The following is a 57,671-nucleotide window of genomic DNA, read 5'->3' on the forward strand; positions in this document are numbered from 1 at the left end:
GGCATTCGACACGATCGACACGATCCGCGACCGCGTGGCTCAAATCCCCGATGCGGACGCACTGGTGGGCGGTAGCGATGCGGAAGCGTTGGACACGCGGACCGCAGCGGCTCACGACAGAGCGATCATCATCCCACTGATCCTGGCTATCGTCCTGGTGGTTCTGCTCGTATTGTTACGCGCTCTGCCTGCCGCACTGCTGCTGGTTGCCGTGACCGCCCTCAGCGCGATAGCCGCACTGGGACTGGGCAGTTGGGTGAGCATCCATGTCTTCGGCTTCCCTGCGATCGATACCAACGTGCCGTTGTTCGCGCTGCTGTTCCTGGTCGCGCTCGGCGTCGACTACACCATCTTCCTGGTTACTCGAGCGCGCGAAGAGACTCCGGAACACGGCACCACCGACGGCATGGTGCGCGCGGTCGCGACGACGGGCGCGGTCATCACCAGCGCCGGTGTCGTGCTCGCCGCGGTCTTCTGCGTGCTCGGCGTGCTGCCCCTGATCACCCTCACCCAGCTGGGCATCGTGGTGGCGCTGGGGATCCTGTTGGACACCTTTGTAGTACGCACCGTCATCATCCCGGCGTTGTTCGGTCTGCTCGGGGCGCGTGTCTGGTGGCCGAGCCGCTTGGACGCACAGGCGGATTCGAACCGCGCGCGGCCCTCGCACGGCCGTCCTCGGACCGATCCGATTTCCGCGCACCGATGAGAAGGAACCTTCGATCGAATGCATCGCTTTTGCATCATTTGTTCGCTACGGTGATAGGTGTACCGCGCCGGGATGCGCCGGAGCGGCAATCCGATAACCGCACAACCGATTTCGTCGTGGCCGTCGGGCCGCAAGCCCGTATCAGTCCCATAGAACCTGGCGGTCACGCACAGGAGAACGCTATGAACATCTCTCTCACTCGCCGCGGCGCGGCGGTACTGATCGGCGCAGGCTCAGCAGTGTGCGCACTGTGTCTGTCCGCGCCGAGCGCTACAGCCGCCGATACCGCTTGCCCAGCGCCGGGTGCCAGCGCCTCTTCGGTGACCGCCGCGGGCGCGCAATGCTCTGCGACCAGTACCGGTGGCGCCGCCGCCGCGGCATACGGTCTCGGCGGATATGCCTCCGCCGACGCGGGACCGACGAGTCTGTCGCTGGCCATCGCACAGAACGGCGGCTCGGCGTCATCACGGTCGACCCAGCTGTCGGGTCCGGCCGCGATCGCTGTCGGACCAGGAGCGACAGTTAACGCCGAGGGTGTGCGCCCAGGCCTGGCCATCGGCATCGCCGGACCAGGTGCGACCGTGACCGTCACCGGAGTCACCGGCCCGACCTGCAGCGGCGGGGTCGGCTTCGCCGGCGACTTCCAGACCTTCCAGGGTTGCTTGTCGCTCGGCTGATCAGCGAGAACAGGTCGCCGGTGGCTTCGTCGGCACCGGCGATCTGCTCCCCTCTCGGGGAAACGTTGCCCGGCTATCGATGCCGGGTGCGCAGCTGATAGCGGCGCTCGGCATAGGCGAGGTCGTCGCGCCACAAGCGGGTAGCGGCGCGGTTCATCAGCGGGCGCAGCAGCGGAAGGGTGTGGTGGGTGAATCGGAACCCGGAGCGGTCCGAAGTCGCGATCACGGCCTCGACCACCGCGGTGCGGGCCTGTCCGTCCGGCCCGGGACCCAGTGGGGTGGCATGGGTTTCGACGACGCTGCCGGCGCCCTCGCCGGCGACGATGCGCATCACGATGGTGCGCGGGTCCGGGCAGCGGAATTCCGCTTCGACGGGGATGCCGAGCCGGCGGGTCAGGCGGAAGGTGACGGTGAGCAGGAAGCGGTGGTTTTCCTCGGTGATGCCCTCACGCGGCGGCGCCTGCGTGACGTCCAGGCGCGCGAAGGAGTACGGGTGGAACCACGCCCCATGCCACGGGTCGAGTCGATTCGCCATGATGTCGCGAGGTTCGCAGGTGCCGACCAGCCTGGTCACCGAGTGCACGGTGGTGTCGGCTGGACGGAAGCCGAGAATTGGTGCTTCCGTTGCCATTTCACCGCCGACAGCGTCCAGCCGAACCCAGGCCAGCACCCCGTCGTCATAGCTCGGAAACGGGCACCAGCGGGTGGTGGCCTCGCTGCCACCGACGCGTAATCCGTGCCAGCGGCAGATCAGTCCGGCATCATCGACCTGTCCGATGGCCAGTGGTGCGCCTAGATGTGGACAGGCACCCGGGCCGACGTGCAGCGCGCCTTGTCGATCTCGCCACGCGACGACCTCGACGCCGCCGATCGTCGTGCCGAACGGTCGATCGCCGCGAATGTCGCGGCTCGCGGCGAACGCGTACCAGTTGCCGCTCGGCAGCTCCTGGGACCAGCGCAACGCGGCCCCGATCACCCGGGGATCCGCATCCTGATGGGTCGGCCGCTGCCGCGACCACTTCTCCGGCGAAAACCGTTGCAGCGGTATCCTGTTAGTCATCGGTTGGCCTCTCGCGGGTCGCGAAGGTGCGCAGCAGGGCCGATCGGCCTCGGCTGGGTACGGTCTGCAATGCGTGTCCGGCGCCGCGCCATTCGCGCGACAGCAGGTCGGCGGCGAGCCAGCCGGTGGTCGCGGCGCGCTCCATCAACGCGACCGGCAGATCGACCCGAATTCCGTCGCCCGCGAGCATCAGACGCGCGTTCGGTGTCTCGACACCCGGGCGCCGGGCGAAGTCCCCCGGCGCGAAACGCGGGCAGTCCTGCCGCCACAGCATGTGCTCGCCGACGATGGTGGCGTCGGCGGATTCGGGGTAGATCTCGTGCAGCCGGGCCAGCAGGCTGCCGCGCAGGACCCGTTGGGCGGCAACGCCGGGAATGGCCTCGGCCGCCGCGTAAGCATGCAATTCGACGACGCTGCCGCGGTGTTCGCGGGCCCAGCCCGCCGCCTTGCGCTCGTACCGATCGAGGATGCTGATGTTGTCCAGCGGGTCCAGGTTGCCGGTGCCGAGAAAGCTCGGCCGGTCGGGGTGCATGGGCCGGTCCAGCCATAGCCGGAGCACCGCGAAGGCCGGCGCACTGCCCAATTCTGTTATTCGCGTGCGCCATTCGATGTCGCCGAGGGTTGGCGAGCGCGCGATGATCGCGCGTAACGCCGGTACCTCGACGGCGAGCACGACGGCATCGGCCGGGAGCGTGGCGCCGGTGTCATCGATCAGCACGAAGTCGGCGCCGTTCGATCGAATCTCGGTAACAGTTGTCCCGGTGTGGAATTCGACGCTGCCGGGGCGCTCAGGACTCGGCGGACCGGTGAGGTGGCCGGCGAGTGGGGTCCACAGACTGACATCGAAATTGTCCCGCGCCACGTCGAACACCAGCCCCTCGCTGGAGCCGAGGAAATAGATGTGGAACATGGCGGCCAGCTCGGCGGCGGACATCTGCCGCGGTTCGACGAAGAAGCTGCGGGAGAACACCTCGAACGCCAGGTGCCGGGCGGCTTCCGGGAAGTTGATGCGGCGCAAGAACGTATCCGCGTCGAGGTGGTCGAGCTGGTGATAGATCCGTGGCACCGACACCGCCGCCAGCGGCGCGGCGGCGCGTGCGTCCATCCGGACCAGGTCGCGCATCCGGAAGGTCGGACTACGCAGCGCGAAAGCCAGGGCGTTCCATGGTGGGGTGCGCGGCAAGTTGCGGAAGGTGTCGCGGTGGCCGTCGGCGTCGATGAGCGGGTAGTCATCGAGTCTTCGCAGGCTCGACAGCGTGGGGTCACTGCGGGACAACAACTTCCGCAGGTTGTAGTACTGGGCGAAGAAGGCGTGGAAGCCGCGGTTCATGCCGACCGGGGTGCCGTCGGCCAGTTGTTCGGTCCAGCCACCCACCCGCCCGCCGAGGTACTGCTCGCGCTCGACCACCTCGACGCGGAAGCCGCGCTCGGCCAGGCCGGTGGCGGCGGCCAACCCCGCGATTCCGGCGCCGACCACGACAGCGGTCGGCCGGTGCCCGTCGTCCCCGACATCCAGCCGGCCCGGCCGCGCCGGATACCGCGTCCGGCGCCGGTCTCGGCCCAGTGGCGTTGCCGAGCGGATCATCGCCGCAGGCCTTCCTGGCGCTGCCCGGCACGTTCCCAGCAGAGCAGCACCGCCGTCACCAGCGCGAAGCCGAACATGAAGTCCTCGATCGGAATATTGAACGGAAAGCGAAGCCCGAGAATGTGATTCGGGTTGTAGCGAACGATCGGTGCGGCACGTCTGGTCAACCACCCGTCCACCGGGATCTGGAACCCCAGCACAATGACCATCGACAACCAGTACGCAGGCTTACGCAGCAGGCCGGTACGCAACACCGAGATCTCGAGCAGGCACACGCCGACGACCGCGGCCGCGGCGGGCACTGTGTATCCGATCCCGTCGATACTCATCGGCTGCCCCTGTCCGCAGGCCTACCGACCCGATCGCGCCCGCTCCGGCCGAGCAACGTCTCCACCGCGACGAACGTCAACAGTCCGCACACGGGGACCACAAGGAAGAACAGAAACTCCTCCAAGGGCATCGCCCCGGGGAGCCGAACGCCGAGGACGTATCGCTGATCGAAGCTCCAGACCCCGCCCGCGATGGCGAGCAGATCCCACACCACGAAAACGACCACGACGGGCAACACTGCCGCGAGCAGCAGGCGCGGGCGCCGATATACGCCGGCTCCGAGGAATTCCAGGGGTGCGGTCAGCGCCAGACAGGCGAGCAGGACGAGCAGATACCGCCAATGGTCCATGTCGGCTCCTAGGTCCGCTCGCACTGTTGCGAAATACCCGACGCCCGAGCGGTTTCCGATATCCGCGAGGGACCGCGGCGGGCCAGCCACGCACGGACAAGGCCGGAGGCGCCGACACGCATCCGACGACCGGTGCCGACCCTGGCTCGATGACCGAAGACCTCGAAGTCGTTGTCCTCGATGCGATCCAGAATTTCCGAGTACAGCGTCAGCGCGGTCGCTACGCAAGGCCGCGAGCGCGGTGCGAGCCGGTCGATCCCGCCGCGCGCGTAATCGTAGATTTCCCTGGTGATCTCGTGCTGAGCCGCCAGTGCCCGGCGCACCCGCGGCTCAGATCGCCGGCGGCTGCTGCACCAGGACAGCAACTCACGATCGACGCCATGTGCCGCCAGCTCATCGGCGGGCAGATAGACCCGGTCACGCGCCAGGTCCTCATCGACATCGCGCAGAAAGTTGGTCAGCTGGAACGCTTTACCCAACGCCGCCGCGTAAGGAGCCGCGGCGGCGACGGTTTCGGTCGCGCCGAGGATCGGCAGCAACTGCAGGCCGATCACTTCGGCCGAGCCGTAGACGTAACGGTCGAGTGCGGCGCGATCCGGATAGTCGGTGACGGTCAGGTCCATCCGCATCGAGGCGAGGAACGCGTCGAACAGCTCCGCACCGATGGCGTAGCGATCCGCCGTGTGCAGCACGGCCGCGAGCACCGGATCGCCGCCGCTGTCTCCGGCGGCGAATTGCTGCGCCAGCGAAGCCAATCGGGCCGCGCGGTCGGCCATCGTGCGTGCCGGGTCCACGTCGTCGAGGATGTCGTCCGCGCGGCGGGCGAATCCGTAGAGGGCATGCACGGCGGGCCGCTGATCGGGGGCGAGCAGTCTGGTGGCGAGGAAGAACGTCTTGCCGTGCCGGGCGTTGAGTTCGCGGCAGCACCGATACGATTCGCGGAGTAGCGGATCGGTGATGCCCGCGGCGATCAGTTCCGTGCGCGTCATGGTCCTCCGATCAGAATGCGGTGGGGGCGGACGACGCGGCGCCGCGCCGTGCATGGGTGTGCCCGGTGATGCGGTCGGCGGCGAGCCTGCCGGAGATCAGCACCGGCGGGATGCCGACCCCCGGTACCGTCGACCCGCCCGCGAGCACCACATTGTCGATGCCGCGAATCATGTTGGCCGGCCGGAAAGGCCCGGTCTGTGCGAACGTGTGCGCCAAGGCGAACGGACTGCCCGCGAGCATGTCTTTGCGCGCCCAGTCGGCCGGGGTGACGATCTGCAACAGATCGAGGTCAGCCCAGCGAGCACCCATCCGGCGCTGCGCGAGGTCGAGGATCTGCTCGGCGTAGGTTGTCCCGAACTTCGGCCAATCAATGTGCCCGCGTTCTAGATTCGGCGCCGGCGCCAGCAGATAGAGCAGATCCCGTCCGGCCGGGGCGAGGCTCGGGTCGCCCGCGGTCGCCCTGGTCAGCAGCAGCGACGGATCGGACATGACCTGTCCGCCGTCGATGATCTCCCGGAAGGAGCTCTCCCACTCGGTACCGAACAGCAGCGCATGATGCGGCAGTTCCGGCTGGACCCGGTCACAGCCGATGTGCAGAACGACAGCGGACGGGGCGGCTCGGAGCCGGACCGGACGTCGCGTTCGGTGGCCGAGCAACGCGTATGTCCGATGCAGCTCGGTGGTCAAAACTACGGCGTCACAATCGATTCGCTCATCCTGATCGGTGCGGACGGCTGTCACGCGGCTGCCGGAGCTTTCCAATTCGGTGACCGTGCTCTGGTAACGGAACTGCACGCCGGCCGCGGTCGCCGCGGCGGCCAGCGCATCCGGTACCGCGCGCATGCCGCCGCGCGGAAAGTAGACCCCCGACATCGTGTCCATATGCGCGATGACCGCGTAGGCCGCGAGCGCACGATCCGGCGCTACTCCGGCGTAGAGCGACTGGAAGGTGAACGCTCGGCGCAGGTCGGGATCCGAGATGAACTGGGCGACTTTGTGATCCCAGCGGCGGAAGCCGCCGAGTGCGGTCAACCGGGCCAGCGCCGGGGTCAGCATCGACAGGGGTGACTCGAAGTTCGCCGCGATGAACCGGTCGAATTCGGCTCGATACAACCGCGCGAGCCAGGCACGCAGCCGCCGATACCCGGCGGCCTGCGCGGCGCCCGCGAATTCGGTGACCGAGCGCACCATCGCGTCTTCGTCGCTGTGCACCTCGAGGGCACGACCGTCGGCGTAGAACGCGTGGTACGCGGGTGTGACCGAGGACAGCTCGAGCCGATCCGCGGTGCGCTCCCCCACGGCGTCGAAGACATCGTCGAGCAGCTCCGGCATCGTCAGCACGGTCGGGCCGGTGTCGAGTCGATAGCCGTTCAGGTCGAGTCGGCCCATCCGGCCACCCGGCACTTCTTCCCGTTCCACCACCGTGACCCGGCGGCCCCGTCCCGCGAGGTGGACAGCGGTGGCGAGGCCCGCCAGTCCGGCGCCCACCACCACGACGTGGTCACTACGTCCGGTCACTGTGCGCATTGCGTCCTCCTCGTCACAGCTGCCGTGCGGTGCACAGCAGCGCCATCTGCTCCAGTGCCGAATACCGGTCCTGGTCGAGCCCAGCGGCGTCGAGCGCGTCGCGCGCCTCGACCACGCGCTGCGCGATCATCGCTTCGATTCGTTGTGGTGCACCGGATTCCGCGATCAACGCCCGGCATCGGACGATCGCCGCGGCGCTCAACTCGGGCAGGCCGAGCAGTTCGGTCAATTCCTGGCGGATTGCGGTATCCGCGGTCGCCAACGCGGCGACCACCACACTGGTGGCCTTGTGCTGTGCCAGGTCGTCGTCCTCGAGCTTTCCGGTGAGCGCGGCCGACCCGAAGATCCCGAGCAGGTCGTCGCGTAACTGGAACGCTTCGCCGATTCGAGTTCCGTAGCGGGCCAGCATCATCAGCGTCCGTTCCGGACACCCGGCCATGGCCGCGCCCAGCTCCAGCGGTCGCAGCACGGTGTAGTTGCCCGACTTCGCGCGCGCGATGGCCAGCACCGAATCCATCGTCGGCGCGGTGCGGACATCATTGGTCAGGTCGGCGAATTGGCCGACCGCGAGCTCGATCCGCATGGCGTCATATCTGGACCACACTCGCGCCAGGGCGCTGGCCGCGACGCCACTGTCGCGCAGCATCTGCTCGGCCCACACCAGACACATATCACCGAGCAACGTGGCGGCCGACCTGCCGAAGCGGGACGCGGATCCGGGCAGGCCGCGCCGGCGGTGCTGGTCGGTGAGCCGCACGTGCGCGGCGGGTGCGCCGCGGCGCAGTACACCGTCATCCATCACGTCGTCTTGCAGCAGTGCGAACCCGTGCAGCAGCTCGAGCGAGGCGGCCGCGCGCAATGCCGCCGGGTCCGGCTCGGCACCGCACAGCCAGCCCAGGTACATGAACGTCGATCGCACGCATTTTCCGCCGATGGCGTACTGGCGCAGGATCGCGTCGACGCCCGTGTCACGCAGCTCCTCGATGTCCACCTTTTGCAGAAACGTGTCGAGTTCGTGCAGCATCTCGGCTCGGATATCCGCGTACCAGGTCTCGAATTCCGCGCCGAGACCAGGACCGGTTGCGCCCTGCCACGAGGACGGGCGTGGATCGAAAAACACCGTGCTCATCTCGAATCCCCCTGCTGTCCAATGCGGACACCACCATTCGACGACACCCCGCGGGGGAACTCCGACGGCGACCGGCCGATCTCGTCGAGCACGGCGGCGATGGTCTCGAACGGTGATCGCTGTGCCATCTCGTCGGCGAGTTTGCTCGCCGCGTCTCGGAAACTGTTGTCACGCAACACCCGATCGACCGCAGCTGCCACCGCCGCTGGTCGTGGCCGGGCACCAAGATCGATACCTGCGCCGGTATAAGCAACCCGCGCAGCCACTTCCGGTTTGTCGGCGGTGTCGCCCGCCACGATCAGCGGGACGCCGTGACCGAGGGCCTGTTGCACCCCGCCGTAGCCTCCGTTGGTGATCATGACGTCGACGTGCGGCAGTAACCAGGAGTACGGCACGAAGTCGCAGACGCGAGCGTTCGCGGGTATCGGCCCGAGCGACGCGGTCGAGCCGCCGGTACTGGCCACGATCAGCACGTCCGAGCGATCACCCAACGCGGACAGGGCGGGCCTGAGCAACTGATCGAAATCGTCGTTGTCCCAGGTTCCTTGCGTCACATGCACGACCCGTTCTGGTCCGTGCAGTGCGTGCCACCAGGGCGGCAGTTGTGGATCGGCGGTGCTTGGACTCGGTATCGGTCCGGTGAACACCAGCGACGGCGGCAGGTCGCGCCGGGGGTACTCGAAGCCGGGCACGGTGAACTGCAACAGCCTTTCGGCCAGCACCGGCCAGTCGAGCAGGAAGACCGGCGCCGAACCGAGGCCCTGTCCGCGCAGGATAGCGTCTAGTCGTCGCTGGTCCGCACGGAAAAGCACTTGTCGCACAAACCTGTTCATCCTTGTGTAGTCACGCCCTGGATGCGGTTGCCAACCGATGCCGAACGGCGCGCAGTCGGTGCTGGACAGCATCAACGGGCCGACGCCGCACACTAGAACCGGCGGCCGTCGGCGGCCGGACACCAGCAGCGGAATCGCGCCGGTGAACATCGAATCCACCAGCACCGCATCGAAATCCGAGCGCGCCAGCTCGTTGTCCAACGCCGCGTACTGCGCACCGAGTGGCGCCAAGAACGCAGACCGCAGCTCGGCTCGGCCAATTCTCCAGCGCCGCAACAGTGTTGGACCATACCCTGGTGCTATCGGAGCGATCTCGGCACTGTCCGGCAGTATCGACAACGCGAGACCGAGCTCTTGGACGTGCTTCCGAAACGCCGCCCCGGTGAGCACAAGAACCTGATGTCCACGTCGGCGTAGCTCGCTTGCCACGGTGACCATCGGCGCGACGTGCCCGGGTATCGGGCTCGCGGCCACCAAGTATCGACCCATCCTCAGAGTCCTTCGCTGTTCTGTCGCCGCGGGCTCGGTACCGACAACGCGCTGGCAACGGGTCTGCCGCGGACCGCGCTTGCCACGCGCACCCACAGCGCCGCGCCGACCGGCCATGCCGCTTCGGTCGCGCGGTCGAGCGCACTCGCGACGTGCCACCACCGGTTGCGCAGAACGCACTCGGACGGGAACACCTCTGCGGGGCAAACCCACTTCGACTCCTTCCGAGCGCGGTTACCGACCATGATACGCGAAACGACGCACTAACGGTGCACAGCTTCGCGTCAACTCTCTCAGAAACTTAACAAATCGACAAGACGTGGGCGACCCGGCTCAGACGTAGGATTCCGCCCGAGAGTTGATTCGCTAGCCGACGACGGTCGCACGCACCAGGTATTCGACCGCGTCCTCGAGCACGTTCACGTGCCGTACCCCGGCTGGCAGGTCACCGCCGAACCAGCCCGGTCCTGCCAGCAATACCCCGCTCGAACCAGCGCACACAGCGTGGATCGCCGACACCCGCGCGGTAGCGACAGCCTGCGACCACAACACGACATACGGAGGCCGATCATGCCTCGACAAGGCATCGGCCAGCGCGTCATCCGGCACCGACGGCCCCAGGAAGACGGCGAGTACGCCTCGCTCCGCCAGAGCGGCGCGCAGCACCTCGAGCGGCAGCACATGATTCTCCGCTGCCGTGCAGACCAGCACGATCGGCGTTTGCTCAGCCCGAGGAGGCGGCAACGGAACCGTCCGATGCAGACTGGTCGCGACCGCCCACGACAGCAAATGCTCGACGTCGATGAACCGGTCGCCACGTTCCTGGCGGCCGACGATCTCGGCAAAAGCCGGACGGCACAGCCGGTTCCACGTCACGACCACACCGAAACGGGCGAAGTGCGCGGAGACCGCGGCCAGCAGCTCGGCCGAGTCGAGACGCAGGGCCGCCTGCAGCACCGCGGCGACATCACCGAGTACCGGAGCGACCACCACCCCCGCGGCCCGCGCCGCGCTTGCCGGACTCGCGCCCGCACGAACCAACTCGACCATTCGCCTGATCAACACGAGGTCTGCCTGCGCGTAATGCCGATGCCGGCCACGCTGATGCCCCGACGGCCCTAGCCCGTAGCGCCGATTCCAGCTCCGCAACGTCGCCAGCGGAATACCGAGCTCGCGGGCCACGGCACCGACCGTGAACTCGGCCGCCGTGTCATCGAAATCGCCATGGCCGCTCACCCGCTACTCGCGCTGCCAGTCACCGGGGGTCACACCGGCTCACCGGCAGCGGTGTCGCCGACGCCGGATCATGGAACAGGACGCCTCGGGGACGTGCTGGACAGCCGGCGATCGCCGTCATCGAGCCATCCTCGGCTGCTGCATACCCTCATCGTAGTAGCGATGCATAATTGATGCACAGATACACCGGTATCGATTGTGCGCGCCGCAGCCGTTCGAGGCGCTTCGGCTTTACGGCCCGTCGTGCCGCGCGTCCTCGATTACGTCGAACCATGCCGTCAATTCGGGCCTGCCCGCCAGACACCATTCGACATAATCGGCCTCGTCACGGAACCGGTCCGACAATTCGGTACCCGTGCGCAGCGTCAGCGCGACGTTCAGCAACGCCATCGGATCAAAATACTCATCGTCGTAGGGGCGATCGATGACCGGCGCGTAACCCAGCACCGCGTCGGCGTCGTCGTATCGAGGTTTGTTGACCCATCTGCCACCGTAGGCTCGACGGAATACCTCACCGATGTACCGGTGGAATTGGTCGGCGACAAACATGTGCTGCGGCAGCAACCACGATTCAGGCGTCGGAAAGATCTCCAGCGCAACACTTTCGGCATGATCGAGGCCTGCCGATGTCCACCACTGTTGCGCGTCGACACCCACCATCGCACCGAACAACCGCTCGAGTTTCTCGCTCATCGCGGCTAGCCAGGCCCGCCAATCCGGGTCGCGTTGCGCCTGGAAAAACGCCCGCAACCGAACGTCGTCTACCGCAGGCTCCTCGCTCAACTGCATACCTCTCGCCGAATTCCGAACCAATCAGCATCCCACATTCACCGGTCCAGATACAGACACCCGCTATGGGGGCACTGCGGTCGGCGGCATGGCGTAGACGCGACCGCGCTGACAGATCACGCCGGGGCGCCCCGCGGCTCGATCTATCGCCACTTCCCCGGCGGCAAGGCGCAATTGGCCGAGGAGATCACCCCCGTACTGGCCGGGTCGAAAGTGCTGCCGGTACTCGACGTGCACAATCGTGACATGCCCGACGGTTCGTTTCTTGCAGTCGATGCGCCCGCCTATTCAGTCCGCACAGTGGCCGAGCGCCTCGGCATTCCGACGGCGACCTTGCGCAGCTGGAACCGCCGCTACCGGATAGGTCCAGCGCAGGACCGGCCTGGTCGTCATCGGTTGTACACGGAGGCCGACGTGGCGCTGCTCAGCCGGATGCTGGATCTGATCAAGGCTGGTGCGACACCGTCGAGTGCCGCGGCGACCGCCCGCAGGCCGGTGCCGTCTCTCGGCGACCGGTCCGCGTTGCTCACCGCCGCGTTCGCGCTTGAAGCAAGTCCAGTCATCGAGTTGTTGACAGCCCACCTGCGCAGCTACGGCGTGGTGGAAACCTGGGATCGACTGTGCCGCCCGGCATTCGCCGACATCGTCGAGCGCCAGCTCGGTGGCGAAGGCTGCATCGACGTCGAGCACCTGCTCTCCTGGTGCATCATCGCCACGCTGCACCGTGTGGCTCCGCCGCCGACCTCGGCTCGCGCGTCGATCGTTCTTGCCTGTACCAGCGGCGAAACTCATTCGCTACCACTGGAAGTACTGTGCGCAGCGCTCGCCGAACGTGGCGTCGCGGCTCAGATGCTCGGCGCCGATGTACCGACCGCAGCCCTGCGCGATGCACTCGGCCGGTCCGACAAACCGGTCACCGTGATGCTGTGGTCTCAGGACGAAGCGACGGCGCTGACCTCCGTCATCCGTGGCTGCGACGACCTGGGCGCCAAGGTGTTCGTAGCCGGTCCCGGCTGGGACAACCTGATCCTGCCCACACCGGCGATCCGAGTGGGCACTCTCGCCGAGGCGGTCGCCGACCTCAGTTGATCCCATCCGAAGGCCTCGGACCCGGGGCTCAAGCGATCACCGCATCGACGGTCTTCTTCAGCGCGGACGGTTGCGCGGGTGAGGTCGGCGCCTTCTTGCGCAACTCGACCATCTGCGCTCCGATCTCTTGAAGTTGCTTGCGCCCCAACTGCTCTCGCACCTTGGGGAACCACTCGTCCTCTTCCTCATCGATGTGGTGGTCGACATTCTCGATCAGCACCGTCACCTTGGCCGTGAACCGTTCGTCGTCCGGGCTCATGCCGGCCAGCTCCATCACCAGTACATCGGCGACGTGGTGTTCTTCATACGATTCGAGAATGTCATCGGTCAGGTCCGGGAGGAGGTCGCGGACCTGTGGGTACATGCATTCGTTCTCGAGGTAGGTGTGCACGGTGAGCGCTTCGATGATTTTGCCGACCAGCCGCCCCTTCGTCACATGCGCGTCGGGACCGGCGCTCTTGAAGTCGCGGAACAGCTTTCGAATCGCCTTATGGTCCTCGCGTAACAGCACTATCGCATCGGTAGACATCGGACTCCTGACTATGGCAACGGATTCATGCACCGGCTTCCCGTCTTGGAACGGCTGAAACACCAGCGCACGACACGGCGACCCGTGGCCGGTCGATGGTCGATCTCGCGGGGCCGAGGGTCGCGTCGCGGGCACGACTCGGGCTACAGCTCCTGGCGCCGCATCGGTTTGGTTGCGGCAGCGCCGGGTACCGCTCGACCCGAGTAACCGCTGTGTCGCTCGACGGATTCGACGGGCGCCCAGCTGCGGTGGGTCGTTCGCCGTCTCAGATCCCTGGTGCGTAGTGCTGTTCCGCTGATCACAGGAGGTACCGCCGAAATGTCTCCATCCGCTCGCCGGCCGAAGTCCGCGCCGTCCCCTGTCGCTCCTGGTGCACCTGCCGGCGAGCCGGCCGCGCTGAAAGAACCGACCCGCCCTCGTGGGCCCCTGCCGGCCAAGGCCGATCAGGCCGCGCCGCGACCGGCGACTCCTACCGGAGCCCTCGTTGATCTCGCCGCCGACGCAACGAGCCAGCAGGGATCGTTCCTGACCACGGCGCAAGGCGCGCGGCTGCCCGATACCGACCACTCGCTCAAGGCAGGCCCGCGCGGGCCCGTCCTGCTCCAAGATCACCATCTGCGCGAAAAGATCACCCACTTCGATCACGAGCGGATCCCCGAGCGGGTGGTGCACGCGCGCGGCGCGGCAGCGCACGGAGTTTTCGTCGCCAATGGCGCCGCGACGAAGATCACCTGCGCGTCGTTGTTCGAAAAAGGCAAGGAGACACCGGTTTTCGTACGGTTCTCCACCGTCCTCGGCTCACGTGGGTCGGCGGACACGGTGCGTGACACCCGCGGCTTCGCGGTGAAGTTCTACTCCGACGACGGCGTCTGGGATCTGGTCGGCAACAACATCCCCGTGTTCTTCATTCAGGACGGCATCAAGTTCCCCGACATCATCCACGCCGCCAAGCCGCACCCGGACCGGGAAATCCCGCAGGCGCAAAGCGCCCACGACACCTTCTGGGACTTCGTTTCCCTGCATACCGAGGCGACCGCGCACACCCTGTGGAACATGTCGGATCGGGGGATCCCGCGCTCCTATCGCATGATGGAAGGCTTTGGCGTCCATACGTTCCGGTTCGTCAACGCGCGGGGCAAGACGGTCCTGGTGAAGTTCCATTGGAAGCCGAAACTCGGTGTGCACTCGCTGCTGTGGGAGGAAGCTCAGATCGCCGCCGGGGTCGATCCGGACATGCACCGTCGTGATCTGGCCGACGCCATCGAATCGGGCGCGTTTCCGCAGTGGGATCTGGGCGTGCAGGTCTTCCCCGACACCGAAGACCAGATGTTCGAGGGGATAGATCTCCTCGATCCGACCAAGCTCGTGCCCGAGGAGCTGGCGCCGGTGCAGATCATCGGCACGATGACCCTCGACGCGAACCCGACGAACTACTTCAGCCAGACCGAGCAGGTCGCCTTCCATCCCGGGCACCTGGTGCGCGGCATCGACCTGACCGACGATCCGCTGCTGCAAGGCCGGTTGTTCTCCTACCTCGACACGCAGATCTCCCGACTGGGCGGACCCAACTTCGCGCAGCTGCCGATCAACCGGCCACACGTCGACATCAACGATATGCTGCGCGACGGAATGCACCAGACCGCAATACATTCCGGTGTAGCACCGTATCGACCCAACAGTCTCGACGGTGGATGCCCGTTCATCGCCGGCGCGAGCGAGACGCTGATCGAATACCCCGAGCAGGTCGCCGGAACCAAGGTGCGGGAGGCGCCCGCGAGTTTCGACGACCACTTCAGCAGCGCCCGCCTCTTCTACGCCAGCCTCACCGAAACCGAACAAGCCCACGTCGCCGACGCCTACAGCTTCGAACTCGGCAAGTGCTACGAGAAGACCATCAAACAGCGCGCCCTCACGGTGCTACGCCAGATCGACGAGCAACTCGCCCGGACCGTGGCCGATCGTTTAGGAATTCCGTTGCGCGGCAAGGGAAATGCGATTGCCGAAGTCGTCCCGTCGGCCGCGCTGTCGCAGCTCGGCGGCACGTGGCCGTGCGATGGCCGGATCATCGGCATATTCGCCGACGAGAAGTCCGACCTCACCGACCTCGCGGCCACCGTCCAGGCCGTCGTCGAGCAGGCGATGACGCCGCTGGTCATCGCCGCACACGGTGGCGAACTCGGCACCGGCGCCAACCAGGTCACCGTGTCGCGGACGCTCGATACCACCCGGTCCATCGAGTTCGACGCGCTGCTGATCGCGGCCACCGCCGACGACCCGCGGCTCACCATCCTGCTGCAGGAGGCGCACCGTCATCTCAAAGCCATCACCTACACCCCAGCCGGGCGCGACGCCATACACGCCGCCGGAATCGCCGACGGCTCCGCCGGAGTCGACGCCGCGGACAGCATCAGTGCGGGATTCGACGTGATCGCCACCGCACTGCCGGAACACCGTGTCTGGGCCCGGGCGGCCGAACTCGCACCGTAAGGACAGTCCGGGCGACCCATCCCCCAGAGCCTCAACAAGGTTGAGCCACAAGACAACTACCACCGAGGGAGTTCACGATGCCGCACAGGTCGGATAAGGACGACAACGACGACGACGCCCCGGTTGGGCCTACGGACCAGGGTCGCACTGGCGGAATGGCCACCCGGGAGAACGACGACTCGGAAAACAAGGACCAGCCCGACTAGATCGGCGGGCACCAAACCCGCAACGCCGCTGCTGGTCGACGGCGGCGAGGACGGCCGCGCCGAACCGCTCAGTCGGCGAACCAGCGCCGATACTTTCGCCATGGATCGTGCTGGCCGACGACCTGCGCTACCGCTGCGGCCTCGCCCTCCGTGCCGGTCCTCGGCGCGACGCCCCGGGTGAGCACCATTTCACCGTCGACCTCGGCGCGAGCGTGTTGGTTAAGCCATCGATTGTCGTGCTGCTCACCCTCGATGCCGACACCTGAATTGCTCCCGGCACTCTCACCGCATCCGCTTGAAAGTACGGACATGCGTTCCTCCGACACGTCAGTAGAGACGACTGATGGGTATGGAGCGCGTACCCGGCGGATCGCATTCCAACCCGTTCAGACGCAAGCACTGAGCAGACCGCACTGGACCGGACATCTTTGCCGCAACGCCATTGATCCCGCAAGCCCATGCGGCTGTTCACCGCGCGAACCAAGCCCGAACTACAGGCGAAACGGTTCGATCGAGGTATGCCGGGTAGTTCGAACAGAGGCCCGGTGCGACACCGGTCCCCAGCGAAGGAGTTCTCGTTGCCTGATCCCGCCGCAGTACTGTTCGACATCGACGGCACCCTCGTCGACTCCAACTACCTGCATGCCCGGGCCTGGCATCGGGCGTTCCGGGAGGCAGGCGCCGTGGTGCCGACGTGGCGCATTCACCGTGCCATCGGAATGGACGGCGACACGCTGATCCGGACCCTGGCCGGTGACCTCGATGACGCCGCCGCCGAGCTGGCCGACGACCTGCACAGTCGCTTCTATCTGGACAGCGCCGACGAGCTGTCCTTGCTGCCCGGCGCCCAGACGGTCTTGGCGGCGCTGCACGGTCGAGGCCTGCGCGTCCTGCTCGCCACGTCCGCCCCGCCGGACGAGCTGTCCGTGCTACGCAAACTGCTGGACAGCGAGTCCGTGCTGTATGCGGTGACCGGCGGCGAGGATGTAGAGACCGCCAAACCCGATCCGGCCATCGTGCAGATCGCCCTCGAACGCGCCGGCGTTCCGCCGGAGCGGGCGGTTTTTGTCGGGGACACGGTATGGGACGTCCAAGCCTGCGCGTCCGTCGGCGTGCCGACGGTCGGCGTGCTCAGCGGCGGTATCTCGCGCGCCGAACTCGAAGACCAGGGTGCGGCGTTCGTCTGCGACGACGTCGCCCACCTGCTCAGCGAGCTCGCGAACAGCCCGATCGCGCGCTTGCTCTGAGCACCGGCATGGCACGATCGCCGGCTCCGGCCCGGCCATACTTCGGGGCGAATCCGATTGAGCGGGACCTGCGGGGCTATCCCGCGGTCATGGAACCCGTGCGGAGTCATTCCGAGATCAGCCTCGAGGTCGATGGTGTGCGGCATACGCTGCGGCTCGACAACCGCACCACGCTGCTGGATGCCTTGCGCGAGAACCTCGGCGTGACCGCACCGAAGAAGGGGTGTGACCACGGGCAATGCGGGTCGTGCACCGTGCTGTTGGATGGACGGCGCGCCACCACCTGCTTGACGTTCGCGGTCGCGCAGGACGGTGCCACCGTGACTACGGCGCAGGGTCTCGGCGGCGACGACGAGTTGCACCAGATGCAGCGGGCTTTCGTCGAGCAAGACGGCTTCCAGTGCGGCTACTGCACGCCCGGTCAGGTGTGTTCGGCAGTCGGCATGCTCGACGAGGTAGCGGCCGGGCAACCCAGCTTCGTGACCGAGGATCTCGCTGCGCGGCCGGTGCTGACCGACGCCGAAATCCGGGAACGCATGAGCGGGAATCTGTGCCGGTGCGCCGCGTACCCCAACATTCTCGCGGCGATCCGGCAGGCGTCGGCATGATCCCGTTCGAGTATCGCCGGGCGGGCACGATCGAGGACGCGGTGTCGGCGGTATCGGACCGGCCGGCGGCGGCGTACCTCGCAGGCGGCACGAATCTCGTCGATCACATGAAGCTGGGCGTGGCCGGTCCGACGTTGCTGATCGACATCGGGCATCTGCCGCTCACCGAGATCAGCGAACTACCCGACGGCGGACTGCGGGTCGGGGCCGGTGTCAGCAATACCGAGGTGGCCGCGCATCCACTGGTCCGTACCCGGTACCCGGTGCTCGCACGGGCGTTGCTTTCGGGAGCGTCGGGGCAGCTGCGGAATCTGGCGACGACCGGCGGGAATCTGCTGCAACGGACGAGGTGCGTGTATTTCCAGGACGTCAGCACGCCATGCAACAAACGCGACCCGGGTTCGGGTTGCGCCGCGATCGGTGGTTACGTCCGCTACCACGCGATCCTCGGTGCGTCGGAACACTGTGTCGCCGTACATCCTTCGGACATGGCCGTGGCGATGGCCGCGCTGGACGCCGAGATCGTGGTGGTCGGCAGCGGCGGCGAGACACGCATACCGCTGGTCGACTTTCACCGTCTGCCCGGCGACCGGCCCGACCGCGACACCGTGCTCGAGCACGGTCAGCTCATTACCGCGGTCGAGCTGCCCGCGCCACCCACCGGTGCGCGCTCGACCTATCGGAAGGTGCGCGACCGGGCGTCGTACGCGTTCGCGCTGGTATCGGTTGCGGCCGAACTGGTTTGCACCGATGAGAGGGAAATCACCTCCGCGCGTGTCGCATTCGGTGGCGTGGCGCATAAACCGTGGCGGGCCCACGTGTCCGAGTCGATGCTGGTCGGCGCACCCGCGACCGAGGAAACCTTCGCCGCAGCGGCCGCGGCCGAGCTCGCCGCGGCACAACCGTTGGCAGACAATGGTTTCAAGGTCGAACTCGCGCGCCGCACACTGGTCGCGACGCTGCGTTCGCTCACCGAGCAGGTGCGGTGATGACCCTCATCGAAGCCGCTGCGATCGGCACCTCGCCGACTCGCCTCGACGGCCCGGCGAAGGTCACCGGAACCGCGGCGTATGCCTTCGAACACCGGGTGGACCGGCCGACCTACCTGCATCCCTTACAAGCCACCATCGCGCGTGGCCGGGTCACCGCGATGGACACCACGGCGACCACTCGACTCGACGGCGTCATCGCCGTACTCACCGTCTTCGACGCGCCGAAACTGGCGGACACCGACGACGGAGAGCTGACCATCCTGCAAGACGACAACGTTCATTTCCGCGGCCAGCTGATCGGCGCGGTGATCGCCGAGACGCCCGAAATCGCCAGGCATGCAGCAGGTTTGGTGCACGTCTCCTATCGAGAACAGCAGGCCGAACTGGAGTTCCCCGGAGACCGCGCGACTCTGTATGCACCGGAGGATGTTTCGGGATTTCCGACCGATACCGACGACGGCGACGCGGATGCGGCACTGGCCACCGCCGCGGTGACGATCGACCAGACGTACACCACTCCCCTCGAACACAACAACCCGATGGAGCCACACGCCTGCATCGCCAGCTGGCATCCGGAGGGCGACGAGCCCTCGGTCACGCTCTACGACTCCACCCAGGGCGTACACACCGTCCGGACAACTCTCGCACCGCTGTTCGGCCTCGAACCCCGGCAGCTGCGGGTCATCGCGCCGCATGTCGGCGGCGGCTTCGGATCCAAAGGCGCCCCGCACGCGCACAACGTCCTGGTCTTGCTCGCGGCACAACGCAGCGGCGGACGGCCGGTGAAACTGGCACTCACCCGCCAGCAGATGTTCGCCCTGGTCGGCTATCGAACCCCGACCATCCAGCACATCCGCCTCGGCGCGGATTCCGACGGAACACTGACCGCGCTCACCCATGACGTCATCGAGCAGACCTCCAGGGTCAAGGAGTTCGCCGAACAGACAGCGGTGTCATCGCGGAAGATGTACAAGGTCCCCAACCGCCGGACCAGCCACCGGCTGGCGCGGCTCGACGTCGCGGTGCCGTTCTGGATGCGCGCGCCCGGCGAAGCGCCCGGCATGTTCGCCGGCGAGGTCGCGATGGACGAACTCGCCGTCGCCTGTGCCATCGATCCGATCGAATTGCGGATCCGCAACGAACCCGACGTCGATCCGGAGTCGGGCAAACCGTGGTCCGGCCGTCATCTTGTCGAATGCCTGCGCCGTGGTGCCGCCGAATTCGACTGGGCTGCACGCGATCCCGCACCGGGCGGGCGGCGCGACGGCGATTGGCTCGTCGGCACCGGCGTTGCCGCTGCCGCCTATCCGGCGACCCAATCACCTGGCAACGCGGCGCGCATCGAGTTCGCGGCGCAGGACCGATACGTCGTCGAAATAGGTGCCGCGGACATCGGGACCGGCACCTGGACCACCCTCACCCAGATCGCCGCCGACGCCCTGCGCTGCCCCTTCGCATCGATCCGGCTCCAGATCGGCGACACCGACCTGCCGTCGGCGTCCGTCGCGGGTGGTTCCTCGGGCATCACGTCTTGGGGCACCGCGATAGTCACTGCGGCACAAGCCTTTCGCGACAAACACGGGACCGCCCCGGCCGTCGGCGCGGAGATCAGCGTCGACGCCGAGGAGAACCCGGCGACTAACGATTTCGCCATGCACTCCTTCGGCGCGCATTTCGTTGAAGCGCACGTGAATCGGGACACCGGCGAGATTCGAGTGCCCAGAATGCTCGGAGTCTTCTCCATCGGCCGCGCCATCAATCCACGCATGCTGCGTTCCCAGCTCATCGGCGGCATGACCTGGGGACTGTCCATGGCGTTGCACGAGGAAAGCGTGCGCGATCCCCGCTTCGGCCACGTGGTGACCCAGGACCTGGCCGGCTACCACTTCAGTACCCACGCCGATGTCGGTGCTATCGAAGCGATCTGGCTCGACGAGGTCGACGAGCACACCAATCCCATGGGCTCGCGCGGCGCCGGCGAAATAGGCATCGTCGGCGCCGCGGCCGCCGTGTCGAATGCGATCTACCACGCCACCGGAACCCGTATCCGCGACCTTCCCATCACCGCGGACCGGCTACTCCAGTAGCGCCACCGGTAGACGAACCGGCCCCGTGACAACCTGCCGCACCAAGGCCAGCGACGGCGCGCGCTACCTCGCTACTTCCGCACCGTGATGGTCCAATCACCACGTTCCGGGTGGCGGCGTCGAGGTCGCTGCGGCTGAATGGCGAGGTCGACCGGGCGGCATCGACTGCACGCGCCGAGTTTCGGGGGCACATGATGTGGACTTTCGAGCAACTTCTGGTGACGTGCGCCAATGCCATTGCGGCGCATCACCTCAGGTCGTGAGAGCCCGGCGGAGCCGACCGGTGGAGAGTCTTTCGATCAGTGGAGTCGCGTATCTGCGTAATCCCAGCGCTGTCGCGAGCCCGACGATGACGCCCACCGCAACAGCGGCGGCCACGTCGTGTGGGTAGTGGGCGCCGACGTAGACGCGAGACATTCCCATGATCGTGGCGGCGACGCCCGCCACGATCCCGAGTCGCCGGTTGATCAGAAATAGTGCTGCGGCCATCGCGGCAGCCACGACCGCATGGTTGCTGGGGAACGAGTAATCCGTTGTGGGTGGGCACTTTTCGATCAGGAATGCGTCCGGATAGGTGGAACAGGGGCGTTTTTCGGCGATCAGCGATTTCAGTCCGTCGTTGATCAGGTAGGCGGCGACGGCAGCGACAGGCACCGCGAGGGCAGCGGTCATGGTTGCGGCGTCGGCGCGTCTGGCGATCCACCACGCGGCGATGATCAACACCACGAACAAGGCGATGCCGAAGCTGCTGTAGTCCAGGAGCAGCCCGTTGAGCCAGGGTGTGTCACGGGCGAAATCGGTGGCGTCGAGGTACCAGGAGCCGTCGATCCCGGATCCGCTCAGCGCATGAGCGTGTGTGGTCATGTCTCAGCTCTCTGTCGTGGTGACGCGGTGGCGGGGTCGCCGGGCCACCGCGATTGGGGCGGCGGCGATGAGTACGGCCAAGACGGCGTAGCCGACGGTGAGCGTGGCGGCTGCGGCGGCACCGGCGACGAGCAGGGGTCCGCCCGCGTCGCCGAGTTCGCGGCCGAGTTCCGCGGCGCCCATCGTCTGTCCCATCCGTTCCTCGGGCGTGGATGCGGCCAGGGTGGCGAAGGCCAGCGGTGTGATCAGCCCGGTGCCGATTCCGATTCCGATTGCGGCGAGCAACACCCCGGCCAGGCCTGGCAGCGTCGCGCACCCCAGTCCGACCGCGGTGAGGATCAGTCCGGCAGCGATACCTGTCTGTGCAGGTAGCCGCCCGGCGTCCAAAGCCTGTCCGGCGCGGGGCTGTACCAGCGCCGCGCATGCCGCGAGGACCGAGACAGCGGCGCCGGTGATCACTGGGCCGAGTCCGGCGGCGGCCCCGGACACGGGCAGGAAACCGACACCCACCGACAGGGCGGCCGTCGCGGCGGCGAGCGCGAGGGTCGGGCGCAGGAACGGCCCCTCTGACAGACGGCGGGCCAGGTCCATGAGGGTCTGTCTGGTGCGCGGTAGCGGGGAAACAGATGGGACCGCGCATATCGCCCACACTGCGACCGTGGCCGCGAGGGCTGCCATGACCGCGAACAACAGTGACAATCCGCCGACCCACACGACGGCGCCACCGAGCAGCGGGCCCAGGCTGTAGCCGATGCTCTTGTAGAATCCGTAGCTGCCGAACGCTTTGCCCTGCTTGGCTTTCGGGTGCATTCTGGCGACCAGCGCGCTAGCGGCGGGCGAGAACGCGGACGCTCCAGCGCCCTGCCCGAGGCGGGCCAGCCACAGCCAACCAGGGTCGTCGACCACCACGAACACAGCAGATGCGGCGGCGAATGCGACCAGCCCGCCGATCAACACCGGCCGGGCGCCCACTCGGTCCGCGATGGAGCCGAACACGGGTTTCAGTACCACCTCGGCACCGTCGTACAGTGCCAGCAGCAAGCCCAGATATAACAGCGAACCACGCAGGTCCCCGGCCGCCGACCCCAAGTTCGCCGCGATGCCGTGCGCACCGAAGGCGGTGGTGAAGCCCGCCGCGTATAGCGGCCACATCCGCCATCGAGGCGGGATCGCTCGATTCTCGGTCGGAATAGTCATCACCGTGGGAGGTCTGCGGAGAAGTCGGGGGCGTGCAGTGCGGCGAAGACTCGTTCGGTGTAGTCAGCGAAGCGTTCCGCGCAGTGCTGCAACCGCTTGGTGGCCTCAGCCGCCGTCGGCGCGGTAAATACATCGCGTGCCTTGATATCGCGGTGCCATCGCCGCAGGCGTTCGAGGCTCTGTTCTTCTTCCTCGAGCTCGGCGAGGGTGAACTTGGCGTTGCGGATCTCCTTGTCCAGCTCCGCCTCGTATTTGGCGCAGTCGGCCAAGTATTCGGTCCACTCGTCTTCTCGCGCGGCGGTGAACATCGCCTGAAACCGAGCTGCATCGGCAACGGTGGTCCCCGAGGCCCGCAACGAAATCGTTTCGCCGCCTGCCGTTTCGGTCAGCTCCAACGCTCGCGCGATGCCAGCGGCGAAGAGCGGCACATCTGGTGCCGCCCACACACCCTGACCCAACGACAGCGCCCCAACCTTGCGTAACTCCCGCCAGACCGCCACTCGGTGCCGTGACGGCTCGGATGGCAGCTTCACCAGTAACACGATCCATCGGGTACTGGGCGCATTGTCAGTCACGAACAAGAATGTATCAGGCGTTACATTCGTCGCAGATACGCCGGTTCGTTGACGAGCCGTACGCCATCGGGCAGCAGCAACTTGCGGCTGCCACGCCGCCGAGCGCAGCAGGCGCAGCCCGTTGAGTCCGACAATGACGGTGGACCCTTCGTGGCCGGCCACACCCAGGGGCAGCGGGAGATGCCCGAACAGGTCCCAGACCACCAAAACGGTGATGAAGGACGCGGCGATGACCAGGTTGGCGACCACGACCCGGCGAGCCCGGCGTGACAACGCGATCACCGCCGGGACCGTGGTGAGGTCATCACGCACGACAACCGCATCGGCGCTCTGCAAGGCGAGGTCGGACCCGGCACCGCCCATCGCGATCCCGGCGTGCGCGGCGGCCAGCGCGGGCGCGTCGTTGATGCCGTCGCCGACCATCGTTACCCGCGCGCCGCCTGCTTGGAGATCGCGAACCGCCGAAACCTTCCCTTCGGGCAACAGGCCCGCACGCACATCGGTGATCCCGACCTGCTGGGCGAGCTGGGCGGCGGTGGCGAGGTTGTCTCCGGTCAGCAATACCGGTGCAGTGCTGGTCAATTCGGTGACCGCGGCGATGGCGGCGGCGGCTTCGGGACGCACCTGATCGGTAATTCCCAGCACAGCGATCGGAGCCCGTTCACAGAGCACGACCACGGCCGTTCGCCCGCGCCTCTGCAAGGCCTCGACCGCGGCAGCCGCCGTGCTGTCCCCTGATTCCAACAACCGTGCGGGGGAGCCCACTTGGATGAAATGTCGGTCGACCAGTGCGGATACGCCGCGACCGGGTTGGGCGCTGAATTCCTCGGCGACCGGAAGGTCCATATCACGGTGGCGTGCGGCACGCACGATCGCTGCTGCGAGCAGGTGCTCGCTGGGATGTTCGGCAGCTGCGGCCAGGCGCAGGATCTGTTCCGCGGTGAATCGTGTTCCCACGGGCGCGATGTCGGCGAGTTCGGGGACGCCGCGGGTGAGGGTGCCGGTCTTGTCGAACGCGACTTGGGTTGTGGTGCCGAGCTGTTCCATCACTACCGCGGATTTCACGAGCACGCCGTGGCGTCCGGCGTTGGCAATCGCGGCCAGCAGCGGCGGCATCGTCGCGAGGACCACCGCACAGGGTGAGGCGACGATCATGAAGGTCATCGCCCGAGGCAGGGAATCCTGCAACGCCGCACCCCATAGCAGCGGGATGACGAACACCGCGATCGTGGCCGCGACCATACCGACGGAGTAGCGCTGCTCGACCTTCTCGATGAACAACTGCGTCGTGGCTTTGGTGCGGCTGGCTTCGGCGACCAGGCCGGCGATGCGGGCAACGACGGAGTCCTCGGCGCGGCGATCCACCCGCACCCGCAGTGCGCCGGTCCCGTTGAGCGTTCCCGCGAACACCTCATCACCGACGACCTTGTCCACCGGCATCGATTCCCCGGTGATGGTGGCCTGATCGACTTCGCTCGCCCCGCCTACGACGGAGCCGTCGGCGGCGATCCGGTCGCCGGGCCGGACCAAGATCACACCACCGATCTCCAGACCAGCGGCAGCGACGGTCTGTTCACCGCCATCGGGGGTGAGCAGGGTCGCGGTGTCGGGTGCCAGGTCCAGCAGCCCTCGCACCGAGTCCTCGGTGCGGGCGGTGGCCAGTGCTTCCAGCGCGCCGGACGTGGCGAAGATGACGATCAACAGGCCACCGTCGAGCACCTGACCGATCGCCGCCGCACCGATCGCGGCGACGACCATCAACAGATCGACGTCGAGGGTCTTGTCTCGCAACGCCTGCAGCCCTGCCACGCCGGGCTCCCAGCCGCCGGTGACATAGCAGGCCAGATACAGCGCCCACCACAACCACGACGGCGCACCCGCGAACTGTGCCGTCAAGCCCAGCAGGAACAGCGCTAATGCTGCTGCCGCCCAACGCATCTCAGCCAGAGCGAACAACCGGGTCCGGCGCACCGGCACCAGTGCTGGTGCGGTGGTGGGGCGTGTGGGCGTGGCGGTGGACGAAGCCACGGGTCACCTCCGGAGACAGGAAAGGAACCACCCGACGATAACAGAACATATGAAGATGTCTTCATGAATACCTATGAGCTACACTGCACGCATGGGACACGGTGTGCAAGGCCGCGACCACCCGGTCGTACGGCTGGACGCCGACGCCGCCGCGCATGTGGCCACCACCTTGCAAGCGCTGGCTACCCCGAGCCGGCTGCTGATCCTCACCGAATTGCGCCAGGGCCCCCGCCCGGTCACCGAGCTCGCCGAAGCGGTCGGTATGGAGCAATCGCTGGTCTCGCACCAACTACGACTGCTGCGCAACCTCGGCCTGGTCACCGGCACCCGCGCCGGGCGCAGCGTCATCTACAGCCTCTACGACAACCACGTCGCCCAACTCCTCGACGAAGCGATCTACCACAGCGAACACCTGCGCCTGGGCCTGGCCGATCGCCCCGAGACCGCAGGCTGAACTCCGCGCGCTGTTAGCGGCGCCAACGGCGGGTGTCGATATCGGCGACCGGTGCCCGCCTTCGGCGGCGCCCGACCCAGCACTCATGCTCACCGACGCAGATCCAATCACCGGTGAACGGCTCGATGACAACGCCATCCGGTCCCAATGCCTCACCATGCTCGTGGCCGGGCACGAAATAACCGCAGCCGCACTGGCATTCGCATTACACGAGTTAGCGCAACGGCCCGACATCGCCAACTCGGACCACACATATACAAGCCGTGGGGGCATCGGCGCCCGCGCCTGCCCTGAGCGGACAACCCGCTCTGTCAAGATTGAATCCCGACCGTCCGCAAACCCACTGCAGTTGAGCAGTAGTTAGCCCTGTCTGCCCTTGCTACCGTGATCAGCATCGCGACGTTCTGCATTCAGCGGACGTCCAATCCGTCGGTCCCACAACGATTGTGGCCGACAGAGTTGGGAGGGGGCGACTGCTCATGCCTCTACCGACCGAACCGATTGGAAGTATCCCGCGGCCGACGCCACTATTAAGAGGCATGCAAGAGCACGCCGCCGGGCAGATCACCGACGAGGCATTCGCCGATCTGTACGACGCGGCTGCGCGGGACACCGTCGCACAGCTGGAATCGCTTGGATCCCGTTCACAGACGGCCACACCTCCGCAGCGCTCGGTCTGTGAGCTGACAGCCCAGTCGGCCCGCATCGGCATAGGGGCCAAATGAAGAGGTGCCTTTTCTGGCTTCCTTGGTTGATCGTCTACGTCGCTTTGTGGAGCATCGCGGCATGGCTTCTGCGGGCCGGCTGGATGCACATCTACCCACAGGTTCTCCGGTCCACAAAGCCGCAGCAAACAAGTATTGACAGGCAGGTCCGGTAAGTGCAGACTGACCGTCAGTGAGAGCTTACGTACCTGACGGCTGGGGTGTGCTCGGCGATCGGACGCGGCGGACGATCTTCGAGCTCCTCGCCGACCGTGCACAGACGGTCGGCGAGCTTGCTGCTGTCCTGCCGGTGAGCAGGTCAGCGGTATCTCAGCACTTGAAGGTACTCAAAGACGCAAATCTTGTTACCGATGAGCCCGACGGCAATCGGCGGATCTATCACGTCGACCCAGCGGGCGCTGCCGCGCTAAAAGCAGAACTCGACAACTTCTGGACCAAAACCTTGGCGGCATTCAAAGTGTCCGCGGAAAACCACGAGGAAGGTGCCACGGTGAGCACACCGATAGAAGACACGACCGTACGCGCAGAGGTCGTCATCGACGCCCCGATCGAGCACGCGTTCGATGTCTTCACTGCACGGTTCGGCGATTTCAAGCTGAAAGAGCACAACATTCTCGGCGCCGATATCGCCGAGACCGTCTTCGAACGCCACGTCGGCGGCCACATTTACGACCGCGCGGTGGACGGTAGCGAGTGCCGATGGGCGCGAGTGCTGGAGTACGAACCCCCGAATCGCGTGCTATTCAGCTGGGACCTCAGCCCGCAGTGGCAGATCGAGCCCGACCACGACAAGACCAGCGAGGTCGAGGTCCGCTTCATTGCCGAGACCGATCAGCGCACCCGCGTCGAACTCGAGCACCGCAACATTGATCGGCACGGCGAGGGCTGGCAGGCCGTCGCCGATGGCTCCGCTGAGGGATGGCCGCTGTACCTGAACGGATACGTCGCCCTTTTCGCCGAGGAGAACTGAGATGGCGCCGATCAGCACTACCGTCGAAATCGATCGCACGCCGGAGGTCGTCTTCGCGTACGCCACCGACCCCACCCGCTTCAGCGAATGGCAAAGCGGTGTGGTCGGCGGGCATATGGAAGGCACAGGTCCGATCGTCGTCGGCCAGATATGCATGACTACGAGGAAGATCGGCTTCGCCGAACGCCCCATCACCTCGAAGGTCACCCACTTCGAGGCACCGCGCACCTGGGGCGTGCGCGGAGTCGATGGCCCCATCCGCGCCACCGTCGGTGTAACCGTCGAGCCACTCGCTGACCGCAATCGCGCCCGGCTGACAATCGACGTCGACTTCGAAGGGCACGGCATCGGCAAGCTGATCGTTCCACTCGCCGTCCGCAGACAAGCCCGCAACGAGATGCCGGCCAACCTGCAGACGCTCAAGCAAAATCTCGAAAATGGTACTACCGGAGTCTGATTCGCTCCGGCGTCTGCTGCACAACGACTGATCCGCCAAGACTGACGCCGCACCCGTTCTGCGGTGTGCTCGAAGCTCGAAATCGACTTCGGCACACCGCAGAACGGCGGCCATTCAGCCGCTGCCGATCGAGGTCCTGCCAGAAACCTACCGCTACATAAAGTTTCGCGTGTGCAGCGCCGAGAGGTCAGCTGCCTCGTCGGCAGGAAATCCGAGGTGGATAAGCCGTCGCTGCCGGCCGTCGTTCATCTCGGACTGCAATTTCATCACCGCGTCGTACCCCCTGGCGATGGAGCGCGGTGTCCAATCCCCTGCGGCCAGAACAACCAGCGAGTCGAACACATCCTGGTTGAGTCCGGACGTGTCGACCAGAGCCTCGTACCGACGCTCGACTGCACCTCGCAACCGCACTCGCACAGCAGGATCGAGCTCAGCTTGATACTGCAGATGTGCCACGCCGAAGGCGACATGCCTGGCTTCGTCCCGTCGCGCGAGTCTGGTCACCTGCCGGGTCACCGGATCAGGGGCGTTGTTGTCCAGGAACTCGAGCAGGTTGAGGAAACTACCCTCGCCCAGTACCGACAGCAAGAACGACGCCATCGAAAAGTCGGGTTCATCCAGCAGTGTGGCGAGGGACTGACGGCCACTCACAGACGAGGTGCCCATTTCGCCACCCTGCAGCAGAGCTCGACGAGTGAATACTTCGATGTGACGAGCCTCGTCTGCGGCCTGTACCGCTAGCAGTTGCATCACTTCCCGGAAATGCGGATGGATGCGAGCCAGCAGTTTCGACGGTACAACCAACGCGGCGAGCTCGTTCTCGACGAGATACGTCATCACCTGGTTGACCGCCTGCTCGACTTCGGGCAGGTTGGTGAACTCGGCGTCCCACTGCACCGCTGTGTTCGGATCCCATTGGGATGCAGCAGCATTCGCGTACAGGGACGGCGCGATTTCGGCCCAGACCAAATCCCGGTCCGTGATATCGAATGGCGTTTGGGGGCCGCCGGTTTCGATCAAGGCACCGCGCGCCGCCAGGCCCCAGTCGCTCGGCGGTGAGGCCACGATCTGGTCGCTGCGCGGTCCCCCAGCCCGGCGAGCGTCGGCCCACCGGTCCAGATCGGCCCGACCACGAGTGACCCACACGCGGACACCGAAATCGGTGTCCAGCGCGGGCCGGACCTGGTGCCCACGTTGCCGACACCAGGCCTCCAAGTGGACCCTGAGGGCCGGGTCAGCACCTGTGACACCCAGGTCCTGGCCCGGTACCAACTGTTTCAGTCTGCGCTCTATCAGCAGATGGGCGCCTCGTTCGAAACCGAGATCCTCCAGATCCAGAATGCCGGCCTCGCTAATGGTCACGGGCTGTAGTCCTCACCTTTGACCTGCCCCTGCTCGTCGTAGAAGGACTCTTGGTCCACCGCGGTTTCGAGCAGTGAATACCCGGTCGTGCGCCCCTCCTGCCACCTGGTCAAACCTTCGAGATCGAGCAGGGGGCGCACTTCTGGATCGGCATAGGACATCGAGAGCATCGACTTCTTGAAATCCTCGACGAGATCCTTTGGGGCGGTGTTGATTACGGACATATTGCAATGGTCGTACGCTGGCGTCTGCGCCAGTACACGCACACGCCCGCTCGGGATGGTGCCCTCGCGGCTGAACAGCAGATGATTCGAATCGATCACTGCCGCAGCGTCGACCTCACCGGCCAACAGTGCGCGAATCGCGTCCCGCTCGCCGCCGATGTGGTCCCCATGGAGCCCTACACCGACATCGAACCGACGGATCTGGACGTTCTGCCCTGGAGTGAGCCCTGCTTCGCGGAGAAACGCGCTCGGAATGAGCCGAGCTTGCGGTGAGTCGACAGCTCCCATCGCGACTGACCGGTCCTCCAAGTCCGAGATCTTTTCGTACGCGGAATCGTTGCGCACCAAAAAGACCGACGTGAGATCCCGGTCGGTGTCTCGCATGAACAACGCTTCTGCCTCATGCCCGAGAGCACGTGCGAGACGTGCCGTTCGAATCCAAGCCAGAGGTGAATTCCACGCGGCATCGATACGTCCCGCCGCGAGGTCTTCAGCTTGGCGTTCGTAGTGGGAATACAGCACAAAGTCGAATGGAAATTCGTGGGCTCTCAGCCATGCTCGCATACCAGCCCAGATCGTTACGACTTTAGGGTCGTACGCGACAGCGCCCATGAGGAATGTCATCGTGGTGTCCTCGGAATCCGTTGAGCCCTCAGAACAGTGGCAGACCGAGGCTGGCGCGACCGACGAAATCGTGCAGCGCTTCGGTGGTCGGCGCCATTACCCTGGCTGCCAGCGAATCTCGGAATCGTCGCTCCACGCCCAGCTCCTTGCGGAACGCCGAACCACCGCACAGCCGCATGACCCCGTCGGAGACCTCCGCGGCCGCCTCGGCGGCCACCGCTTTGACCTGTAGCACTCTCAGGGTGGCGTCCGCACGACCTGAACCCAACGCCGACAAGGTGTCCTGCAAGAACGCGCGAACCTCGTCTGTCCGAGTGAGCAAGTACGCGTATTGCGCTCTTTGGTTCGGCTGTTCGGCAAGCGTCTGCCCGAGATGGGCAAGGGTAGTGCGTTTGAGATGCTCTCCAGCTTCCGTGACCAGAGACTGCATCAGGCCGACGCAAAATGCGGCATTGAGGACCAGGAACTGCGGAAGCGCAGTCTGGAGGGCGATATCGAGCCCCGCGCCATCGGCACCGAGGATGGCATCCTCAGGCACCTCGACACCCTCGCCGGTGACCGGACTCGACGAATTCCCGCGCAGCCCAAAGCCATCGAACCTTTTTTGCACTGCCAAACCGGCAGATTTACTTGGCACGAACCAGAGAGTCATCGGCCCGTCGGCGGCCAGCGGACGGCTCGACCAGACGTAGCTGTCGGCCTCTCCAGCGGAGGTAATCCAGCTCTTGCTCGCGTCCAGTGTGACCGTTCCGTTGTCGCTACCGGTCGCGGAGCTGGTGGGAGCCCAGAAATGACTACGCGAGCCCGCCTCGGAGAATGCCAGCGTGGTCAGGTGCTCCCCTGCGCCAATCGCCTCTCGAATATCCTTGGGGCCGTGTGCTTCCAAGATCGCCGTTGCCGCGTAGTGCATCAACAGGACCATCGCTGTTGAACCGCAGACGCCGGCTAGCCTTTCGATCACCTCGACGGCGTCGCCGAGGGAGCCACCTTTACCGCCGACTTCGGTCGAGCTGAGTAGGCCGAGTAGTCCGGCATCTCCCAGAGCCCGTATCCCGTCTCGCGGGAAACTTCCGGTCGAGTCGACCTGCTCCGCCTGCGGTCGAATTACTTGATCTATCACCGAATTGAGTGCGTCTGATTGATTGGATTCCACGACAATGTACCCCCATATCATTCGCAACCCACGGGCACTCTTTTCCGACCGTCAAGTCGTTGACCGACGGAACTGGTGCCGGGGTTTAGTATTTAGATCCAAGCAGTACTGGATAATAAACAGACTAACCACTCTGCTTGCGGCTCGTCCAGGTTTCAAGAATCTTCGCAAGCTCGCACAACGCCAGACGACCCGAGTCAATACCACCAGATCCGTTGTCGGACAAGGACTGCTCAACCAACGGATATCGACAATCGCCAAAGGTAGTGGTGGCCAACTCAACCCGCTACAGGGCGCCTTTGGGAGTCTGCGACGGTCCGCAGCACGACACGGTCGCCGTCGGTGTCGAGCCGGACCGCCTGCCCGGGCTTGACCTTCTCACTGAGTACCAGGTCACTGAGCGGGTCCTCGATATAGGTACGGATGGCGCGGCGCACCGGGCGGGCGCCTTCGGCCTGGTCCCCGCCGAAGTCAGCGAGAACCTCCTGGGCCGACTCGGTGACCGTCAGCGTGATGTTCATTCTCGCCAATCGCTCGGCTAGGCGAACGAGCTGCAGATCTACTATGCCACAAAGGTTCTCGCGCGTGAGCTGCGGAAAGACGATGACGTCGTCGAGCCGGTTGAGGAACTCCGGGGAAAAGTGCTGCTTGATCGCCGAGGTGACCATGGCGGTCAGGTGCCGATACCCATCGTCGTCGCCGGCGAATCCGATCGGTCCCTTTGCCGCGGCACGTGTCCCGAGGTTGGTGGTCAGGATGATCACAGTGTTCGTGAAGTCCACCCGCCGCCCGGACGAGTCGTTCAGGTGTCCATCGTCCAGGACCTGCAGCAGGGTGTTGAAGATGTCGATGTGTGCCTTCTCGACCTCGTCGAACAGAACGACCGAAAATGGCTTCCGGAGCACCTTTTCAGTGAGCTGTCCGCCGTCGTCATAGCCGATGTACCCGGGTGGCGATCCGATAAGCCTTGAGATGGAATGGCTTTCGGCGAACTCCGACATGTCGAGCCGGATCAGGTGACCGTCGTCGCCGAACAGGAACTCGGCCAGCGCTTTCGCGAGTTCGGTCTTCCCGACGCCGGTCGGACCCGCGAAGATGAACGATCCGGCCGGTCGGCCCGGATCCCGAATCCCAGTGCGGCCCCGCTTGATCGACTTCGTCACCGCGTCGATGGCGTGGTCGACCCCGACCAGGCGCTCATGCAGGTAGACAGGCATTTCCGCCAGGCGGTGGGCTTCGTCAGCGCCGATGATGGCGACCGGGATGCCGGTCTGTTCCGCCAGAACAGCCGCGACGTCGCCGGATTGGACGCCAGAATCAGGTGCGGCGAGTCGCAGAGCGACATCCGCGGCAGCTTCGTCTATGAGGTCGATTGCCTTGTCGGGCAGGAACCGTGCGGGAAGGTACCGGCACGACAGTTCGATTGCGGCGTCGATGGCCGACTCCGTGATGCTGACTTGGTGGTGCGCCTCGAGTAGCGGACGCAGTCCGAGCAAGATCATGCGTGTGTGCACAGGCGTCGGTTCTTCGACGTCGATTCGCTGGAACCGTCGGCTCAACGCCGAGTCTTTCTCGATCGTCTGCCGGTACTCCGATGGTGTAGTGGCACCGATGAGCTTGATCTCGCCGCGGCTCAGGATCGGCTTCATGATGTTCGCGGCATCGATCGACCCCTCGGCAGCGCCTGCACCCACGATCGTATGCACCTCGTCGACGAACAGGATGATGTCCCCGCGCTCGCGCACCTCGGTCAAGACCTTCTTGAACCGTTCTTCGAAGTCGCCCCGATACCGTGATCCGGCAACCATCGAAGCGATATCGATGGCGTAGACCTGCTTGTCCCGCAACGACATTGGAACATCGTGGAAAGCGATCTTGCGCGCCAGACCTTCGACGATCGCCGTCTTCCCGACGCCCGCGTCGCCGATCAGCACGGGATTGTTCTTGTTCCGCCGCGACAAGATACGCGTGAGATGGTGTATTTCGCGGTCGCGGCCGATCAACGGATCCAGTGCATCCAACGCTGCATCTCGGGTCAGGTTCCGGCCGAATTGATCCAGCAATTGCGAGCCGGCTGGTCGGAAGGGTGCGGACAGTGGTGCCGCTGCAGTAGGCGTGGACAATGCTGCGATCGTGTCTTTGACGAGTTCACCAAGCGGCACACCGAGGCTCAACAGGATATCGGCACCTAGATTGGACGCGTCTTCGGCGACCAGGGCGAGCACGATGTGCGCCGGCTCAGTCATCGCATCGCCGCGCTCACGCGCGTGTGCCTCGGCAGCCTCGAGGACGTGTGCGGCGGTGGCGGTGAGGGGAATTCGGTCCAGCCGCTGCGGCGGCCCTTCGCCGAGGATGAAATGGAGCTGCTTGTGCAGCGACGTCAGGGATACGCCGTACTCGGCCAGCACCTCCGCCGCGGGATTGACCCGATGGTCCGCGACGCCGAGGAGCAGATGTTCCGTGCCGACGTGGGGGTGGTTGAAGCGCCGCGCCTGGCGTTCAGCGAGTTCCACCACTTCGACGCTGGCAGGACTGAAGGCGTTGTGCACTCGAATTCTCCCGACCTTAGAGCAAATTCGCCATTATGTATGGTGCCGCTTCGATTTGGAAGTCCATCTCGGGCGCAAACTTGTTGACCGTCCCCTCCAGGGCGATGAGACACAGTAGGGGGAAGGTCATTTCGGGGTCCGCGTAATAGCCATTACGCTGCTGGATCCGGAAGAGCCGAACCGCGAACTTAGGCACCGAGAAGTGCGCAACATCTTGTTCGGCGGATTCTTCGACGAGTTCGATGACTTCCTCGCGGAAACGTTCGGGGTTTCGCCCGCGGCCAGCGGAACTCGTTGTCGACAGCACGATGTCGGCACAACGATGACCATGCCCGTTCACCATTCCGCCGAAGAACTGAGTGAACCGGTCGCGTGCGAACTCGCTCAGGAGGTGGGCGAACCCGACATCCAGTAGCGCAACTTTCCCGTTGCTCAGCAGATAGGCGTTGCCCTGGTGCAGGTCGACATGAATGAAACCGTGCTCGAAAATCAGCCGGTACAGCCCTCGGACCAGCGTGGTAATTCCCTGTTGCCGTTGCCGCGGACCCGCCTGTGCGAAACCGTCGCGGTCAAGGTCCTCGAGGAAATCCATGGCCAGAAGATCGTCGCCGCAGAACTGTTCGATCGGCCGCGGAACGATGATGTCAGGCTCATCGACGAGCGCGCCGGCCAACATCTGCAGCATGACTCGTTCGTGGGACAAGTCGAGCTGGGCCTCGATTGCGCTGCTCAACTGGTCGACGATCGTGACGATCGGGCTCGACCAAAACGGCGGAAGCCAGCTGACGCCTCGCGCGAACCGGCGCAGTATGGCAGTGTCGGCGCGGACCGTCCGAACAGCACTGGGCCGTCGGATCTTCAATGCGATCGCCGCCCCCTCTGCCGGCTGGCATCGGTACACGCACGCGATCGAACCGCTGGCTACCGGCCCCGCTTCGACTGCGGCGCGAGCTTCGGCCGGCAGCTGCGCAGGCGCATGTTCCAGCACCGTCAACGCTTCTGCGACTGGCATCGGGGCGACGCTGTCTTGTAGCCGGGCCAGCTGGTCGGAAATGCGCATCCCAACGATGTCCGGCCGGGTTGCCAACAGCTGCCCGAACTTGATGTAGGCGCCACCGAGTCGCTCGATGCCGTCGACCAGCGCGCCGGCCACAATGTCTGGGTAGTCAGCTCTGTGTGCGACGCGGGCACGCACCGCAATCCCTGTGAGCCGCAGCAGCATCAGCGCGACGACACCGATACGTGCCAGAAGTACTCGTCTGCGAAGTCGGGTCGACGTCATCATGTTCTCGCAAGCTGGTCGAGGGCGCATTGCAGGAGCCTCTCGGACGACTCGGTTCCGGGATTGGTATCGAGCGCGACTATCGGAGTAATTCGCTCGAAAACCGTGGCCTTCGGGCTGTCAGCGCGGGTTACCTGGACACGGAGCGGGATGTGGTGGTCGTCGGCGGTGCCGATCTCGATGACGTGCCAGGCACGTTCGAACTTGCCGGAGCGTTCGACGATCCGGGCGACCGGGGTCGTAGACATGTCCGTGTACTGCTCGGTGACGGTCAAGCCATCTGTGCGATACACCGCGGTGGTGTCGACCGACTGATTCGTGGTCGTTGATGTGTAAGGCGACCTGGCGGCGGTCACGATCGGCTCCGGGAGCACACTCGGACTGAGCGAACGCATCAGATCGAGATAGCTGATATCCGTCAGAGGCAAAGTATCGAACACTTGCGGGCGGCCGATCTCACGGGGAGCGCGCATAGTAGGGATGTAGGTTCGCACTCTGTAGAAGCCATCGAAATGCTCCCAAATCGCGATCTCGGTGCCACAGAGTGTCGACGGCACATCGATGTGAACGATCGTGAGCGAGCTTTCCGGCTTTCGCGCTCGTGCGAAGCTGTATTGCATCTCTCGGTGCCCTACGTTGGCCGTCACCGCGAAGGTGTAGGCCGCGAGCGGGCCGGCATCAAGATTGGCGCCGACCCGCTCACGACTATTCATCAGAGAACTCTCCTACTCGATCAGGCGGAAACGATCGTCGCGAATTCGACGGGGCTCACCGCGTTCGCGATCGGATAGTGGTGCAGCAGAGCACCGATCTCGAGGTCGGCCGCGAGCAGGGTGCCGACCCTGCGGTCGCCGTCGAACAGCGCGTAGGCCTTCGAGGTCCGGGACACATCGCCGATTGGCGGCACCATGTTGACCCGAGACTCCACGTCGACCCTGATGTCACCGGTGTTGATGGTGGCACCGAGTGCTTCGAGCTCGAACTGCGGGTACAGCGCGGTAACGCAGTTCTTCATCGGGGTCACCTCTGGATCGACCGGCCCTGGTACCAGGTTCGGCGAAACAGTGGCGCCCTCGCTCTTCGACGGCGTGTTGGTGACCCGAACTTGCCCGAACACATCACTGTGTCCGATCACCTGCAGTGACAAGAACTGCGCGCCGATTGTGGCGGTGCGCCAGGTCAATTCGGCCGAGCCCTCGACGCCGATCCGCGGCTCGTGCCGGCGGTAGACGCCGATACCGTGGAGATCGACCAGGTCCTCGCCGAGCCCGTCGATGTTGACGTGGATCCGTTCACGCACAGTGAAGGCCTCGAGCGCGGCCGGGCCGAGCGTGTACGGCCGGATCGTGTAGAGATTGCCCTGCCCGCCCCAGGCGAGATTGTGGCCCTTCACGACCTCTGCGTTGTGCAACGCCGAACCATCGGCGCCGGCCACGACTGCGGCCTCACGTAGTTCGTTCATGATACTTCGCGACATGGAAATACTCCGTTTGGTTTCGCGATCGGATGTGAACTGTTTTGTTTTGTCCTGAGTGGCAGCGTCAATTCCCTTGCGCGGCCAGCGATTCCAACAAACTGTCGAGAGCGTCGATGACATAGGCGAAGTCGATGATTCGCTCCGGCAAGCGGGTGCTGCCTGCGGTATTTTCGCCCAGTTCTACGGAGAGCACATCGACCAAACGCTCGAGGTTGTTGTGTGTGATCGTGACCGGGAAGTAGCGCAGCTGTTCCGCATATGCCGGGTCGGCGGTCGGCGGCCCCGGCTCGATTCCCTGGTCAGGCCCGTACGCCTCTCGCCACGCGTCCTGCACCGCTATCTCGTACTGCAGAAACGGGCCACGGAAATAGGGCAGCCATTTCTCGCGGAGCGCTCGCGCCGAGGTGTTGCCGCGAACGAAATCGGCCGCAGCCGGCACGACCGTGGCCCGATAGTCGGCAAGCAGGGCAGTAGTATCCAAGCTCGGAATGGCGATTACGTCGGTCATAGCAATCCCGTTCATCAGGTTTAGTCGAGTTCGGGGTGACCCGGTAGCTGATTGCTGACTACTCCACTACACCACTATCGTTTTCCTCAGTCAATATTTCACGCGCCTTCGCGAAACTTGAGCGCACTTAGGCGACCGTAGCCTGAATCCACCAGGGGCGCGGTAATATTCGGGCCTGTCGCGCACACTCGAAAACGAGCGTGTGGATCCTGCCTTCGACCGCGTCGGTCGATAGAGCAACCATTTCTGAACTCAGGAAAGGTGATCGCATTGTCGCGCAAGCGAGGCGGACAGCCCGATGACTTCTCCCCAGCCGTCGGTGGCCTGCTCATAGGCGATTTTTCGGGCGGTCCGACCGCCGAGGAGTTCAAGTCCGCCCTAGGCCAGTTCCTCACCGGATTGACGGTTGTGGCCACGCACGATCGCGGCGGACCGATCGGTATGACCTGTCAGGCGTTCACCGCAGTCTCCCTGTCGCCACCGCTGGTACTGTTCTGCGCTCGAACACAGTCCGAAACGGCTCGCGCTATTGCCGAGACGGGCACTTTTTCAGTGAGCATGCTTGGCAAGCACCAGCGAACGATCGCTGAACGCTTCGGGTCGCCGGCTTCGCACGGTGATCGCTTCAACGGTGTTGATTGGACACCTGGCGCGATGACCGGTTGCCCTCTGCTCAAAGGCGCGATAGCGCATCTCGAATGCAACTTGCGCGCATCGCATCCGGCCGGTGACCATCGGATTCACATCGGCCAGGTCGTGGCAGCCAGTGCCTACGCGGATAACCCACTGACCTACTTTCAAGGTCGCTACAAATGAATCCCCGCGTGAAAGGTTCGAAAGGATGACGAACAGTTTTTTCACTGGCGTCGAAGGGCGGCTGGTCGCAGAGAGATACGATTTCACCCGCGCGACGACCGTCGTCGACGTGGGTGGGGGAAATGGTCACCTACTCACTGCGATCGTCCAGGGTTATCCGCTTGTCGAAGGCATTCTGTTCGACCGGCCGGAGGTTACCCGAGAAGCACGAGAGCAGTTTGCCTCCGGCGGATTGAGCGAGCGGTGCCGAGCAGTCGTCGGTGACATATTTTCGTCGATACCGCGTGGTGCTGACCACTACATCTTGAACTCGGTTCTGCGTAACTGCGACAACCGCTGTGTCGCACGATTGTTCAACGCCTGCGGGACCGCCATGGACGAGGCCAGTACCCTCCTGATGATTACCTACGAGGCCCGACTCGGCGGCAACCGCCTCCGCTCAACGGATCGGCGCGAACAAGCGCTCATAGAACTCGGCGGAGCCGAACGTTCGGAACCAGAGCTCCGCACGCTGCTCCGCCCGGCCGACCTGCGATTGGACGCGAACATCGACACCCACAGTGCAATACGTATCCTGGTGTGCCGCAAGGCAAACAGCCAACCGCTCAGTCTCTGATCCCGTTCAGCGCGACATCTTCGATGCTCGACGCGAGTTGGTTTGATCGGTACGGTGCGAGCGCGTGGCGTAATGACTCAGGAACGCGGGTCGGCTCCACCCTGTCTCCGACGCTGCGCATACACGCCACTCGCTGTCGGCCACGCGCGACGACCCGCTCGGAGCCATCGTCGTCGACCTTCACATAGGTGAACTCGAACTCGATCTGGGTCTGGGTCAAGTCGATCAAGGTCATGCGCACAGCCACGCAGTCGAACGCCGTGAGCTCGGCAAAGTACTCGCAATCGCACTTGATCGTGAACAGTTTGAGGTCGACGGCGATCTCGTGCACGATGTCCGGCGCCTTCTCCTTCAGAAACATCTCGCGGCACCTGCCTTGCCAGCGAAAGTAGTTCGCGAAGTACACGTTTCCGACAAGGTTGGTGTCCTCGAAACCGACGACGTGGGAGATCTCGTATCGGAGCATCCTTTTCACCCCTTCTGGGCGACGGCGACGACAACCGTCACCGGCGCCGGCATGGCCAGCGTGATGACGACCGACCAGACGAGATCACGGCCATGCCGCATCGCGAGCCAACCCGGTGGGGTGTCTCGGCTCTCGAACGTCAGGCGTGGCCGATTGACCGTCACACCCAGCTTGGACACCGCTTCGCGGGCGCTCCACACTCGTGTCGCCGCGGTGGCGAATGCTTCGTTGCCCACGTCGCCGCACATCTGGGCGAGCGCGACGCCCGACATTCCGAGCAGATCGTGCCACTGTTCCGCAGTCCGTTCGTCGACCGGCTCCAGGTCGCAGCCGATAGGTCGCTCGGCAATGACAGCAAGTGTCAGGCCGGTTCCGTGCGAGACACTGATGTTTTTACCCGGCATTTCGGGCCGGCCATCGGCGCGGTGGTGCAGGTTCACCAGCCCACCCGATGCCGCTGCCAGCGCACGTTCACTCGCCGCACGCCGACTGGGGATCCGGCGCGAGCCCACACCCATCGCTGTCCGCGCCGACGCCCGATCATGGTCTACGTCTCGAACAAGGGCCATCTGCAAGGGCTCTGACAGCAGACTGTTCAAGCGGCGAGTCAGGATCGGCGCCACGAGTTCCGGAGTCCAGCCGTCGGCGGGTTCGATCGCGGCGACCGCAGTCAGCTCCAGTTGTTCCCATACCGCCACCAGGTTCTGTTCCTGATCGCGGACGACGACGTCGTACACGTACCTGCCGGCATTGCTCGACCGCTCGACGGCGACAAGCCTGAGCTTCCCAATCTCGTTGTCCCCGCGGAATTCCCGCACGGACCCGATCCGGGTCGGAAGCAGCGTTGCGTCGGGAACACATACCTGGATCGCATGCATGAACCCATCCCTGGCGGCGGGATCACCCAGCACCAAGCGACCTGGCTGGGTTTCCACGAACCAAGGCATTTCGTCGGCCTCTATATCAGCGACACATCGCTGCGCCGCGATATACCGGTAGTCACGGACACTGCGGAATCGGGGACCGTGGAACATGATCCGGTCATAGAATTCGGCTTCGACGTCCATGGTGATCAGTGGACAACTGTCATCGACCAAGTCGGCCGGTTCAACGGATACCCCCGCATCCTCGTCCGTTCCGGCGTTTCCATTCCGACACATCGCCCGGAAGTGGTCAGTCTGGAACGCCGTCGTGGCCGAGCGTATCGCGATCCGTACTTCGCCGCCACGCCGCAGCGCGACGGTCCGAATGGTCGTCGCGCCTTCGCCGGAAACCACGATCGGACGCAGGAACTCGACGTCACGCAGCTCGATCGGCTCCGAGTCGCCCAGCAGCGCGACTGCGGCCTGGGCCATCGCTTCCATCCCCATGACAGCGGGAAAAAGCATGTCGCCGGACAACTGATGGTCGGCGAGATAAGGGTCGCTGCTGACCGAGAGGTCGGCTTCCGCGACGAGTTCGATCCCCGGGAAATGAAGCCTGGGCCGCTCGAGGAAGCGCAGCAGCGGCAACTCGACATCCTCGAATGCGATCGTCGGCAGCTCGCCGGTTCTGCCGAGCACCACGACAGCGGAAGGACAGGACGGCGTTCGAAGCAGGTCGAGCATGATCTCGACGCCGACATCGGTCGGGATTGCCTCAATGCCTTCGCGGGTAAGGGCATTCAGCACGCCCAGCCGCTCTCCCATGCCGGCTCCGGCCCAGATCGACCATTCGATTGTCAGGCAACGACAGTTCGGCAGCCGTTTATCGAGAACATCGATGGAGTTGCGCAGCCAATCGTTCGCAACAGCGTAGTGAGCTTCCCCGCGGAGTCCGGCTCGGCCGATGATGCTTCCGAAGCCCACGATCAGACGCAGCTGCGAAGCGTCGACTGCCTCGATGACGTGCGTAAGGCCGTCGACCTTTGCGGCGACGGTAGCGCCGAATTCCTCGGGAGTGAGAGCTGAGATCAGGGCTGGTGCATTCACCCCTGCGCCGTGCAGGATCCCAGTGACCGGGCCGAGATCACCCGCAATGTCGGCGATCGCAGCCGCGACCGCTGTTCGGTCGGTGACGTCGGCACGGTAGTAGTTCGTGGTGATGCCCGCGTCGCGCATCCGCGCCAGGTTAGCGGCGACCTCGGCGTCATCGATGTCGCGTCGACCGATAAGGGCCAGCGCGCAACTGCTTCGGCCGGCCAGCGCGAGTGCGCACTCAACTGTGATCCCGTGGCCACCACCGGTAACGAGGACGACGTCGCCGCCGCCGACCGGGAGCGGCTCCTCGCCGGTCTCGAGTTCGCGTAGTACCGGCTCGGCGCGGTTGCCGAGGCCGTCATATTCGACCTCGACGAACGTCGTGGTCGACAACACCTCCGCCAGCACAAGTTCCGCGGCAGTGTCCGCCGGCAGCGGAGTGGAGAAATGAACGACTGTCGTTCTGACCGTTGAGTTTTCCAAGTGAACTGTCTTGGCAAGAGCGCTGGCTCCGCGGCCTGTGTCGATAACCACCAACCGCTTTCCCCGCTGGATCGCTGTTTGCCCGGCGATCAGCATCCGCTTCGATTCGACTTGCATGTTGTCGTCGGAGCTTCCGCACACTAGGAGCACTCCGTCGCCGATGGGCGCGGCTTCCAGCTGTCCGAGCAGTACAGCAGCGAGCGGATCGTCTTGCGCCGCATGCACTTCCCACCTGCCAGGTCCTTCGCCGGTCGGCGGTGTCCGCCGCCGTGGACGCGCAATGTGCTCGACAACGAAGCTTCGAGTCCAGGCGTCGATACCAGCGAGATCATCGCGAGGATGGACATCACCGATGCGCGCGGCTTCCTCAATCGCCTCGGCGAGATGTCCGACGGTCGCGGTCGCGACGTTCGTGGTGGGCTCTGGCGTTCGAAGACCCAGCATTCGGACTGCGTCACCGACCACCTGCGTGATCGTGATACTGCTCAAGTGCAGGTCGTCCAACGGGTGTGTATCAGGTGTTATATCGGTGACGGGAAGTTCGGTGCGTTCAGCGAGCAGAGTCCGTAGTGCGTACAACGCGGACTTGGTAGCCCGAGGTTCTTGATCGTTGGTGACAGCGGTTGGGGCAGTGTCGGCCACCGCCGGATCGACGAGGTACGCCGCCTCTGGTGCTAGCTCACAAGGGCTTTCGATGAAGCTGAACTGCTTATTCGAAGGCATTGCCCGGCAGAAGCGCTCTGCGGCGAGACGGCCGAGATCAGGATTCGCCCCAATCACGTAGCAGGCGGCCAGCGTCTGCAGGATGCCGACCAACGAGTCGGAGTCGGTGTCCATCGCCACCACTGGCACACTGGGTGCGACGTCGGTCGCCAGCCCGGACAATAGGCGACCGGGCCCCACCTCGATCAGCAGATCGCAACTCGCGGCAAGCTTTGTCAACGCCGATGCGAATCGGACCGGCGCCAGAATCTGGCGCTCCAGCAACTCGATGACGTTCGAGCTCGCACTGAGCGCTGCCCCCGTTACGGTCGAGTACACGCCCCCACGCTCGATATCTCGAATCTCCGCCTTGTCGAGATACGCCCGGAACTTCTCCGCTGCCGCACCGACCAGAGGCGAATGGAAAGCATGCGAGACCGCGATCTCCTGGCAGTGCAGCCCCGCGGCGCGCGCTCGGTCCACCACCGCATTGACGTCGGACGCCGTACCGGAGATAACCGTCTGGCGGGGACCGTTGTATCCCGCGATCACGACGGATCCACCGTTCAACAGTGCTGCCACGGTGCTCGACGCGGCGGAAATCGACGCCATAGTACCGGGTTTGGCTGCCGCAGCAGATTGCATCGCCGCACCGCGAACCGCCGCCGCGGTCACGACTTGTGTTTCGTTGAATACGCCGGCCCAGTGCAAGGCGGTGAGCTCACCAAGGCTGTGCCCGACACAGCCGACCACCACGACCCCTGCCTGACGCAGTAGCCGCAGCCCTGCCAATGACGCGGTGACGATGCGTGGTTGAGCGTCCTTCGTGGTTGTCCCTGCCGGGTGTTGCCCGGTTGCTCGGTACAGGTCTGCGACCACCTCGAACCGCTGCGCGGCAGTGCCACCGTCGCCCAGACTGGCGACTCCTTGTCCTGGGAACAACAGGCCGATCCGAGGCGCGGTCCTTGGCGGAGCGGCAAGGAATTGTCCCCGCTCCGGCATGAATACCGTTGTCTGTCCGGCACCGAGCGCGGTAGCCAGCTCGCTGATGCGGGCTGCCGCCTGCGCCTGGTCCGATGCGACGACCGCGGCCTTGTACGGTTCGTGAGCGTCGCTGCGCGCGAGTGCGATCGAGAGGTCCCCGAGTTCAGCGAACGAGCATTGCGCTGCTAACGCGCTCATCTCGCGTAGTCGAGTTTCGAGCCGTTGCGGCGTCGCTTCGGACAGTACGAAGAGTTCACAGTCCTGCTTGCTATGGGCAAGTCGCCGGCCGAGTTCCGCGTCGATCGGTACGGGTGGCTGACTGCTTTCGACGACAACGTGAGCGTTGATGCCGCCGAAACCGAGCGCGGACATACCGGCTCGGCGTGGCGAGACCGCGCCACTTCTCGGCCCAGCTGGTTCGTCGGCGGGAGGCCGAGAGTCCCCGCGCGGCCAGGCCAGTGCCGCGCGCGGCAGCTCTAGCAACGAGTCTGTGGTCAGCAGCGGATGTGGCCGTTGGTTTCCGGTGATCGGCGGAATGGTTGCGTGGTGCACGGCAAGGACCGTCTTGATCAAAGCCGCGATGCCTGCCGCCGCCTTGGTGTGCCCGACGTTCCCTTTCACCGCACCGATGCCGACGCGCTGACGTCGGCTGTCCCGGCCGGACACGGCGCGACCGAAGACCTCGAGTTCAGCACGATCGCCGACCATCGTGCCGGTGCCGTGGCCCTCGAGGTAATCGACGGTGTTGGCCGCGAATCCGGCCATGCGATAGGCACGTTCGACCGCAAGGAGGTGACCGTTCATGTCTGGTCGAGTAATGCCTCCTCGACCGTCGGACGAGACTCCCCATCCCGCGATGGTTGCGTAGCTCCGCAATCCGCGCGCGAGCGCGTCGTCCTCGCGGAGCAGCACGATCATGCCGCAGCCTTCACCAGGCCAGAAACCATTGGAGGCCTCGTCGTACACCCGCATTGCCGACGTTGCGAGCGCTCCGGTCTTCGCGAATCCGACCAATTCGAACGGATCGATCGAGATGTCAACGCCGCCAACGACTACCGCGTCGAGTTGTCCGGCGGCCAGCGCGTTACCCGCGGTGGTAACCGACAGCAACGACGATGAGCACGCGCCGTCCACGGTATAGCCGCCGCCACCGAGGTCGAAGTGGTTACAGATCCGTCCGGCGATGGTGTTTGCGAGACCGCCTGCGAGGCTGTCTTCGGAGATCGGCGCGAAACTCGCTTTGAAATCGGCCTCGTAGGCGAGCAGGAATTCACCGATGTCCGCGGCGTCCCAGCCCCGGCGCGTCAACGAGTTCGCCAGTGTGCGCCGCACGTACGGCCACCGCAACCGCGTCGCGTTAGCCCTGGACATGTCGCCGGTCAGCGTATTGCCGATGACGACACCGGTACGAGCTCGATCCAGGCCTTCGCCGGCCGGAAATCCAGCGTCATCCAGCGCGCCCGCCGCGGTGTCCAGCGCAAGCCAATGTGAGATATCGGTCGACTTGAATGCCGTGCCGGAAACCCGATATTTACGGCGGTCGAACACCCAACCTTCGAGCACGGCGGCGTGCGTCGCGTAGTGGCGATCGGGAGCGGCGGCGTCGGTCGAGTAGTAGTCCGCGCGGTTGAGCCGGGTATCAGGAATCGGCCGAAACGCGCGCCGTCCGGAGAGCACGTTCTCCCACAGTTCTGCGGGCGAGGCCGCGTCCGGATACCGGCACGCCATTCCGACAATCGCCAATCTGGGCATGGCTCAGGCTCGCTGAATACTCGGGGCCGGGGACGACAGTGTCGGACCGGAGTCGTCTACTTCGGGTCCGGCAGCTCGGCGGCGCCGAGCGGCGCGCACCCAGTGGGCGATCCAGGCGTAGCTTCCCCGGATCGCACACACGATCGTGACGGCGAAGAACAGCGTGTAGACGACATCGACGGCCATCAGAAGTCCGTACACAGTCGCCGCAGAGGCACCGAACATGAACTGCGCCCGGGCGGGGAACGGTGTGGTTCCAGGGTCGGTGATCATGTAGTTGGTGAACAGGATGAACGCCGTGCCGGTCATCGTGCCGAGTGCCGCGACAAGCGCGGCATCGAACAGTTCATGGCGAACGATCGCCTGGATCACGAACGCACCGAGCCAGCCGACGACCAGCGGCACCCGGCGGACCAGCGTTGCGTTGATTACGGTGCCCGCGACCAGGAGGACGAGCGGGACCGCTATCCGGAACATCGAATTGAGGTTCTCGCCGAATTCGTAGGGTGGGGCGATGCTCACCCATGCGCTGAAGCACAGCAGCGTCACCGTGATCCCGAAATTGGAGGGATTCATGAAGTGTCGCATCCGACCCGCGAACGGCGCCTGGAGTACGTGCTTGCTGGTGACTGCCGCTGCGACAGCGAACAGGATCGGCCAGAACTGATTGTTGGCGTAGAGCAGCATGTTCACCGCGATGGCGGTGATATGGGCCGGCAACAGGAACTCGTAGACCCCGCGGAACCCTCTGCCCAGAAACCGCGGCTTGGTGCCGTGGGCCCACGCGGTAATCGTCTCGAAAACGAAGTCGATCGTATAAGCGGCGAGCACCGCCAGAATTGGCCACAGCGGCGGTTGTTCGAAGCCGAGGATGGTGTACCCGATGATGTTGAGGACGGTGAGCGAGATCGCGAAGTTCCGCAATGCGAGGTATCGAAAGTCCTTGGCCGGCGGTTGATCAGCGTTCTGCCGAATGCTCGGGCCGGCGCCGTTTGTTGTGGAAGGTCCAACTGCGGGCGCGGGTGCCTGATCGCCGACGATCGGTTTCCGGTTGAGCAGAGTCATGGTGTTGTGGTCCCCTCGTCGATCTCTGTTGCGGTGTCGGTCAGCATCAGCGCGTGTGTGCCGGGCGTCAGCTGAACTGCCTGGTGTTGCCGGACACCGCCATTGTCGATCCAGTTGATTTCGGCGGTAACCGGGCCGGTGGCCGTGCCCAGTCCGAAATGAACGTCGAAGCTGCGTTTGCCGCCATGGCCGCTGCCGCCGTCGAGTTGGCTGTGCATAGTCCGGCCGTCGGCGGTGTGCAGTGTGACGGTCGCGTTGTAGGCGGGCTGCCCGATGACCGCACCAGGTCCACCGCGGGATTGCTCGGCGGGCCGGTAGAGGCTGAGCTCCAACGGATTTCCCAAACCGGGCGACCGGTTCGCGAAGAACGCGGGCGGTCCCCACTGACGAGCGACTGCGAAGTCGAGCGTCCCGGTACCGGTAGTGTCGGCGAGGGCGACACCGCGCGTGGGTATCGGTGCGTTGGTGCCGACCTGGTCGGTGATGTTGACGTATTTGCCGTTGTCGCCCTTTGCGTACAACGCCATGGTGTGCCCGCCGGCGATGTCGTCGCCGGGAGTTACCCTCGGCCAGGACGTCGGGTCATGGACCAAGACGTCGTTGCTGGTCGCCAGTTCCTGCAGCCAAGGCCACCGGTTGTCGCCACTGCCTTTGACGAACCCTGTCGTCTGCAGCACGTCGAGAGTTCCAGAGTTGCGTAGGTCGGCGGATTTGATGTCCCAACCCCAGCCGGACCATGCCAGTCCGAGTTGTTGGGCCTGCTGGGAGAACGGCGCGTGTCCAGCAGCGAGTTCGCCACGCATCTCGTCGGGTGTGGCGGTGTCGTTGCGCCAGGCGAAGTTGCTCTCCTGGATGCCCCACGGGGTGGTGATGTTGCTGACCAGCATGTCGAATTTCCCGCGGTTGTACAGGTCGGCGAAATCGACACCCATGCCTTTGAACGAGTCATTGCCCAGCACAAAGGATTTGGGATCGGTCCATGTTCGATCACCGGTCGCAGTGGTGAAACGAATAGCGCCCGGCGTGGATTGATTGAACAGCAGATGATCGTGTCCGAAGTCGTTTCCGATGTAGAGCTCGGGAATCAAATCGCCGGTCAGGTCGCCGGCACCGAGCGCTAACGTCCACCCGGTGGCGTCGGCGTATGGGATAGCTTGTTTTTCTTCGACGTATGTCGGGAGTCCGGCAGCGTCGTTGCCGCTCCAGCGGTATACCCGATCACCGGCGGCGTTCTTCGCGTTCGACATCGAGTCGTTCATGACGACGTCGGGGTGACCATTCGGGTCGAGCACGGCCGAGTTCGGGAAGTAGTTGCCGAAGACGATGTCGGGATGACCGTCACCGTCGAAGTCCGCGATCGAGACAGCGTTGGTGTTCCATAGTTCACCGTTGTAACGACCGGCAGGGCTTGCCGAGGGCACGACCTCGACCGGCGCGTACGACGCTGCTGACAGCTGACCTTGGTTCCCGTTGTGGTGGAAGATGATCGGCGTTCGCCCCCAGTAGTAGACGAGCAGGTCCATCTGGCCGTCGCCGGTGAAATCGCCAGGCGCACAACCCATCGGTGCCATCGTCGAATCCACTACCAGCGGGTCAGGTCGCAGTGCGAACGGAGTGAACTGATCAGCAGGCGCAGCGGTCGGCGTGTAGGTCACGATCACCGAGTCGGTGCGGGTGTCGACGATGCACATCCCGTCGGAACGACCGTGTCCGACGAGGTCGTTGATCGCGATGGAAGCGCCGACCGACGAGATCCAGGACCGGATGTTCTGATAAGCCGGATTCACTTGGCGCACAGTCTTCATCGGCACCTGGTCGTAGCCGGGCGGCATCGCGATCGGCATCGACTCCAGCTTGTAGTCAGCCGCGACGGTAGCCGCGTCCTCGGTGGCGACCTGGGCGCGTCCGATCAGGAACACCGAGATCAACAGCACCACCGCGCTGAGCGCCGGGACGAGAATTCTTATGCGGGATTTCATGATTCGACCTGCGCTGTCGCTGTCGTGGACGATGTTCCGTATTCGAGTTCCGCGCTCGCACATCGCCGCTGGATGCGATCGCGCCACACCGCGTAGGCGACCTGCCCATCGACGGTCGACTCGGTGGGACGCGTTGCGACGGCGATATCCGCTGCTTGGATCACGCTGTGGCCGGTGAGAATTCGCACGGCTCTCGTGGTCGCGGGTTGGGTGATGGCGGCCCGTCGGCGCGCTTCAGCAGCAAAGACCGCGCCCTGTGCCAGGCACAGGCGGTGGTCTACTGCGCGCTGGGCGAGGCCGGTGAGTTCGGATTCGGTAGCCCCGCCCGCGTAGGTGGCTGCCAGGCCGAGCCCGGCGAATAGGTCCGCGCGCCGATGCGCGGGGAATCCGTCGATCAACACGCACGCGAGATCTGGATCCGCACCCGACACGAACCACAGCGCTCGACCGATGCCCTGGTCTATCGCATTTCTGGCGTAGTCGCCGTGCGCGATCGACAGTTCCGGTGGGTCTGCGTCCACGTAGTGCTCGCCCACGTACTTGCTGGTCTTGAAATACGCCTGGTGAAATCCATAGCCATCCAGAGCCAGCCAAGCCAGAACTGGATCGGTGATGCCCACTGTTGCTGCTCGATGCAACCGCCGCGGAAGTCTCGCCAACGCCCAGCCGACACCGACGTAGAGCATGTAGATGTGCTCATCCGCCACCGCGATGAAGTCGGTGACGTGATGCCGGTGCCCGATCGGCAGCGCATCGCGAATCGCTAAAGCCATTGCGGCGCCCTCGAATGCGAATCCCCGCCGGTTGCCTTCGACCTCCGACAAAGCGGTCGCGGTTTCGGCGGAAGTCGCGCGTTCGGCGGCGACGGCGAAACCTTCGAGAAATGCCCGCCCCGCGGTCTCGAGACAGGCCTGTGCGGCTGGGGATCCGACGGGAAATCCCCGGACTTCCAGCAGTACGTCGCGTGTGTCGGGGGTGAGCGCAGCGCGGCGCATCCGCCGCAACCAGGGAGTCATTTCAGCCTCTCCTCTAGATCCATTGGTTTGGCCTCGCAGCGGGACGTCGGCGTCAGGTGTAGAAGCTCGGCTGCGGCAGTTCGCCGAGCAACTGATATCGACCGACCTCACGCTGTTTGTAAGCGACCGGGTCGTGCAGGCTGTGCGTGCGCAGGTTCCGCCAGAATCGGTCGTAGCCGTGCCGGGAAGCGGTCGATCGGGCGCCCATCACGTCGAATATGCGTGTCGTGATCTCGAGTCCGTCCTTGATGATTCGCTGTTTGGCCGCAGAGATACGAACAGCCACTTCGCCACGCTGCGGCAGCGTGACGGATTCTCTTGCCGCGTGCAACAATCCGGACAGCTCATCATTGACCTGGTTGATCAGGGCTTCGGTCGCCCACAACTTCGACCGGAAATCCCCGTAGGCCTCGAGGATGTACCACTCTTCGGTCGCGGACCCTTTGTCGTCGCCGCCGTAGGGCCAGGGACGGGTTATCGTCCGTGTGTACTCCGAAGCGGCCTCCATCGCGCCCTCAGATATGCCCTGGTACAGGTTGGTCATGATCAACTGCAGTGTGACCAGCGAAAGGCTGCTGTAGAACACTGTTGCGGCAAGGCTGTTGTCGGCCGCGCCGAGCACCGCGCGCCGTGGGGCGACGAGGTCGCTGATCGTGACGCTCCCCGACTCGGTTTGCCGTTGCCCCATGTTGTCCCAGTCGTCGTTGTAGACGAGGCCGGGCGTCTTCGAGTCGACGATCAGAAATACCGGTCGGCCGTCGCTGAAGGTCCCTAGCAGGCAGGTGAGATCGGAGACGGCACTACCTGACGCGAACGCTTTACGACCGTTGAGACGCAGCTCGTCACCGTGCTCTGTCACACGGACATCTTTGTCCCGCGGGTTGATCGCGCCGCCGAAGAAGAGATTCGATCTAACGTAAAGCTCCTCGTACCTGTCGATCTGCGCCGACGTGCCGAAGAAGCGAACCGCCCAAGCCCACAGATAGTGATAGCCGAGCAGCTGACCTATCGACCCGTCGGCCTTCGACACCTCGCGGCATACCCGCAACGCTGTCGACCAGGTTTGACCGCCCCCACCGCGCGACCGGTCGCCGAGGATCGTGACGAGCCCGGCGTCCTTGAGCAATTGGATCTCGGTGTGCGGAGCGGTTCCTGCTCGGTCCCGCTCCGCAGCGTCCAGCGCGAGGATCGCCGCGACCTCACGGGCCCGGGTGATCCATCCGTCCGGGATCGCCGGCCTGACCGACCAATCAGCAACGGCTGCAGGTGCAAAAGCCATAACAAAGTTCCGTTCTGGTGAAGTCGACAGTCTGACACCGATCCGCGGTCTAGCGCCCTAGCCGGTAGCGCAGCGGCTGTATCCCTCGCGAATGATGTGCGCGGCCATGCCCACATAGGCGGCCGGATCCTCCGGCACGACCGCTGCCATGCCGTCGCAGTAGCGGTTGTACATACAGAAGGCAGCCGATATCAGCACCGAGTCGTGGATTTCGGTGTCTGTCGCACCTGCGGTCCGAGCCGCCTCGACCATCTCGTCGTTGACGAGCTTGCCGTTCTCCGCGACGGCTTCCGCGATGGTGATCAGCGCACGCATCTTCGGTGTCAGCGGGGCGCTGTCGACGTCGGCGAGCACCTTGTCCACGACGGCGCGACCCTCTGGGCTCTGCTGGGCGCTGACCTCACTGTGGGTCCTCACGCAGAACTCACAGTTGTTCAATTGCGATACGTAGGCAGCGATCATCTCGCGATCCGACCTGCTCATGCTGTGCTCGCTGCGGAGGAGTACCTCGGCGAGTTGGCTGATCGGACCGCCAGTTTCCTGGCGGTACTGCATAAGTCCGGGGGTTCCCGGCGGCAGATCTGCGGGAATAGTGACGTGCGGCATTCCAAGCTCCTTGAATGGTTTCCGGCCAGCCAGGCGCATACGTCGCCCAGGAACTGGCCTAGTACTGAGAGTTGTTCCACCAGTGCATAACTCGGCGGAACGTCGAGTTAAACGTCGGCTCCCGACCATCGACTGATCCAGCCGATTTCTTCCTCCTCCTTTTCGACGTGCGACTCCGCGGACGGCTCGGTAAGCGTCACTGTCGGCGCGGGTTCGGTGTAGAAATTTCCGGCCCCTTTGGCCGCCAGGCCACCGCCTGCCTCGACGTAGCAGTAGCCATCGCCGTTGAATTCGGTTGTCTCGATGTCGATCCCGAGATATCGAGCGACCCCGCTGGCGACCGCCGCTGCCTGACCGCGGGCGAACACCGCGGCCTTGGGCAGCGGTTTGCCGTTCGCCAACGTCACGAGTGCGACATCACCAAGCGCCCACACGCCCTCCTCGGCGGTCGTCAGGGTTCGCGGATCAACCGGGATCCACCCGGCCGCACTGAAGCCTGCTTCGACAACCGGACGTGGTGCGCCGTGGGGCGGGATGGCAATGAGGTAGTCGAACGCGGCGCGTGATCCATCCGCGAACCGCAGCTCGCCCCCCGGATCCACTCGCTCGATCGGCGTCAACGGGTGGTACTCGATATCTCGCTCGGCGAGCAGTGCCGCCAAGCGTTTGCCCACGGCTGGACCGGCAACCGGCATCGGTAGCGGCTCCGGGGTGTAGAAGTCGATTTCCACGTCCGCCCGAACACCACGCTCCGCCAGCAAGTCAGCGGCTAGAAGGGCACCTTCGTAGGGCGCAGCGGGACACTTGAAGGGCATCGCGGCAACTACGAACGCCAAACGACCGCCACGCAATCGGCTCAACTGGTCGTGAACCGCCAGTGCTCCGTCCACGGTGTAGAACTCCCCCGCACGCCCAACACTGACTGCTTCCGGGAATCCAAGGAGCCCTTGCGGTCTCAGCTCTGCGCCGAGTGCGATCACCAGAGCGTCGTAGCCGATCTCGCCGGCCGCCGTAACGACACTTCGGCCGGCGAGATCGATTCGCCCGACTTCGGACTCGACCACATCGACGTCGAGACTGTTGAGTCGATCCGGCGTATGCATGACCTGGTCAGAGCTACGCCAGCCGCGCATGATCCACAGCAGCGACAGTCCCTGCGCCGCCTTCAAACAGCGGTCGACAACGACGATCCGATCATCAGGATCGAGCATCTCTCGTAACAAGCTCGCAGTGGTCAACCCGCCAGTGCCAGCACCGAGAACTACAACGGTTCGCGACATGAGGAAGCGTCCTCCAAAAGTGAAAGGTGGATCAGACGTTGATGACGGTGTCCGCCCACTCCGTCCAACGGCCGAGCTCGGGCATCGACGAGCGATGCGTTCCTTTCACGAGATCGGTGTCCGGAATCCCGCGTGCGTCCAGGCACGTTCCACAGGAACCGAGGGCTCCGCCGTGTTCCACGATGCTGCGGACCATTGTTTCGATGTTGTAGTAGCCGTCCGGGGTCTTCTGTCCGGGCCGGACCGCACCCACCGAGTCGCCCATGAAGAATACTTTCACCTCGTTATTCGACTGGCCGGCCAGCATCCGCTGCGCCCAGCGGAGTCCGTTATACGTCCGCTCTGTGCCGTATGGAGGATCGTGAAGCACAAACAAGAACTTCATTTTTCAGTTCTCCAATCCCGGAATTACCGACATCCCGATCGCGGCACGGAGCATTTGTCCGCCGCATTCTTCACCGTTTCATTATGGGCAGAGGCCTCTCGTGCTGACAATCAACTCAATCCGTAAGCGATGATCGACCGATACTGTTTCCGCGCGCCGAAGGATACTGTCGGATTTCAGACCTGTTCAACCTCGGAGATTCCGCAATTGAAATGCGTTCAAACGCTCGACACGGATACGCCTCTGTCAGCTGCTGCCGACTTGCCCGTCGTGGCAATCGCGAAGACCACCAGCCCTGAGTCGGCAGGCCCGGGAGTTAGGGCCCGCCGACTCAGGGCTGGTGGTCGAAATGCCGCGCGACTGCAGGCGAGTTGCTTAGGCCGCCTGCGCGGGCCTTCTATACAACGGTCGCGATGACCTCGAGATACTCAGCCTCAGCGACATTGGTGCCGTCCTGGGCGCGGTTTGCTCGCTCGAACTCCGCGATGGCAGCAGCAGAGATCTCTTCCTGTTTCTCCGGTGTCAGTGCTTTGAAAGCGGTGTGCCAAGGTGGCAGATGATCGAGCAGCAACTGGACCTGCGCTTCCGCGGTCGCAGCGCAGTATTCGTGTATGCGAACCGCACTCGTCAGCTTCACCCGGTCGCCGAACAGCTCGCGGCAATGCTCTTCGGTGCCCCACAGTGTGGGCGGGCCACCGCCTCCCGGCTTCGGTCCGGCTTTCGGTGGCTGCGCCATCGCCTTCGCCATCATCCCCTGCAGGCGGCCGACGAGTCCGCCCGGCGTCCAGCTCGCAAGCCCGATCCGTCCACCAGGCCGGCAGACCCGAATCAGCTCGTCGGCGGTGCGCGCGTGGTTCGGCGCGTACATCGCCCCGAAGGTCGACATGACCACGTCGAAGGTGTCAGTATCGAACGGCAGATCCTGCGCGTCGGCCGTTTCGACCTGAAGGTCCAGGCCTTCGCTCGCGGCGCGACGGGTCGCGGTCTCCAGTGACGACGCCACCAAGTCGGTCGCGATAACGCTTGCGCCGCGTCGAGCTGCGGAGAGGGCGGCATTGCCGGATCCGGCGCCGACATCCAAGACATGCTGGCCTGGGTGAACGTCAACGGCGCGGACCAGCAATTCGCCGACGTATACGTCACGCACCGCAATTGGGTGGTAGTCGACTGCGCCCCACATACTGCGCATTCGATTCATGATCTCTGGCGCCATAGTCATCCCGGCTCCTTTTCTCGAAATACGTGAATTCACGAATTCCTATCCGACGATGGTTACAGCACAATAATCTCGCCGAGAAGTCAGGCCGTCAAACAAGGAGCACTGAAACGGCCGCAGAATAATCTGCGGCCGTACGTGATCAGATTCCTATGGAGTTGTCACTTCATCGTGACGGCATCCACCTTGGCCGTGCGCGGCCGGATCAGGAGCGCCGGAATCAAACCAGTGAGAGTGATCGCGGCGAGTACCACTGCGGCCGGCGTGTAGCCGTCAACGAAATCTTGTGGTGACTGGTAACCACCGAACGACGTGAATATGGCCACGGCGATAGCGACTCCGAAGACGGCACCTACTTGCCTGATGGTGTTGCTGACACCGGAAGCGACACCGAGTCGATCCGGATCGACGACCCGCATCACCGCGGTAGCCAGTGCTGGGAACAGCGCCGCCACGCCGATGCCGGCCACGATCAAGGGCAGCACGAGTGTCCCGTACCCGGCGCCAAATTTGACCAGCGGCCCGATGGCGAAGAACGCGGCAGCGAACAATACGAGCGCGACAATGACGATCGGTCGTTCGCCGATCCTGTCCGCGAGCACACCCGCAATCGGAGCGACAATAGGCGCCAGCGCCACCCACGGCAGCATTTTGATCCCGACCATCAGCGGGTCGTTTCCGAGCGCGAGCTGCAGGTACTGAGCGAAAAGGAATGCATTGCCGTAAAGGCTGGCGCCCAAAACAAAACTGACTCCGCAGCCACCCGAGAAGCTCAAGTTCTCGAACATCTTCAACGGCATCATCGGCGCCGGTGTGCGTCGCTGCCAGGCAACAAACGCGATCAGGAGCAGCAACCCCAGAATGATGCCGCCGACGATGGAAGGTGCGGACCAGCCGACCTCACCACCGCGCAGCAACGCTTGGGACAACGAGACCACACCGGCCGTCGACAGGATCATGCCCAGAAAGTCGATCCCGGTCGCACTACCTCGGGTCTCCGGCACCTTCCGCCAGGAGAGCACTATCACGACGATGCCGATCGGCACGTTCAACCAGAAGCACCACTCCCAGGACAGGAAATGGATAATTGTTCCGCCGACCAGCGGGCCGACCGCGACCGCCATTCCCATCACAGCGCCCCAGATGCCGAACGCGGTACCCCGGCGTTCCGACGGCGTCGACGCCGTGATCACCGCGAGGGCCAGCGCTGTCGCGATGCCGCCGCCGAGACCTTGGAACCCGCGAGCGAGGACGAGCATTTCCATGCTGGTACTGAGTGCGCACAGCACTGATCCCAGAGTGAACCACGCGACGCCGACGATGAACATCCGCTTGCGCCCGTAACGGTCACCGATCACCGATCCGGTGAGGATCAACGCGGCGAAACCGATCTCGTAGGCGTTGATGCTCCACCCGATACCTGCTGCGTCCGTTCCGAATTCGAGGTGCAGCGTCGACACGGCAGTCATCATGATCAGCACGTCTAGGCCGACCATGAATGATGCGACCGAGCCGAGCGCGACGGTCCAGGCGCGGCTTCCTGCGATGTCCTGCTCATCAACTGCTGTCACCAATGTCGGCTCCCTCGTGAAGTCGTTCAACCGGCGGTCGTGGATGCGGTCGCCAGCACGAAAGCAAGCTTCGCGCCGGCGACCGATCACACGTCTGAGATGGTGTTACTTGTTCGCGAGCGCCGCCGCGTAGGCATCCAGGTTGGCCTGCCAGCCGCCGCCCTGGTTGATGCCGTCGTAGACGCCCTGCCCCTGGACAAGTCGCTCGATATTCCGGTGCTCGACGTCGACCTTGGTCTGGTCCGGACCTTCCGGAGCGAAGCGGATCTCGATCTCGCTGGCGTGCTCGGGATCGCCGTCGTACGCGAACATCCCGTTGATCTGCCAGGTCAAGACGATCTTGTTCGGCGGATCCCAGGCGATCACCCGACCCCAGTCACACTCCGAACCGTCCACTCCTTTCTCGAACCACCGGCCACCTTCTCGCGGCTCGATGACACCGTCTGCCATGTCCGCTTGACCGATGTGGAAGACGGTCGGCCACCAGCTTCCAAATGATTCGGTGAAGAACTTGAACGCGTGCTCTTGCGGCACATCGACCGTGATGGTTCCACTGATCACAGGGATCGAGGCTGGTGTACTCATAGATGACTCCTTTTCTGCTGTAGATAACGCCGCTTCCGCAGCGCTCCGAAAAGAGCGGAGCGCATCTTCCTGGATTTGATCCAGATACGCCCGTATTCCTGCTACACCCTCGACGTTGAGCCGGTAGACGTGTCGCGTGCCGTGTACTTCGCAGATGACAAGTCCGCCGATTCGCAGCGCGGAAAGGTGCTGGGACACCGCCGGTCTACTGATGGGTAACAATTCCGCCAGCTCGCCGACCGAACGCGGTCCCCGAGCCAGGTGCTCGAAAATTGCGCGTCTACTACGGTCACCGAGCAACATGAGAGCGGCTGAACCCCCGTAAGTGTCCACCGTGAACCTCCGTTAGTGTTCACTGACGGTTAGACTAGACTTATACACCGAGAGGGTGCAAGGGCCCTCGCCCAAACCGTTTCGGGCCGTCCCGCGACGGCCGAAGCATGGCCGCTCAACCGGCTTTGAGCGCGTGAAAAACCACGTAGGCCCCCTGTCGATCGAGGCGGATATCGATGAATCCCGCGCCGGTGAGACACTCACGCAAGTCCTCGGAGGAGCCCACGGTCGCGAACTGATCGGTGCGCTGGAACTTCGCGATTGCCGCGGCGGACAGAGCGCTTCCACCGGTGACGACGACCGTGCCGCGGAGCTCGCCGCCGACGCGCAGCACCCTGGCCATTTCCTGTACGGCGGCTACCGGATCAGGAAAACAGTGCAGCCCGTTGTAACTCACGCACACATCGAATGAGCTCTCGGCGAAGGGCATACGCGCCACGTCGGCGTGGACGAACTCGATGCCGGTGATGCCGCGGCGGACCGCCTCGGCTCTCGCGGTGTCGAGCATGAACGGTGAAATGTCAGCCGCGACAAAGCGGATTCCTGCTGTTCCCTCGACACCGCGGAACGCCACGCCGCTCCCGCAGGGCACATCGAGTACTCGTGTGCCCGCCGCGAGGTCCGCGAGTCCCGCGATGTCGGAGTAGAACGGTCGTACGTCAGCGCCCCAGACGATCCTGCTCATCAGACGGAACAGGCGCGGCCGGCGAATGGTGTAGTTGTAGACGCGCTGGCTCGCCTTTCCTGAGCTCCAGCGGCGAGCCACCTTGTCGTTCGCGACAGCCATGTGCGTTTCCGTTCTCCGATGCCGATCAGTGGGATTCCGCGTCGTGGCTGCGCCCGGGGCCGCCGATGCGGATCGTGTCGTCTACCGCGGCCGCCATACGGGTGAGGATCTCGGCGAGGATGTCGGGCGAGGTGGCGAAGTTCAGGCGGACGAAGTCCGCACAGCCAGGTCCGAAGGTCTTTCCTGTGCTGAGTTCCACCCGGGCGGCTTCCCGAAAGAACAAGGCAGGGTCTTCTTTTCGCAGTTTTCCGCAGTCCAGCCAGAGCAGATAGTTTGCCTCGGGTGGATCAGACGTGAGCATCGGAATCCGATGAACAACACTGTCGCACACCATGTCTCGGTTCCGTAGGAGTTGGCTCCGGACCGCCCCGAGCCAGTCGTCGCCGTCGCGCCAGGCA

General features: G+C 64.7%; 52 protein-coding genes and 4 pseudogenes (2 of these 56 running past the window's edge). 17 read left to right on the plus strand and 39 right to left on the minus strand.

The window, feature by feature from the left end:
- Positions 1 to 706 carry the final stretch of an MMPL family transporter gene (locus ACFWF1_RS25330; protein WP_379289914.1) on the plus strand. It extends 1,424 nt beyond the left edge of the window, so the window shows 706 of its 2,130 coding nt (coding positions 1,425-2,130); the start codon falls outside the window, past its left edge; the stop codon is at positions 704 to 706.
- A gap of 182 nt (positions 707 to 888) precedes the next feature.
- A complete protein-coding gene (locus tag ACFWF1_RS25335; protein WP_379289916.1) occupies positions 889 to 1,383 on the plus strand; it encodes a DUF6764 family protein in 495 nt (164 codons plus the stop codon).
- A gap of 73 nt (positions 1,384 to 1,456) precedes the next feature.
- On the opposite strand, the gene ACFWF1_RS25340 is transcribed toward ACFWF1_RS25335, so the two are convergent.
- From ACFWF1_RS25340 to ACFWF1_RS25385, 10 genes are all read right to left on the minus strand, one after another.
- The gene (locus ACFWF1_RS25340; protein WP_379289918.1) at positions 1,457 to 2,443 is read right to left on the minus strand and encodes a DUF5914 domain-containing protein; all 987 of its coding nucleotides are present in this window, start codon (positions 2,441 to 2,443) and stop codon (positions 1,457 to 1,459) included.
- On the minus strand, positions 2,436 to 4,028 hold the full coding sequence (locus ACFWF1_RS25345) for an FAD-dependent oxidoreductase (RefSeq protein WP_379289920.1): 1,593 nt from the start codon (positions 4,026 to 4,028) through the stop codon (positions 2,436 to 2,438). Before ACFWF1_RS25345 ends, ACFWF1_RS25340 begins: the two co-directional genes overlap by 8 nt.
- Positions 4,025 to 4,351 (minus strand): lycopene cyclase domain-containing protein, encoded by a 327-nt coding sequence (locus ACFWF1_RS25350; protein ID WP_379290024.1) that lies wholly within the window; start codon positions 4,349 to 4,351, stop codon positions 4,025 to 4,027. The genes ACFWF1_RS25345 and ACFWF1_RS25350 overlap by 4 nt, the downstream gene beginning before the upstream one ends.
- 2 nt (positions 4,352 to 4,353) lie before the next feature.
- A complete protein-coding gene (locus tag ACFWF1_RS25355; RefSeq protein ID WP_379289922.1) occupies positions 4,354 to 4,707 on the minus strand; it encodes a lycopene cyclase domain-containing protein in 354 nt (117 codons plus the stop codon).
- Positions 4,708 to 4,715: 8 nt separating this feature from the next.
- Positions 4,716 to 5,696 carry a phytoene/squalene synthase family protein gene (locus ACFWF1_RS25360; protein ID WP_379289924.1) on the minus strand — a complete coding sequence of 327 codons (981 nt, stop codon included), beginning with the start codon at positions 5,694 to 5,696 and terminating at the stop codon, positions 4,716 to 4,718.
- Positions 5,697 to 5,706: 10 nt separating this feature from the next.
- Complete coding sequence (gene crtI, locus ACFWF1_RS25365) at positions 5,707 to 7,224, minus strand: phytoene desaturase family protein (RefSeq protein WP_379289925.1); 1,518 nt, start codon at positions 7,222 to 7,224, stop codon at positions 5,707 to 5,709.
- 13 nt (positions 7,225 to 7,237) lie between these two features.
- The gene (locus ACFWF1_RS25370; protein ID WP_379289927.1) at positions 7,238 to 8,353 is read right to left on the minus strand and encodes a polyprenyl synthetase family protein; all 1,116 of its coding nucleotides are present in this window, start codon (positions 8,351 to 8,353) and stop codon (positions 7,238 to 7,240) included.
- Positions 8,350 to 9,417, minus strand: coding sequence for a glycosyltransferase (locus tag ACFWF1_RS25375; RefSeq protein WP_379289929.1), 1,068 nt, complete (start codon positions 9,415 to 9,417; stop codon positions 8,350 to 8,352). The genes ACFWF1_RS25370 and ACFWF1_RS25375 overlap by 4 nt, the downstream gene beginning before the upstream one ends.
- Before the next feature lie 624 nt (positions 9,418 to 10,041).
- Positions 10,042 to 10,911, minus strand: a complete 870-nt coding sequence (locus ACFWF1_RS25380; protein ID WP_379289931.1) for a MerR family transcriptional regulator — start codon at positions 10,909 to 10,911, stop codon at positions 10,042 to 10,044.
- Between the two features lie 231 nt (positions 10,912 to 11,142).
- The gene (locus tag ACFWF1_RS25385; RefSeq protein WP_379289932.1) at positions 11,143 to 11,694 is read right to left on the minus strand and encodes a hypothetical protein; all 552 of its coding nucleotides are present in this window, start codon (positions 11,692 to 11,694) and stop codon (positions 11,143 to 11,145) included.
- A gap of 180 nt (positions 11,695 to 11,874) precedes the next feature.
- Here ACFWF1_RS25385 and ACFWF1_RS25390 point away from each other — a divergent pair, with 180 nt between their 5' ends.
- Positions 11,875 to 12,789, plus strand: a complete 915-nt coding sequence (locus ACFWF1_RS25390) for a MerR family transcriptional regulator (protein ID WP_379289933.1) — start codon at positions 11,875 to 11,877, stop codon at positions 12,787 to 12,789.
- A gap of 28 nt (positions 12,790 to 12,817) precedes the next feature.
- Here the strand turns inward: ACFWF1_RS25390 and ACFWF1_RS25395 are convergent, their stop codons facing one another.
- Positions 12,818 to 13,318 carry a hemerythrin domain-containing protein gene (locus ACFWF1_RS25395; protein ID WP_379290025.1) on the minus strand — a complete coding sequence of 167 codons (501 nt, stop codon included), beginning with the start codon at positions 13,316 to 13,318 and terminating at the stop codon, positions 12,818 to 12,820.
- A gap of 318 nt (positions 13,319 to 13,636) precedes the next feature.
- Here ACFWF1_RS25395 and ACFWF1_RS25400 point away from each other — a divergent pair, with 318 nt between their 5' ends.
- The 6 genes from ACFWF1_RS25400 (at position 13,637) to ACFWF1_RS25425 (ending at position 20,945) form a co-directional block, all read left to right on the plus strand.
- On the plus strand, positions 13,637 to 15,805 hold the full coding sequence (locus tag ACFWF1_RS25400) for a catalase (RefSeq protein WP_379289935.1): 2,169 nt from the start codon (positions 13,637 to 13,639) through the stop codon (positions 15,803 to 15,805).
- A gap of 313 nt (positions 15,806 to 16,118) precedes the next feature.
- Positions 16,119 to 16,277, plus strand: a complete 159-nt coding sequence (locus tag ACFWF1_RS25405; protein WP_379289936.1) for a hypothetical protein — start codon at positions 16,119 to 16,121, stop codon at positions 16,275 to 16,277.
- Positions 16,278 to 16,589: 312 nt separating this feature from the next.
- Entirely contained in the window at positions 16,590 to 17,258 is a 669-nt protein-coding gene (locus ACFWF1_RS25410) for an HAD family hydrolase (protein WP_379289938.1), read from the plus strand.
- A gap of 89 nt (positions 17,259 to 17,347) precedes the next feature.
- Positions 17,348 to 17,866, plus strand: a complete 519-nt coding sequence (locus tag ACFWF1_RS25415) for a 2Fe-2S iron-sulfur cluster-binding protein (protein WP_379289940.1) — start codon at positions 17,348 to 17,350, stop codon at positions 17,864 to 17,866.
- A complete protein-coding gene (locus ACFWF1_RS25420) occupies positions 17,863 to 18,855 on the plus strand; it encodes an FAD binding domain-containing protein (RefSeq protein ID WP_379289942.1) in 993 nt (330 codons plus the stop codon). The genes ACFWF1_RS25415 and ACFWF1_RS25420 overlap by 4 nt, the downstream gene beginning before the upstream one ends.
- Complete coding sequence (locus ACFWF1_RS25425) at positions 18,855 to 20,945, plus strand: xanthine dehydrogenase family protein molybdopterin-binding subunit (protein ID WP_379289943.1); 2,091 nt, start codon at positions 18,855 to 18,857, stop codon at positions 20,943 to 20,945. The genes ACFWF1_RS25420 and ACFWF1_RS25425 overlap by 1 nt, the downstream gene beginning before the upstream one ends.
- Positions 20,946 to 21,197: 252 nt before the next feature.
- Here the strand turns inward: ACFWF1_RS25425 and ACFWF1_RS25430 are convergent, their stop codons facing one another.
- The 4 genes and pseudogenes from ACFWF1_RS25430 to ACFWF1_RS25445 all read right to left on the minus strand — a co-directional run.
- Positions 21,198 to 21,809, minus strand: coding sequence for a phosphatase PAP2 family protein (locus ACFWF1_RS25430; RefSeq protein WP_379289945.1), 612 nt, complete (start codon positions 21,807 to 21,809; stop codon positions 21,198 to 21,200).
- Between the two features lie 3 nt (positions 21,810 to 21,812).
- Positions 21,813 to 23,006 carry an MFS transporter gene (locus tag ACFWF1_RS25435; RefSeq protein WP_379289947.1) on the minus strand — a complete coding sequence of 398 codons (1,194 nt, stop codon included), beginning with the start codon at positions 23,004 to 23,006 and terminating at the stop codon, positions 21,813 to 21,815.
- Positions 23,006 to 23,581, minus strand: coding sequence for a Chromate resistance protein ChrB (locus ACFWF1_RS25440; RefSeq protein ID WP_379290027.1), 576 nt, complete (start codon positions 23,579 to 23,581; stop codon positions 23,006 to 23,008). The genes ACFWF1_RS25435 and ACFWF1_RS25440 overlap by 1 nt, the downstream gene beginning before the upstream one ends.
- Positions 23,582 to 23,650: 69 nt before the next feature.
- Positions 23,651 to 25,609, minus strand: a pseudogene (locus ACFWF1_RS25445) (heavy metal translocating P-type ATPase); the annotation flags it as partial.
- Between the two features lie 91 nt (positions 25,610 to 25,700).
- On the opposite strand from ACFWF1_RS25445, the gene ACFWF1_RS25450 reads away from it, so the two are divergent.
- The 6 genes and pseudogenes from ACFWF1_RS25450 to ACFWF1_RS25475 all read left to right on the plus strand — a co-directional run bounded on the left by ACFWF1_RS25450 (position 25,701) and on the right by ACFWF1_RS25475 (position 28,215).
- Entirely contained in the window at positions 25,701 to 26,063 is a 363-nt protein-coding gene (locus ACFWF1_RS25450) for an ArsR/SmtB family transcription factor (RefSeq protein WP_379289948.1), read from the plus strand.
- Positions 26,064 to 26,148: 85 nt separating this feature from the next.
- A complete protein-coding gene (locus ACFWF1_RS25455) occupies positions 26,149 to 26,427 on the plus strand; it encodes a cytochrome P450 (protein WP_379289950.1) in 279 nt (92 codons plus the stop codon).
- 175 nt (positions 26,428 to 26,602) lie between these two features.
- A complete protein-coding gene (locus ACFWF1_RS25460; protein ID WP_379289952.1) occupies positions 26,603 to 26,788 on the plus strand; it encodes a hypothetical protein in 186 nt (61 codons plus the stop codon).
- A 172-nt stretch (positions 26,789 to 26,960) separates the two neighbouring features.
- Positions 26,961 to 27,242, plus strand: a pseudogene (locus tag ACFWF1_RS25465) (ArsR/SmtB family transcription factor); the annotation flags it as partial.
- Positions 27,243 to 27,290: 48 nt separating this feature from the next.
- On the plus strand, positions 27,291 to 27,758 hold the full coding sequence (locus tag ACFWF1_RS25470; protein WP_379290029.1) for an SRPBCC family protein: 468 nt from the start codon (positions 27,291 to 27,293) through the stop codon (positions 27,756 to 27,758).
- Between the two features lies 1 nt (position 27,759).
- Complete coding sequence (locus ACFWF1_RS25475; protein ID WP_379289953.1) at positions 27,760 to 28,215, plus strand: SRPBCC family protein; 456 nt, start codon at positions 27,760 to 27,762, stop codon at positions 28,213 to 28,215.
- A 153-nt stretch (positions 28,216 to 28,368) separates the two neighbouring features.
- Here ACFWF1_RS25475 and ACFWF1_RS25480 read toward each other — a convergent pair whose 3' ends face one another.
- The 8 genes from ACFWF1_RS25480 to ACFWF1_RS25515 form a co-directional block, all read right to left on the minus strand.
- The gene (locus tag ACFWF1_RS25480; protein WP_379289955.1) at positions 28,369 to 29,577 is read right to left on the minus strand and encodes a ferritin-like domain-containing protein; all 1,209 of its coding nucleotides are present in this window, start codon (positions 29,575 to 29,577) and stop codon (positions 28,369 to 28,371) included.
- Positions 29,574 to 30,425, minus strand: a complete 852-nt coding sequence (locus ACFWF1_RS25485; protein WP_379289957.1) for a phosphate/phosphite/phosphonate ABC transporter substrate-binding protein — start codon at positions 30,423 to 30,425, stop codon at positions 29,574 to 29,576. The genes ACFWF1_RS25480 and ACFWF1_RS25485 overlap by 4 nt, the downstream gene beginning before the upstream one ends.
- Positions 30,426 to 30,453: 28 nt before the next feature.
- Positions 30,454 to 31,578, minus strand: a complete 1,125-nt coding sequence (locus ACFWF1_RS25490; protein ID WP_379289959.1) for an acyl-CoA dehydrogenase family protein — start codon at positions 31,576 to 31,578, stop codon at positions 30,454 to 30,456.
- A 278-nt stretch (positions 31,579 to 31,856) separates the two neighbouring features.
- A complete protein-coding gene (locus ACFWF1_RS25495; protein ID WP_379289961.1) occupies positions 31,857 to 34,091 on the minus strand; it encodes an ATP-dependent Clp protease ATP-binding subunit in 2,235 nt (744 codons plus the stop codon).
- A gap of 52 nt (positions 34,092 to 34,143) precedes the next feature.
- Positions 34,144 to 35,412: an ABC1 kinase family protein gene (locus tag ACFWF1_RS25500; RefSeq protein WP_379289963.1), complete on the minus strand. Its 1,269-nt coding sequence runs from the start codon at positions 35,410 to 35,412 to the stop codon at positions 34,144 to 34,146.
- The gene (locus ACFWF1_RS25505; protein ID WP_379289965.1) at positions 35,409 to 36,122 is read right to left on the minus strand and encodes a hypothetical protein; all 714 of its coding nucleotides are present in this window, start codon (positions 36,120 to 36,122) and stop codon (positions 35,409 to 35,411) included. The genes ACFWF1_RS25500 and ACFWF1_RS25505 overlap by 4 nt, the downstream gene beginning before the upstream one ends.
- Positions 36,123 to 36,142: 20 nt before the next feature.
- Positions 36,143 to 36,886 carry a DUF6073 family protein gene (locus tag ACFWF1_RS25510; RefSeq protein ID WP_379289966.1) on the minus strand — a complete coding sequence of 248 codons (744 nt, stop codon included), beginning with the start codon at positions 36,884 to 36,886 and terminating at the stop codon, positions 36,143 to 36,145.
- 64 nt (positions 36,887 to 36,950) lie between these two features.
- On the minus strand, positions 36,951 to 37,409 hold the full coding sequence (locus ACFWF1_RS25515) for a hypothetical protein (RefSeq protein WP_379289968.1): 459 nt from the start codon (positions 37,407 to 37,409) through the stop codon (positions 36,951 to 36,953).
- Between the two features lie 255 nt (positions 37,410 to 37,664).
- On the opposite strand from ACFWF1_RS25515, the gene ACFWF1_RS25520 reads away from it, so the two are divergent.
- Positions 37,665 to 38,210, plus strand: coding sequence for a flavin reductase family protein (locus tag ACFWF1_RS25520; RefSeq protein ID WP_379322219.1), 546 nt, complete (start codon positions 37,665 to 37,667; stop codon positions 38,208 to 38,210).
- A gap of 25 nt (positions 38,211 to 38,235) precedes the next feature.
- On the plus strand, positions 38,236 to 38,826 hold the full coding sequence (locus tag ACFWF1_RS25525; RefSeq protein WP_379289971.1) for a methyltransferase: 591 nt from the start codon (positions 38,236 to 38,238) through the stop codon (positions 38,824 to 38,826).
- Here ACFWF1_RS25525 and ACFWF1_RS25530 read toward each other — a convergent pair.
- The 16 genes and pseudogenes from ACFWF1_RS25530 to ACFWF1_RS25605 all read right to left on the minus strand — a co-directional run.
- On the minus strand, positions 38,816 to 39,292 hold the full coding sequence (locus ACFWF1_RS25530) for an acyl-CoA thioesterase (protein ID WP_379289972.1): 477 nt from the start codon (positions 39,290 to 39,292) through the stop codon (positions 38,816 to 38,818). The two genes, ACFWF1_RS25525 and ACFWF1_RS25530, sit on opposite strands and share 11 nt — an antisense overlap.
- A 5-nt stretch (positions 39,293 to 39,297) precedes the next feature.
- Positions 39,298 to 43,791: an SDR family NAD(P)-dependent oxidoreductase gene (locus tag ACFWF1_RS25535; RefSeq protein ID WP_379290030.1), complete on the minus strand. Its 4,494-nt coding sequence runs from the start codon at positions 43,789 to 43,791 to the stop codon at positions 39,298 to 39,300.
- Positions 43,792 to 44,001: 210 nt separating this feature from the next.
- Positions 44,002 to 45,171: pseudogene (locus ACFWF1_RS25540) on the minus strand (polyketide synthase); the annotation flags it as partial.
- A 3-nt stretch (positions 45,172 to 45,174) separates the two neighbouring features.
- Complete coding sequence (locus ACFWF1_RS25545; RefSeq protein WP_379289974.1) at positions 45,175 to 46,095, minus strand: enediyne biosynthesis protein; 921 nt, start codon at positions 46,093 to 46,095, stop codon at positions 45,175 to 45,177.
- A gap of 137 nt (positions 46,096 to 46,232) precedes the next feature.
- The gene (locus ACFWF1_RS25550; protein ID WP_379289976.1) at positions 46,233 to 48,215 is read right to left on the minus strand and encodes a CRTAC1 family protein; all 1,983 of its coding nucleotides are present in this window, start codon (positions 48,213 to 48,215) and stop codon (positions 46,233 to 46,235) included.
- Positions 48,212 to 49,231 (minus strand): DUF1702 family protein, encoded by a 1,020-nt coding sequence (locus ACFWF1_RS25555; protein ID WP_379289978.1) that lies wholly within the window; start codon positions 49,229 to 49,231, stop codon positions 48,212 to 48,214. Before ACFWF1_RS25555 ends, ACFWF1_RS25550 begins: the two co-directional genes overlap by 4 nt.
- Positions 49,232 to 49,283: 52 nt before the next feature.
- The gene (locus ACFWF1_RS25560; RefSeq protein WP_379289980.1) at positions 49,284 to 50,510 is read right to left on the minus strand and encodes an acyl-CoA dehydrogenase family protein; all 1,227 of its coding nucleotides are present in this window, start codon (positions 50,508 to 50,510) and stop codon (positions 49,284 to 49,286) included.
- Between the two features lie 57 nt (positions 50,511 to 50,567).
- A complete protein-coding gene (locus ACFWF1_RS25565; protein WP_379289982.1) occupies positions 50,568 to 51,116 on the minus strand; it encodes a carboxymuconolactone decarboxylase family protein in 549 nt (182 codons plus the stop codon).
- Between the two features lie 107 nt (positions 51,117 to 51,223).
- Positions 51,224 to 52,396 carry an NAD(P)/FAD-dependent oxidoreductase gene (locus ACFWF1_RS25570; protein WP_379289984.1) on the minus strand — a complete coding sequence of 391 codons (1,173 nt, stop codon included), beginning with the start codon at positions 52,394 to 52,396 and terminating at the stop codon, positions 51,224 to 51,226.
- A gap of 31 nt (positions 52,397 to 52,427) precedes the next feature.
- Positions 52,428 to 52,781 (minus strand): DsrE/DsrF/TusD sulfur relay family protein, encoded by a 354-nt coding sequence (locus ACFWF1_RS25575; RefSeq protein ID WP_135236679.1) that lies wholly within the window; start codon positions 52,779 to 52,781, stop codon positions 52,428 to 52,430.
- 397 nt (positions 52,782 to 53,178) lie between these two features.
- Positions 53,179 to 53,904 (minus strand): class I SAM-dependent methyltransferase, encoded by a 726-nt coding sequence (locus ACFWF1_RS25580; RefSeq protein WP_379322220.1) that lies wholly within the window; start codon positions 53,902 to 53,904, stop codon positions 53,179 to 53,181.
- 254 nt (positions 53,905 to 54,158) lie between these two features.
- Complete coding sequence (locus ACFWF1_RS25585; RefSeq protein WP_379289988.1) at positions 54,159 to 55,658, minus strand: DHA2 family efflux MFS transporter permease subunit; 1,500 nt, start codon at positions 55,656 to 55,658, stop codon at positions 54,159 to 54,161.
- Between the two features lie 15 nt (positions 55,659 to 55,673).
- Positions 55,674 to 56,153, minus strand: coding sequence for an SRPBCC family protein (locus tag ACFWF1_RS25590; protein ID WP_379290032.1), 480 nt, complete (start codon positions 56,151 to 56,153; stop codon positions 55,674 to 55,676).
- Between the two features lie 156 nt (positions 56,154 to 56,309).
- Positions 56,310 to 56,456: pseudogene (locus ACFWF1_RS25595) on the minus strand (ArsR/SmtB family transcription factor); the annotation flags it as partial.
- A 145-nt stretch (positions 56,457 to 56,601) separates the two neighbouring features.
- Positions 56,602 to 57,273: a class I SAM-dependent methyltransferase gene (locus ACFWF1_RS25600; RefSeq protein ID WP_379289990.1), complete on the minus strand. Its 672-nt coding sequence runs from the start codon at positions 57,271 to 57,273 to the stop codon at positions 56,602 to 56,604.
- A 25-nt stretch (positions 57,274 to 57,298) separates the two neighbouring features.
- Positions 57,299 to 57,671: the 3' portion of a MalY/PatB family protein gene (locus ACFWF1_RS25605; protein WP_379289992.1), read on the minus strand. 875 nt of this gene lie beyond the right edge of the window; only the last 373 of its 1,248 coding nucleotides appear in the window; its start codon lies beyond the right edge, outside the window; its stop codon occupies positions 57,299 to 57,301.

It is taken from the genome of Nocardia sp. NPDC060255, from assembly GCF_042727395.1.
In the GTDB taxonomy this organism is placed as follows: domain Bacteria; phylum Actinomycetota; class Actinomycetes; order Mycobacteriales; family Mycobacteriaceae; genus Nocardia.

Coding starts and splice junctions, on each gene's coding strand:
- ACFWF1_RS25370 (WP_379289927.1), bottom strand. CDS start 8,353: ATGAGCACGGTGTTTTTCGATCCACGCCCGTCCTCGTGGCAGGGCGCA.
- ACFWF1_RS25450 (WP_379289948.1), top strand. CDS start 25,701: ATGGGACACGGTGTGCAAGGCCGCGACCACCCGGTCGTACGGCTGGAC.
- ACFWF1_RS25460 (WP_379289952.1), top strand. CDS start 26,603: ATGCAAGAGCACGCCGCCGGGCAGATCACCGACGAGGCATTCGCCGAT.
- ACFWF1_RS25500 (WP_379289963.1), bottom strand. CDS start 35,412: ATGATGACGTCGACCCGACTTCGCAGACGAGTACTTCTGGCACGTATC.
- ACFWF1_RS25455 (WP_379289950.1), top strand. CDS start 26,149: ATGCTCACCGACGCAGATCCAATCACCGGTGAACGGCTCGATGACAAC.
- ACFWF1_RS25435 (WP_379289947.1), bottom strand. CDS start 23,006: ATGACTATTCCGACCGAGAATCGAGCGATCCCGCCTCGATGGCGGATG.
- ACFWF1_RS25575 (WP_135236679.1), bottom strand. CDS start 52,781: ATGAAGTTCTTGTTTGTGCTTCACGATCCTCCATACGGCACAGAGCGG.
- ACFWF1_RS25355 (WP_379289922.1), bottom strand. CDS start 4,707: ATGGACCATTGGCGGTATCTGCTCGTCCTGCTCGCCTGTCTGGCGCTG.
- ACFWF1_RS25570 (WP_379289984.1), bottom strand. CDS start 52,396: ATGTCGCGAACCGTTGTAGTTCTCGGTGCTGGCACTGGCGGGTTGACC.
- crtI (WP_379289925.1), bottom strand. CDS start 7,224: ATGCGCACAGTGACCGGACGTAGTGACCACGTCGTGGTGGTGGGCGCC.
- ACFWF1_RS25535 (WP_379290030.1), bottom strand. CDS start 43,791: ATGTCCGCGCTCGGTTTCGGCGGCATCAACGCTCACGTTGTCGTCGAA.
- ACFWF1_RS25360 (WP_379289924.1), bottom strand. CDS start 5,696: ATGACGCGCACGGAACTGATCGCCGCGGGCATCACCGATCCGCTACTC.
- ACFWF1_RS25550 (WP_379289976.1), bottom strand. CDS start 48,215: ATGAAATCCCGCATAAGAATTCTCGTCCCGGCGCTCAGCGCGGTGGTG.
- ACFWF1_RS25600 (WP_379289990.1), bottom strand. CDS start 57,273: ATGGCTGTCGCGAACGACAAGGTGGCTCGCCGCTGGAGCTCAGGAAAG.
- ACFWF1_RS25430 (WP_379289945.1), bottom strand. CDS start 21,809: ATGACCACACACGCTCATGCGCTGAGCGGATCCGGGATCGACGGCTCC.
- ACFWF1_RS25505 (WP_379289965.1), bottom strand. CDS start 36,122: ATGAATAGTCGTGAGCGGGTCGGCGCCAATCTTGATGCCGGCCCGCTC.
- ACFWF1_RS25510 (WP_379289966.1), bottom strand. CDS start 36,886: ATGTCGCGAAGTATCATGAACGAACTACGTGAGGCCGCAGTCGTGGCC.
- ACFWF1_RS25335 (WP_379289916.1), top strand. CDS start 889: ATGAACATCTCTCTCACTCGCCGCGGCGCGGCGGTACTGATCGGCGCA.
- ACFWF1_RS25425 (WP_379289943.1), top strand. CDS start 18,855: ATGACCCTCATCGAAGCCGCTGCGATCGGCACCTCGCCGACTCGCCTC.
- ACFWF1_RS25415 (WP_379289940.1), top strand. CDS start 17,348: ATGGAACCCGTGCGGAGTCATTCCGAGATCAGCCTCGAGGTCGATGGT.
- ACFWF1_RS25485 (WP_379289957.1), bottom strand. CDS start 30,425: ATGACATTCCTCATGGGCGCTGTCGCGTACGACCCTAAAGTCGTAACG.
- ACFWF1_RS25525 (WP_379289971.1), top strand. CDS start 38,236: ATGACGAACAGTTTTTTCACTGGCGTCGAAGGGCGGCTGGTCGCAGAG.
- ACFWF1_RS25530 (WP_379289972.1), bottom strand. CDS start 39,292: ATGCTCCGATACGAGATCTCCCACGTCGTCGGTTTCGAGGACACCAAC.
- ACFWF1_RS25565 (WP_379289982.1), bottom strand. CDS start 51,116: ATGCCGCACGTCACTATTCCCGCAGATCTGCCGCCGGGAACCCCCGGA.
- ACFWF1_RS25555 (WP_379289978.1), bottom strand. CDS start 49,231: ATGACTCCCTGGTTGCGGCGGATGCGCCGCGCTGCGCTCACCCCCGAC.
- ACFWF1_RS25400 (WP_379289935.1), top strand. CDS start 13,637: ATGTCTCCATCCGCTCGCCGGCCGAAGTCCGCGCCGTCCCCTGTCGCT.
- ACFWF1_RS25420 (WP_379289942.1), top strand. CDS start 17,863: ATGATCCCGTTCGAGTATCGCCGGGCGGGCACGATCGAGGACGCGGTG.
- ACFWF1_RS25515 (WP_379289968.1), bottom strand. CDS start 37,409: ATGAACGGGATTGCTATGACCGACGTAATCGCCATTCCGAGCTTGGAT.
- ACFWF1_RS25395 (WP_379290025.1), bottom strand. CDS start 13,318: ATGTCTACCGATGCGATAGTGCTGTTACGCGAGGACCATAAGGCGATT.
- ACFWF1_RS25340 (WP_379289918.1), bottom strand. CDS start 2,443: ATGACTAACAGGATACCGCTGCAACGGTTTTCGCCGGAGAAGTGGTCG.
- ACFWF1_RS25475 (WP_379289953.1), top strand. CDS start 27,760: ATGGCGCCGATCAGCACTACCGTCGAAATCGATCGCACGCCGGAGGTC.
- ACFWF1_RS25590 (WP_379290032.1), bottom strand. CDS start 56,153: ATGAGTACACCAGCCTCGATCCCTGTGATCAGTGGAACCATCACGGTC.
- ACFWF1_RS25345 (WP_379289920.1), bottom strand. CDS start 4,028: ATGATCCGCTCGGCAACGCCACTGGGCCGAGACCGGCGCCGGACGCGG.
- ACFWF1_RS25560 (WP_379289980.1), bottom strand. CDS start 50,510: ATGGCTTTTGCACCTGCAGCCGTTGCTGATTGGTCGGTCAGGCCGGCG.